Below are 47,426 nucleotides of genomic sequence, written 5' to 3' on the forward strand. Positions count from 1 at the left end.
GACGCCCAGGTGATCAAGACCTGGTTCGTCACCGAGACCTTCCGCCTGGAGGACGCCGCCGACGGCACCGTCCTGCTGCGCTCCGCCGCGACCGGGCAGTACGCCGCCCTCGACGCCGACGGCACCGTGCGGGTGACCGCCGAGCGCCCCGAGGACGCCGAGTCCTGGCAGCGCGAGGTGCTGCGCGACGGCCGCGCCGAGGCGGTGGCCGCCGCCGCCGACGCCGACCTGGCGATCGTCGTGCTCGGCAACCACCCGCTGATCCACGGCCGCGAGACCGAGGACCGCAAGGGCACCGCCCTGCCGCCCGCCCAGGACGACCTGCTGCGCGCCGTCACCGCCGTCCGCCCGCAGACCGCGCTGGTGCTGATGAGCAGTTACCCGTACGCGGTGGACTGGGCCGACGAGCGGCTGCCCGCCGTGCTGTGGACCTCCCACGGCGGCCAGGAGGCCGGCGCCGCCCTCGCCGACGTGCTGCTCGGCCACGCCGAGCCCGGCGGCCGGCTCCCGCAGACCTGGTACCGCGGCGACGACCCGCTGCCCCACCCGCTCGACTACGACATCATCAAGGCCGGCTGGACCTACCAGTACCACCGCAGCCCCGCGCTCTACCCGTTCGGCCACGGCCTGTCCTACGCCGCCTTCGAGTACGGCGACCTGACGCTCTCCCAGCCGGCGACCGGTCAGGACGGCACCGTGCAAGCCGCCCTGACGGTCCGCAACACCGGCCGACGCGCCGGCAGCGAGGTCCTCCAGCTGTACGTCCGCGCCCTCGACGCCCGCTACCAGGCGCCGCGGCTGCGCCTCGCCGACTTCCGCAAGGTCCGGCTGGAGCCCGGCGAGAGCCGCGAGCTGGTCTTCGAGCTGCCCGCCTCCGCCCTCGCCCACTGGGACGTGGCCACCGGTGCGTTCACCGTCGACCCCGGCGACTACGAGGTGATCGCGGCCCGCTCCGCCGAACACCCCCTGGCGGTCGCCCCGCTCGCCGTCACCGGTACCCCCGCCGCACCCCGCGCCGTCGTCGAACAGTCCCTCGCCGCAGTCGACTTCGACGACCACACCGGCATCGCCATCGTGGACGCCGACAAGACCCGCGGCGACGCGGTCACCCCCGCCGACCCCGCCGCGGGAGCCGTGCTGAGCTACCGCGCGCTCGACCTCACCGGCGCCGCCCGGATCGAGGCCGGCATCGCCCGCGAGGACACCGACGGCACCGCCCGCCTGGTCGTCGAAGCCGGCGGTCGAGTGCTCGCCGACATCGACGTCCCGGCCACCGGCGACCGCTACACCTGGACCACCGCCGCCGCCCCGCTCACCCACCGGCCGGACGGCATCCACGAGCTGCGCCTGCACCTGCACGGCGCGTTCCGCCTCGGCGACCTGCGCTTCGGCCGGACCGACTGAAGACAGGCTCAGGCCCGCTCCTGACAGACGGGCCGAAGGACGCCGAGAACGGGCGGCCCGCTCCTGACAGACGGGCCGCCCGTCGCTGCCCACATCCGCCCCTACCCCCTCACCCGCCGCCCGGAGGCGGCCCGCATGTCGCTGCTCACGCCCCACCACGCCACCTCGTCCTCGCAGCACCCGGAGGAAGCCCCCATGCCGCTCCCCGACCTCGGGCTCGACGAACTCGCCGATTACCGGCCCGAGTCGACCCTCCCGCAGGACTTCGACGCGTTCTGGGAGCGCACCCTTGCCGAGGCCCGCGCCCACGGCGGCGAGGTGAAGGCCGAGCCCGCCACCGTGCAGTACGGACTGCGCACCGTCGAGGTCGAGGACGTGCGCTTCCCCGGCTGGAACGGCGAACCGGTCTCCGCCTGGCTGCTGCGCCCGCGCGGCGCGCAGGGCCCGCTGCCCGTGGTGGTCGGCTACCAGGGCTACAGCGGCGGTCGCGGCGTGCCCACCGAGCACCTGCTCTGGTCCGCCGCGGGCTACGCTCAACTCGTCGTCGACAGCCGGGGACAGGGGCACGACACCCCCGACCGGACCACGGGCGACGGCACCCAGTGGGCCGAGGGCTTCATGACCCGCGGCATCGACTCCCCGGAGAACTACTACTACCGGCGGCTGATCACCGACTGCGTCCGGGCCGTGGACGCCGTCGCCGAGCTGCCCGGCCTCGACCCCGAGCGGATCGTGCTGACCGGCGGCAGCCAGGGCGGCGGACTCGCCCTCGCCGCAGCCGGTCTGACGGGGGACCGGGTCGCGGCGGTCATGCCGGACGTGCCCTTCCTGTGCCACTACCTCCAGGGCGCGCAGCTGTCCCTGGACGGGCCGTACCAGGAGCTCGTCAAGTACCTGCGCTGGCACAGCCGCCACCGCGTGCAGCCGACCTTCGAAACCCTCGCCTACTTCGACGGCGTCAACTTCGCCCAACGGGCCACCGCGCCCGCCCTGTTCAGCGTCGGCCTGATGGACCCGATCTGCCCGCCGCGCACCGTCTACGCCGCCTACAACCTGTACGCCGGCCAGGACCGCACCATGACGGTCTGGCCGTTCGCCGACCACGCAGGCGGCTGCGGCTCCAACCCGCCGGCCCAACTGGCCTGGCTGCACGCGCGCGGGCTCGCCCCCGACGCCGACTGACCCCGCACCGAACGCCCCGCCCGAGCACCCGGGAGACCGCAACCCGCCCCGGGGCCGAACCATCGCGCACCGCGCGAACGGAGGATCCACCCGATGAAGTTCACTGACGGCTACTGGCTGATGCGCCCCGGCGTGACCAACCGCTACGCCGCCGAGGTCGCCGATGTCCGTGCCGAGGAGGACCGGTTCACCCTCTGGGCGCCGCTGCGGCACGTCACCAATCGGGCCGACACCCTCAACTCTCCGCTGCTGACCGTCGATTGCCACTCCCCGGCGGAGGGCGTGATCGCCGTCCGGTTCACCCACCACGCCGGGTCGGTGCGGCCCGGCGGCGGGTTCGAGTTCGTCGGGCAGCAGGACGGCGCGGGCAAGGTGGTGCGGGACGGCTCGGTGGTCGAACTCCGCTCCGGCGGACTGACCCTGCGGGTGGACACCGAAGGGCCGTGGCGCGCGGAGTTCCTGGCCGACGGCGAGCCGATCACCGAACTGGGCGGCCGCGGCCTCGGGTTCTCCGTCGACGCCGCGGGCCGCCACCACATGGTGGCCCAACTCGCGCTCGGCGTCGGCGAGTCCGTGTACGGCCTGGGCGAGCGCTTCACCCCGTTCGTCAAGAACGGCCAGGTGGTGGACATCTGGCAGGCCGACGGCGGCACCACCAGCGAACAGGCCTACAAGAACGTGCCGTTCCACCTCAGCAGCCGCGGCTACGGGGTGCTGGTGAACCACCCGGGCCGGGTGTCGTACGAGGTGGGCAGCGAGACCGTCGGGCAGGTGCAGTTCAGCGTCGAGGACCAATCGATGGAGTTCCTGGTCTTCCACGGGCCCACGCCCAAGCAGGTGCTGACCCGCTACACCGGCCTGCTGGGCCGGCCCGCGCTGCCCCCGGCCTGGGCGCTCGGCCTGTGGCTGTCGACCTCCTTCACCACCGACTACGACGAGGCGACCGTCACCCGGTTCACCTCCGGCATGGCCGAGCGCGGCATCCCGCTCTCGGTCTTCCACTTCGACTGCTTCTGGATGCGCGGCTACCACTGGAGCGACTTCGTCTGGGACCCGGACACCTTCCCCGACCCGGAGGGCATGCTCGCCCGCCTGAAGACGCAGGGCCTGAAGATCTGCCTGTGGATCAACCCGTACATCGCGCAGCGCTCCGAACTCTTCGAGGAGGGCAGGCGCGAGGGCTACCTGGTGCGGCGCGCCGACGGCACTGTCTGGCAGTGGGACCTGTGGCAGCCCGGCATGGCGCTGGTCGACTTCACCAACCCGGAAGCGACGGCCTGGTACACCGAGCGGCTGCGCGGGCTGCTGCGGCAGGGCGTCGACTGCTTCAAGACCGACTTCGGCGAGCGGATCCCCACCGACGTGGTGTGGCACGACGGCGGCGACCCGGAGAAGCAGCACAACCTGTACACCCAGCAGTACAACAAGGCCGTGTTCGAGCTGCTCCGGGAGGAGCGCGGCGAGGGCGAGGCGGTGCTGTTCGCCCGGTCGGCGACGGCGGGCGGGCAGCAGTTCCCGGTGCACTGGGGCGGCGACTGCGAGTCGACCTTCAACGCCATGGCGGAGTCGCTGCGCGGCGGGCTGTCGCTGGGCCTGTCGGGCTTCGGCTTCTGGAGCCACGACATCGGCGGCTTCGAGGGCACCCCCACCCCCACCGTGTTCAAGCGCTGGGTCCAGTTCGGGCTGCTCTCCTCGCACAGCCGCCTGCACGGCAGCAAGTCCTACCGTGTGCCGTGGGACTACGGCGAGGAGGCCGTCGAGGTCACCCGGGCCTTCACCCGCCTCAAGCACCGCCTCGCCCCCTACCTGCAGCGCGCCGCCCAGCAGGCGCACCTGCACGGCACGCCGGTGATGCGCGCCATGGTCCTGGAGTTCCCCGACGACCCGGCGGCCGCCCCGCTGGACCGGCAGTACCTGCTCGGCGACGACCTGCTGGTCGCCCCCGTCTTCACCGATTCCGGCGAGGTCGACTACTACGTCCCCGCGGGCACCTGGACCAACCTGCTGACGGGCGATCAACTCACCGGCCCGCGCTGGGTCCGCGAGACGCACGGCTTCGCCACCCTGCCGCTGCTGGCCCGCCCCGACTCGGTCATCCCGCTCGCCGCCGACGACTCCCGCCCGGTCTCCGACTGGGCCGACGGCGTCACCCTGCTGGTGCACGCGTTCGCGGACGGCGCGGAGCGCACCGTCGTCGTCCCGCGCAGCGACGGCGTGGGGGAGAGCGCGCGCTTCCAGCTCCGCCGCACCGGCGACCGCCTCACCGTCCGCACCGACTCCACCGCTGCCTGGTCCGTGCGCCTCGGCGGACCGGACGGGCCGCTGCACACCCGCCCGGCGGGCACCACGGAGGCCGAACTGCCCTGCCCCGCCTGAACCCCCGTACCCGGAGGAGCCCCGGCCGGTCCACCGGCCGGGGCTCCCCGGATCGCGGGTGTCGGGTCAGCGCTGCAGGGTGAGGAGGCCCGGCCGGTAGGCCAGGTTCTCGTAGGGGGTGCCGCTCGGCGTGCCGGGAGCGATGCCCTGGTAGAGGAACTGCAGGTTGCAGGGGTCGATGGTCATGGTCTGGTCGGGGTTGTTGCGGACCAGGTCGCCGTGGCTGATGTCGTTGGTCCAGGTGGCGCCGCTGTTGGCCTTGCCCGCGAACGGGTTGGCCTCGGTGGCGGCCTGCGCGGTCCACGGACCGTTGAGGCTGGAGGCGGTGAACGAGCGGAAGTAGCGCTGCTCGGTCGCCCCCCGGGCCTCGACGATCATCAGGTACTGGTTCTGGCCCTGGACCTTGTAGACCTGCGGCGCCTCGAACAGGTTCTTCACCGTGTCGCTCATCACCGTGGTGAAGGAGCCGAAGGCGCCCGGGAAGCTGCCAATCGGCATGGTCGACTTGTAGATCGAGCCGTTGTCGCCGGCGAAGAACAGGTACATGTTCTGGTCATCGGCGATCAGGGTGGGGTCGATCGGGCCGCCGGTCGGGAGGGTGCCGGTGAACAGGTTCTGCGGCGCGGACCAGCCGTTGGGGTTGGTCGGGTCGGTGGACGTGCGGTAGCTGAAGGACCAGGAGGTGCCCCAGCCCAGCGAGGCCAGCACCCAGATGTTCTTGGGCGCGAAGTAGAACAGCTGGGGCGCCACCGCGGACGAGCTCATCGCGGTCTGGGTGGTCGTGGCCATGTCCGACCAGTTGGTGAAGGGGCTGAAGCCCATCGAGTGCCAGTTGCCGTCGGAGTAGGTCGCGTAGACCAGGTGCTTGCCGTTGTACGTGGTGGTGGTGAAGTCCTTCAGGGAGTACCACCCGCTCTTGGGCTGGGCGAGCGCGCCGGTGGAGGACCAGCGGTAGGTGGACGGGAGGGCGCAGGAGGTGGTGGTCAGGCCGGTCCACCGCTGGTTGGTCGCGCCGGTGCAGTTCCAGAGCTGCACCGCGGTGCTGTTGGCGGTCCCGCCGCCCGAGACGTCCAGGCACAGCCCGGACTCCACGCCGACGATCGAGCCGTCGGCGTTCACCCGCCATTGCTGGTTCGTACCGCCGCTGCAGGCCCAGATCACCACCTTGGTCCCGGCGGTGGTGGCGTGGTTCGGAACGTCCAGGCACTTGCTGCCGTACACGGTCAGCTGGTTGCTGTCCGTCAACGTCCACTGCTGGTTGGTCCCGCCCCAGCAGTCGTAGATCTGCAGGCTGGTGCCGTCGGTCTGGCTGGCACCCGGCACGTCGAGGCACCGGCCGGAGGCCACGCCGCGCACGGCACCGGTGGTGGCGGCCTGGGCCGGGCCGGCGACCAGCAACGACGCCAGCGCGGCCAGGACCGCGAAGGCGGAGGCGAGTGCGGTGAACGGATGCGCACGACGGAAAGTGGATCGGTACATGTCAGCCTTGTCGTCCTTGTGCGAGCGGCTCTCGCGGTGGTGGGGGCGACTGCAAAATGTTAGCGCTAACAAAAATTCCCGGCGGCAGCCGACGGCGGGAATCGGGGGTGATCCCACGTTTATAGACCCGGTGCCTCGCAGGTGTCCAGGGGCGTGCAAGCGCCGTTTTCGGGTGCCGACGCGGAGTCGGCGGGCAGAATCCCGTCCCGGTCGTGAGCGCCTGACGGTAGCTCAGCGCCCGCGGCCGCGCCGGAACCCCGCCGGGGTGGTTCCGCACGCGTCCGTGAAGACGCGGTAGAAGCGGCTGACCGAGCCGAAGCCGGCGGCCGTGGCGATCTGGCTCGCGGGAAGGTCGGTGGACACCAGTAGCCGGCGCGCTTCGGCGAGCCGGTACAGCTTCACGTAGTCGCCGATGGTGGTGCGCACGACCTTGCGGAACTGGGTCATGGCGTAGGTCGGGTGGATGTTCGCGGCGGCCGCGACGTCCGCGACGGTGATCGGCTCGCGGAAGTGGTGCGCGATGTGGCGCGCCATGGACATCGCCTGACGCAGGGCCGGATCGTCACCGGCGTACCGGGGCGCCGGAGCGCCGACCGCGGCGAGTGCCAGGCGTCGGACGCGCGCCTGAATCTCCAGCATCGCGATGTGGTGCAGTTCGTCGTCGCCAGCGGCCAGATCCGCGGCCCACTGGGTGAACTTCGCCGGGTCGCTCGCCTCGGCACAGCCGGGGGGAGCGACCGTCGGCACGCCCGAGAGCACCCGGGTGAGCAGCGCCTGCGGCAGCCCCCAGGCCAGGAACCGGTCGAAGGGCACGTGCAGCCAGTGGGCGCGCACCGCCCCGCTCGCCACCAACTGGTGCGGGACGGCCGCCCAGAACACGGCGAGGCCGCCCGCCGCGACCTCGAGGAGCTCACCGCCGTAGAGGTAGACCATTGATCCGCCGTCGGCCACGAAGTTGATCTCCAGGTCGTCGTGCCGGTGGGCCGTCGACATCAGCGTCGGCCGACCGGACCAGCCGCGCAGGTACGACGGTTCGTCGACCAGGGCACCCTGAGGATCCAAGAACTTCTCGCTTCGAAACGGTGCAGACATCGCGGGAACTCGGATCCTATCGTCGAGGAGTCGGCTCCTGTGCCCGCCCGCCCGCACCGTCGTGCGGGCGGCGAACTCCCCACTCTCGATGCCTTCCTGACGGAGACCTCGCGTGTTCCCGCCCGGCATCGTCGGAGCCGACCGACTTCCGCGCCGACGACTTCGCCGTCGCGGTCACCACCCGGGCACCCCCCGTCCACGGGGACGGGCCCCGAACCGCGTAGCGCCACCGGCCACGCCGGCCGCGGTCACCGCACGGCACACGTCCGGGCGGTCGAGACGAACAGAGGAACCGACCCTTGTCCTTCAGCATTCGCGCAGGCGGCCTGGAACGGCACGCCGAGGCGGAGATCCTCCGCATCGAGCCCTGGGGGCCGGACGCCGTCCGGGTGCGGGCCTCGTCCGGGACCGTCGACCCCGCCGCCCCCGGTGCGCTGGGGGACCCGGCGCCGGCCCCGCACGCCGAACTGTCCGGGGCGGACGACGGCTCCGCCCGACTGGTCAACGGCCGGATCGCGGTCGAGGCCTCGGCGGACGGCCGGCTGACGTTCCTTCACGCCGCCTCGGGCCGCGAACTCCTCACCGAGCGCAGCCCGCACGCGCACCACACCGGCTCCCGCATCCATGGGGCCGGCGGCCGGACGGAACAGTCCTTCGAGGCGTACGACGGTGAGCGGCTGCACGGACTCGGCCAGCACCTGCACGGTCGACTGGACCAGAAAGGCTGTGTGATCGACCTCGTCCAGGCCAACACCGTCGCGGCCGTTCCCTTCCTGCACTCCTCGCGCGGCTACGGGCTGCTGTGGAACAACCCCGCCACCGGGCGGGTCGAGCTGGGCGCCGACGCCACCCGGTGGACCGCCGACGCCGGCGGGCGCATCGACTACTGGGTCACCGCCGGCGACACACCGGCGCAGATCCTGGACGCCTACACCCTGGCCACCGGCCGACCGCCGCTGCTCCCTGACTGGGCGTCGGGTTTCTGGCAGTCAAAGCTGCGCTACCGCACCCGCGACGAACTCCTGGCAGTCGCACGGGAGCACCGGGAGCGCGGACTGCCGCTGGCCGTCATCGTCTGCGACTTCTTCCACTGGCCCCGGATGGGCGACTGGCGCTTCGACGAGCACGAGTGGCCCGAACCGGCGTCCATGGTGGCGGAGTTGGCGGAGCTCGGGGTGAAGCTCGCGGTCTCGGTGTGGCCGACCGTCGAGCCCGGCAGCGACAGCCACGACGAACTGCGCTCGGCCGGGCAGCTCGTCCGGGACGCGGCCGGCGGGCTGCTGACCTTCCCCTGGCCGACCCGGGACAACAAGGAGTCACTGCTCGCTCCGATGGCGTACTACGACGCCACCCACCCCGCGGCGCGCGCCGCGCTGTGGCAGCGGCTGGACGCCAACTACCGGGCGCACGGCGTGACCTGCTTCTGGCTGGACGCCTGCGAGCCCGACCTGCCGCCGGACCTCGCCGCGCGCGCCGTCTACGCAGCCGGACCGGCCGCCGAGGTCGCCAACCTGTACCCCGTACTGCACACCCGCGCGGTCGCCGACGGCCTGCGCGCGACGGGCGAGGACCGTCCGCTGTCGCTGGTCCGCTCCGCCTGGGCGGGCAGCCAGGCCCACGGGGCCCTGCTGTGGTCCGGCGACATCCCGACCACCTTCGACTCCCTCGGCCGACAGATCCGGGCCGGCCTGAACGTCGCGATGAGCGGCATCCCCTGGTGGACCACCGACATCGGCGGCTTCTTCGGCGGAGACCCCGACGACCCCGCCTACCGTGAGCTGCTGGTCCGGTGGTTCCAGTACGGCACCTTCTGTCCGGTCATGCGGCTGCACGGCGACCGGAAGCCCAACTACCCGGCCTTCTCCGCGGACATGACCGGCGGGCCGAACGAGGTCTGGTCGTACGGGGAGGAGGTGTACGGCATCCTTCGCGACCACCTGCTGCTGCGCGAGCGCCTGCGCCCGTACCTGCACGCGCTGTCCGAGGACGCCCACCGCACCGGTGCGCCGCCGATGCGCCCGCTGTTCTTCGACTTCCCCGAGGACGAACGCGCGTGGGCGGTGGACGACCAGTTCCTGCTCGGCCCGGACGTGCTGGTGGCTCCCGTGTACGAGCCGGGTGCCCGGGTCCGCCGGGTGTACCTGCCGTCCGGCGCCCGCTGGCTCGACCCGGCGGCCGGACGGGTGCTGGAGGGCGGAACGACGCACGACATCGACGCCCCGCTGGAGCGCATCCCGGTCCTCCTGCGGGAAGGGTCCGTTGTCGCGGCCCGGCTCGGCTGACCTCCCGGACTCACCCTCCCCGGACCGCGCACCAGGACCATCCCCTTGAACGAGGACGAAATGACTGAGGCGAACCTCGTCGTGCTCTCGGCCGGTGACACGGCCCTCGCGCTCGACACCACCGGACCCGCGCTGCCCCGGGTACTGCACTGGGGCGTCGACCCCGGCATCCGCGCCGGCGACGCCACGCAGGTGCTCGACGCCATGGGCCGAACCCCGCGTCACCAGGCCGGGAGCCTGCTGCCCTCCCAGGGGCAGGGCTGGGGCTGGTTCGGACGGCCGGCGCTGTCCGGACACCGCGACGGCCGGGTCCGCCCGCTGCGCTTCGCGCTCGCCGAACCGGTCGCCGTACAGGCCGAGGACGGCCGGGGCGGCACCGTCCAGGTGCGGGCCCTGGACCCCGGCGCGGGGCTCGCGCTGGACACCGAGCTGGAGATGACGGAGCAGGGCGTGGTGCGGCTGCGCCACACCCTGACCAACACGGCCGCGGACGCCTACACCCTGGACGTGCTGGCGTGCGTGCTGCCGGTCCCCGCCCACGCCGCGGACCTGCTGGACTTCGCCGGCCGGTGGGCCCGGGAGCGTTCCCCGCAGCGCTCCCCGCTGCGCCACGGCGTCCGGTCGAAGGAGAGCCGCCGCGGCCGCACCGGCTTCGACGCCGGGCTGCTGCTCGCCGGCACCGAAGGCTTCGGCTTCCGGCACGGCGAGGTCTGGGGCGTGCATCCCGCCTGGAGCGGCAACCACGTCCAGTACGCGGAGCGGCTGCCCGACGGGACGACGGTCCTCGGCGGCGGCGAACTCCTGGACGCGGGCGAGATCCGGCTGGCGGAGGGCGAGTCCTACCGGACCCCGTGGGTCTACTTCGCGGCCTCAGGCACGGGTCTGGACGGGATCAGCCGGGCCTTCCACGCCATGCTCCGGGCCCGGCCGCAGCACCCGGCCACCGCCCGGCCCGTCACCCTGAACATCTGGGAGGCGGTCTACTTCGACCACGACCCCGAGCGGTTGCGCACCGTCGCGCGGACCGCGGCCCAGGTCGGCGTGGAACGGTTCGTCGTGGACGACGGCTGGTTCCGGCACCGCCGCCACGACCGGGCCGGCCTCGGCGACTGGTACGTCGACGAGAAGGTGTGGCCCGACGGACTCCGCCCGTTCGCCGACCACGTCCACGCGCTCGGCATGCAGTTCGGCCTGTGGTTCGAACCCGAGATGGTCAACCCCGACTCCGACCTGGCCCGCGCCCACCCCGACTGGCTCCTCGCCGACCCCGACCGCCTCCCCTTCGAGCAGCGCAGCCAGCACGTCCTGGACGTCGCGCACCCCGACGCCCACGCCTACCTGCTGGAGCGGATCAGCACCCTGGTCGGGGACGTGGGCATCGACTACGTCAAGTGGGACCACAACCGCGACCTCGCCGACGCCGTCCACGACGGCCGACCCGGCGTGCACGCGCAGACGACGGCGGTCTACCGGCTGCTGGACGAACTGCGCGGCCGCCACCCCGGGCTGGAGATCGAGTCCTGCTCCTCCGGCGGCGCCCGCGCCGACCTCGGCATCCTCGAACGCACCGACCGGATCTGGGGATCGGACAACATCGACCCGATCGAACGCCAGGCCATCCAGCGCTGGACCGGCCTGCTCCTGCCCCACGAGCTGATCGGCTCCCACGTCGGCTCCTCCCCCGCCCACATCAGCCACCGCGACACCGGACTCGCCTTCCGCTGCGCCACCGCGCTGTTCGGACACGCCGGCATCGAATCGGACGTCTCGACCTGGCCGGAGGACGACCTGGACGCACTCACCGCGTGGATCGGCGCCTACAAGCAGTTGCGCCCGCTGCTCCACAGCGGCGACGTCGTCCGCACCGACCATCCCGACCCGGCGGCCTGGGTCCACGGCGTCGTCTCCCGGGACCGCTCCCACGCCGTCTTCGCCTACGTCCAGCTCAACACCTCCGTCGCCGAGAACGGCGCGCCCGTACGCCTCCCCGGGCTGGAGCCCGAGACCCGCTACACCGTGGGCGTGCGCCCCGAGCTCTCCTCCCCCGAGGACACCTGGCCCGCCTGGGCGAAGCGGGCGACCGCCCTCACCCTGACCGGCCGCTACCTGGCCCAGGTCGGCCTGGCCGCCCCGGGCCTGGCCAACCGGCCCGGCCACGCGCTGGTGATCGAAGCGCAGGCACAACCCACCGGCGCTCGAACGTCGTGAACTCCCCCGCCGCCACCACACCTCTCGGGAGCACGCCCGTCATGACCGCAGTCCCGTCCGACCGCAGCCCCGGCCGACGGCCGTTCCCGGCACACTTCGCCTGGGGAGCGGCCACCGCCGCCTACCAGATCGAGGGCGCCACCACCGAGGACGGCCGCACCCCGTCCATCTGGGACACCTTCAGCCACATCCCCGGCAAGACCGAGAACGGCGACACCGGTGACACCGCCGTCGACCACTACCACCGCTTCCGCGAGGACGTCCGGCTGATGGCCGACCTCGGCCTCACCTCCTACCGCTTCTCCATCGCCTGGCCCCGCGTCCAGCCCACCGGCCGCGGCCCCGCCGCCCAACGCGGCCTCGACTTCTACCGCACTCTCACCGACGAACTCCTCGATCACGGCATCACACCCCTCGCCACGCTCTACCACTGGGACCTCCCCCAGGAGTTGGAGGACGCCGGGGGCTGGCCCCACCGCGACACCGCCCACCGGTTCGCCGAGTACGCCGCCCTGACCGCCGAGGCCCTCGGCGACCGGGTGCCCACCTGGATCACCCTCAACGAGCCCTGGTGCAGCGCCTTCATGGGCTACGCCGCCGGTGCCCACGCCCCCGGCCGCACCGACGCCGCCGACGCCCTCAAGGCCGCCCACCACCTCAACCTCGGCCACGGCCTCGCGGTCGGCGCCCTGCGCTCCGTGCTGCCCGCCGCCGCCCGGCTCTCCGTCTCGCTGAACCTGCACGTGGTGCGGTCGCTCAGTGACCGCCCGGAGGACCAGGAGGCGGCCCGCCGGATCGACGCCGTCGGCAACCGGATCTTCACCGGCCCGATGCTCGAAGGCCGGTACGACGAGGACCTCCTGAAGGACACCGCGCACCTGGTCGACTGGGACGCCCTGGTCCAGGACGGCGACCTCGCCGAAACCTCCCGCCCCGTCGACCTGCTCGGCCTCAACTACTACGCCCCGACGGTCGTCTCCGCCCCCGCCGACGGCCGGCGCGGCCCGAGCCGGGTCGGAGCCGACGCCGGTTCCGCCTCGGTCTGGCCGGGCGCCGAGGACGTGCTCTTCCACGCCGCCAACGACGACCTCACCGCCATGGGCTGGCCGATCGACCCCACCGGGCTCTCCGACACCCTGACCGCCCTGCACCACGAGTTCGGCCTGCCCCTGCTGGTCACCGAGAACGGCGCCGCCTTCGAGGACACCGTCGCCCCCGACGGCACCGTCCACGACCCCGAGCGCACCGCCTACGTCAGCGGCCACCTCGCCGCCGTCGCCGATGCCATCGAAGCCGGCGCGGACGTCCGGGGCTACTTCCTCTGGTCGCTCCTCGACAACTTCGAATGGGGGTACGGCTACAGCAAGCGCTTCGGCATCGTCCACGTCGACTACGCCACCCAGAAGCGCACCCCGAAGTCCAGCGCCCACTGGTACTCCCGGACCATCCGCCGCGGCGGCCTGGAGTAACTTCTGCCGCGACGACGGACGCCCCCTCCACCCCGAATACGTCCTCAACCACTTCCACCACCTCGCCCGCCAAGCCGGCGTCCCCGCACCGACGTCCACGACCTGCGACACCTCGCCGCCACCCTCGCCCTCACCAACGGCGTCCGGTTTCCAGACGCTCGCGGCGGTGGTCGACGGCGACGGGCCGAACCAGATCGTGCTGGCCGGCTACCTGCGGATCGACCGAACGGTGATGACCTATCTGCTCGACGACCTGGTGGCGGCGGGCCTGGTGGAGCGTCACCTCGCCCCCGCGGACCGGCGTCGGCGCAGGATCGTCGCGACCCGGCGCGGCATCGAAACCCTCCGCGACCTGCGGCTGCGGGCACCATCCACGTCGGCACGCTCTCCGACGCCCCGCCGAACGTCTACCTCAAGGACGGCAAGTTCACCGGCTTCGACAACGACCTGCTCACCGCTGTCGCCGCCAAGGCCGGGCTCAAGGTGCAGTTCGCCTCGACCGACTTCTCCGCGCTGCTCTCCCAGGTCGCCAACCACAAGTTCGACGTGGGGAGTTCGTCCATCACGATCACCGAGGCCCGGAAGAAGACGGTGGACTTCAGCAACGGCTACGACTTCGGCTACTTCGGCCTCGACGTCCCCGCCGGCTCCCGGGTCACCAACTTCGACCAGCTCACGGGCAAGCGGGTCGTGGTGGTCCAGGGCACGGTCCAGGACGACTACGCGACCAAGAACAACCTCAACCCGGTCCGGGTGCCCGACTACAACAGCGCGCTCAACCAGCTGAAGGCCGGCACCGTGGAGGCCTGGATCTCTCCCGCCGAGATCGGCGAGAAGAGCGCCGCGGACAGCGGCGGCAAGGTGGTGCTCGCGCAGAAGCGGCTCAGCCCGGCACCGACCGCCTTCGCGGTGGCGCACGACCACCCGAAGCTGCTCGAAGCACGCAACAAGGGCCTTGACGAGGTGGTCGCCGACGGCACTTGGACCAAGCTGCAGGAGCAGTACTACCCGGGTCGGCCGGTGCCGGCCGACTTCAAGCCCGGTAGCGGGTCGGTCGCCTTCCCGCCGGTCACCCGGGCGAGCGCCTCGCCGACCTCCTGACCCCGCGTCCGTTCCCGCGACCGACCTACAGGAGACCGATGCGGACCAGCTCGGCGTGCTGGTGGAGACCTTCTTCAACTGGGGATCGATACGTGCCGCGATCTCCGACCTGCTCACGACCGGCGTGCCCAACACGCTGATCCTCTCGGTGTCCGCCGCGGCCGCCGGCACCTTGCTCGGGCTGCCGCTGGCCGTCGCGGGAACGGCCCGGGCGCGCTGGCTGCGCTGGCCGGCCCGGGTGTACACCGATGTGTTCCGCGGCCTCCCGGCCGCGGTCACCATCCTGCTGATCGGCGTAGGCCTGGCCCCCCAGGGGCTGGCCATCTGGGGGAGGGGCTGGCCATCTGGGGGCCGGACCCGTACCCGCTCGGCATCCTGGCGCTCTCGTTGATCGCCGCCGCCTACTTCGAGGAGATCTTCCGCCCGGCATCCAGAGCGTGGAGGCGGGCCAGCTGGAGGCGGCGCGCGCCCTCGGGTTCTCCTACCCGGCGGCGATGCGGCTGGTGATCATCCCACTGGGCATCAGACGGGTGCCGCCGGCCTGGGTCAACCAGCTCATCTCACAGGTCAAGGACTCCAGCCTGATCTACTTCCTCGGACTGACGGCCGGTCAGCGGGACCTGTTCCGGATCGGCCAGGACGCTGCGGCCAACACCGGCAACGAGTCGGCGCTGGTCCTGGCCGGCTTGTTCTACCTGCTGCTCACCGTGCCGCTGACCCATCTGGTCAATGTGGTCGACCGGCGGCTGCGGCAGGGGCGGCGTGTGGTCGAGAAGCCCGCCGACCCGCCGGAAGCCGCCGCTGCGGCTACCGCGACCCACGAGACTGCGACCCACGAGACTGCGACTCACGAGACTGCGACTCACGAGACCGCCGAGGGAGCCTCCCGTGCCTGACCCGCAACAACCCACCGACACCGCGCCCGCGGGCACCGGTGCACTGTTCTCCCCGGTCAGCCTGGCCACCCGGGACCTGCACCTGTCACTCGGCGGCAACCCGGTCCTGTGCGGCGTGGACCTCGACGTGCCGCGGGGCCACACGCTCTGCGTCATCGGCCCCTCCGGCTCCGGCAAGTCCACGCTGCTGCGGACCGTCAACCGGTTGTTGGAGCCCGACCGCGGCGACGTGCTGCTGGACGGCGAGAGCGTGCTGCGGCGCGATCCGAACCTGCTGCGCCAGCAGGTCGGCATGGTGTTCCAGCAGTTCAACCTCTTCCCCCACCTGAGCGTGTTGCGCAACCTCACCCTTCCGCTGCGCAAGTTGCGCGGACTCGCTCAGGAGGAGGCGAACGAGGCCGCGCTGCGCCAACTCGACCTGGTGGGCTTGCGGCACAAGGCCCAGGTCCGTCCCGGACAGCTCTCCGGTGGCCAGCAGCAAAGGGTGGCCATCGCCCGCGCCCTGGTGATGGCTCCCCGGGTGATGCTCTTCGACGAAGCCACCTCCGCGCTCGACCCCGAGCTGGTCAAGGGCGTGCTCGCCCTTATGGCAGAGCTCGGTCGCGAGGGCATGACCATGGTGGTGGTCACCCATGAGATGGGCTTCGCCCGCGAGGTCGCGGACCGGGTGGCCTTCATGGACCACGGGGTGGTGGTGGAATCCGGCTCACCGCAGGCGCTGTTCGACGCCCCGCGCAGCCCGCGTCTGCGGCAGTTCCTTGCCGATGTCCTGTGAGCGCAGGCCGGGTCCCGACCGGGTTCTGGCACTTCGTTGTCGATCTGAGCGTTTGACCTGCCTGGTTGCTGACGGCGTGTCGGGTGCCCGATCGTCGTGGTGCGGCTGGTCCCGTCGTGGTCCGATGGGGGAGGGCTGGCTCCGGGAATCGAGGAGCTGGTCCCAAAATGGTCCAAACAGTCTGCGAACCAGTTTTCATGGTCCATAGACGCCCGGTCATGTAAAAGGCCGTCGGCCTGGGATTTCTCCCGGCCGACGGCCTTCCGACATCACTGTCGGGACGACAGGATTTGAACCTGCGACCCCTTGACCCCCAGTCGCCCGGCGATGGCCGTCGCTGCGCGTCAGACGGTAGACAGCCCGCGCTGTCCGCTCACCGAAAGACACCAGCGCGAGGTGTGGGAGCGACGCGCGGTCCCCGGAGCGTCTCCGGTTGTCCCCGCTCCGTTCGTAGCTGTCGTGGCCCTCACCCGTTCTCGGCCACCATGCTGATGGGAGCTCAAGTGTTCGGGCACAGGCGCGGATGCTCCGTTGTAGGTTTGGTCCAGTCATCAGCGCGGCCCGCCGGGCTTCCCTCCCAGGACATGCCCCCACCCGCACGAGTCACTTCGTGCTGCCTGGGAGCATGTCTTGCTGTTCCGCGACTCCGCGTCCGCGGTCGCCGCCGAGAGGCTGGCCGGATCACTCTTCGTGCGTCTCATCGACCAGTTCGTCCACCAGCACGGCCACAAGCCCAGCCCGTCCGAGGTGCGCTCCTGGGAGCTGAGCATCCCCGAGCTGACCAACGCCCTCCTGGACGCCGGACTGGGCATGGTGGAGGTGCTCCTCGAGTACTCCCTCCCGCTGAACAGCAAGCGCGCGGACGTCGTCCTCGCCGGCGTCCACCCGGTCACGGGCGAACCGTCGTACGTGGTGGTCGAGCTCAAGCAGTGGAGCAGCGCGCTCCCGGAGGACGGAGAGCCGCTGCTGTGCCGGGTCGACGCGTACACCCGGCCGGTGCTGAACCCGATCGAGCAGGTCCGCGGCTACTGCGACTACCTGATCTCCTTCAACGGCGCGCTCGCCGCCCATCCTGAGCGGCTGTCGGGCGTGGCCTTCCTCCACAACGCGACGGAGTTCGGCGTCCAGGGCCTCTACGAGGTGCCGCAGGACGAGCGCGGCCGGCTCTTCACCGCCGAGCGCCGCGGGGAGTTCGTCCAGTACCTGCGCTCGAGGCTGAAGCCGGTCTCCGGCGCGGAGGCGGCGGACCTGCTGCTCGCGGGCAAGGTGGCCCCGTCCAAGCAGTTGATGGCGGTCGCCGCCGAGGAGGTCCGCGAGCGCGAGCAGTTCGTCCTGCTGGACGAGCAGCGAGTCGCCTACGAGCTGGTGCTGCGGGCGGTGCGCCGGGCGCAGCAGTCCGACCACAAGCAGGTGGTCGTCATCACGGGCGGCCCGGGCACCGGGAAGAGCGTGATCGCGCTGTCCCTGCTCGGCGATCTGTACCGGCGCGGCGTCACTGCCCTGCACGCGACCGGGTCCAGTTCGTTCACCACCACGATGCGCCGGGTGGCCGGGGCGCGGAAGCGTCAAGTGCAGGAGCTGTTCAAGTACTTCAACAGCTTCATGTCCGCCGAGCGCAACGGGCTGGACGTGCTGATCTGCGACGAGGCCCACCGGATCCGGGAGACGTCGGCGAACCGGTACACCCGGGCCGCCCAGCGCACCGGCAAGCCCCAGATCGAGGAGCTGATCGACGCTGCCCGGGTGCCGGTGTTCCTGCTGGACGAGCACCAGGTCGTCCGGCCGGGAGAGATGGGCACCGTGGCCCAGATCAGGGCGGCCGCCGCGGTGAAGGGCCTGGAGTGCGAAGTGGTGGAGCTGGACAGTCAGTTCCGCTGCGGCGGCAGCGACGCCTACCTGCGCTGGGTGGTGCGTCTGCTGGGCCTGGAGCCCGGCGGCCCCGTCGGTTGGGAGCCCGACGGCAAGGTCGTCCTGGAGGTCGTGGGCAGCCCCGCGGAGTTGGAGGCGTTCCTCGACGCCCGGCGCGCGGAGGGCTACGGCGCCCGCATGTCGGCCGGGTACTGCTGGAAGTGGACCACGAAGGTCGCCCCAGGTGATCCGCTCCCACTCGACGTGCGCATCGGTGACTGGGCCCGCCCGTGGAACGTCTACGGTGAGCGCTCGATCGCGGGCGCGCCGCCCGCCGCGCTGTGGGCCACCGACCCGGCCGGCTTCGGCCAAGTCGGCTGCGTGTACACCGCCCAGGGCTTCGAGTACGACTGGAGCGGCGTCATCCTCGGGCCGGACCTCGTCTGGCGGACCGACCACTGGGTCACCGACCGGACGGCCTCCAAGGACCCGGTCTTCCGCAAGTCCACCAGCGACGCCGACATCGACCGCCTGATCCGCAACACCTACAAGGTGCTGCTGACCCGCGGAATGATCGGCACGGTCGTGTACTCGACGGACCCGGAGACCCGCGCCAAGCTGCGCGAGCTGGTCACCGGGCAGCGCGCGGAGCGGATCGAGGTGGGGCACGGCCGCCGCGGCTGATGTCCACTCACTGACTCCGCGCGGGGCGCCCGGTGCCGTCCGTTCCGTACGGCCTGGTCCGAGCCGTGCGGAGCGGAGTCGGACAGCACGTGGTCATCAACGCTGACGGATCAGCGATCGGACAGCGCCCCTCAGACGGCGTGCGTCGGGGTCGGGGATTCTCGGGGCGCGCCGCGGAAGACCTGTTCGGCGTGCCACTTCCGGTGTCGGCCCGCGACCGGTGGAATCCCCGCCTGCGGGCCGATGACCGGCCGTCCGGTCAGAGCGAGCACATGCTGCCTACTGGCCTCGCTGCGTCCGACGAAGCGCTGTGAGACGAGTATGCGGCGCTCTTCCCCCAGGCCCAGGACACCCTTGTCGAAGAGCTTGTGGTGCAAGGAGCACAGGCACAGTCCGTTGTCGACCTCGTCCGGCCCGTCGTAGGACCACCACCGCACATGAGCTGCTTCCAGGCCGACCGTGCTCGTGCCCAGCATCCCGTCGTAGCCGCAGAAGGCACACTGGAACTCGTAGGCGGTCAGGACGAGTTCACGCATCCGCCGGTCCCGTTGCCGACGCGCCGCTCGCCCTTTTCCACCCGGGACGTCTCCGGTCACGCCCTCGGTCTCGGCCAGGTCCAGGTCGAGTCCGACGGCCTCACACAGGTCGGTGTGCAGCGACGGCGGGAAGTGGAAGTCCAGCAGCACCCGTGCCAGCCGGCCCAGGAGCGCCGGCTCCTTCCTCAGCGCCGTCCGCAACTCGGGCGCGAGCCTTCCGGCTGCGCCGCTGGAGCGGAGAATGCGGACACCACTTCCGGGGCTCCCGATCCCTTGGTCGGTCCTGACCTCCCAGACGCCGTCACTGACCAGATGGTGGAACGGGTAGGCAGGGGTGGTCGGATGGGACGGCCCGTACTCGTCGAGCAGCCGCTTCAGCTCCTCCTCGACCGCGCTGTACCTCAGTTCGCCGTCGGCATCGCGCTGGTAGCTGCCCAGCGCGTACAGCAACAGGAGCGGTTTGTGCGGCGCCCGAACGTCGTTGTTCGTCCACCGTCTCAGCTTCGCCACCCGCTCCGGCCAGTCCATGGCCGCCCAGCGTATTCCGGGACACCGACGCGACCACAGCCACAAGCCCTCGACGCACACCGAGCCCGCTGCCGCCGGGCTCGGTCCGTCGTCCTAACTGACTCGTGCACTCCTGGGGGCTGGTCCCGTGGTCAGGGTTTCCCCGGTGCCAGGTCGGCGACGAGCCTGTCGAGTGCCGATTCCTCGTGCAGAGCCACGTTCAGTACCGTCATGGCGGCGGCGAGGTCGGCATCCCAGCTCGCCTCCACCCGGGTGCCGACGAGCGGGAGGCTGGGGCTGCCCTGGTCCCGGGCCTGGGCGGCGAGTTGTTCGTAGTCCTCGGCCGCCATCCGCCAGGGCAGGGCCGAGTAGCGTCGGATGATGCGGTTGGCGAGCGCGATGCCGGGCCAGTCGAAGTCACCGTGGTACCGCAGCCGCAGGCCGGCGGCCGCGAGGGTGTCGAGGAGTTCGAGGACGACGGTGGAGGCGCTGCCCGAGGTGCAGACCAGGGCGCCCCCGCAGCGGGCCTCGGCTGCGGCCTCGACCACTCGGGGGTTCTCGCAGATGTGCACCAGCGTGTCCGGGGGCGGTACGACGTCCAGCTCGCGCAGTTCACGCAGTGTCAGGTGGGATTCGGCGTGGTGATCGGCCCGTTCCCGCAGTGCCCGTTCGCGCCAGCCGTGGCCCACGGGACGCAGGCCGTAGGTGAGCACGGTGCTTGACACCTCGTCGGGGACGACGGCTGCGGCTCGCCACAGGGCTCGCCGACCGGGCGCGTGCTCGGGCGGTTCGCTGCCCGTGGCCCGCGCGAGGCCGCGCAGGACCAGTCGGGACAGAACCGTGTCGTCGTCCAGGCCGTGTGCCGTGCCGGTCACCCGGGTCGCCAGCTCTCCGCGGCCGTACGGCACCGCCTCCTCTCCCCGGTCGGACCGGAGGAGGCCGAGGACTCGGATCGCCTGGTGAAGCAGGCCCGCCGCGTCCTGGGGTGCGAGCCTGCCGAGCACGCCGGTGCGGCGCAGGTCGTCGAGCCAGCCGCTCACCCAGTCCTGGCCGGCCAGTGGGGATGCGGCGACCGCCGCTTCGGCTGCCGTCCACAGTGCGGCCCGCTCCTGCCGTCCGGTATCCCGTGCCGCCCGGCGGTCGGTCAGAGGCATCCCCAGCTGTTCGACGGCCGCGACCAGTCCGCAGCCTGCCGCGGTGGCTCGCAGCCTGCTCTCCAGGTCGGCCAGCCGGATCGTGGCGGTGGCGGCGGTGACCCGGCGGCCGAGCAGTAGGGACAGGGACTCGCGCTCGGCTGCGGTGCAGTCGGTCAGCCGGATGCTGCCGTTCGGCTGGAGTCCGTTGCGTTCCAGCCGGTGGTGGACCGCTGTCCACATCCGGGCGAGGTCCGGCCGGGCCAGGAACTCGCGGGTCTGCGGCGGCAGCGTCACACGGTCACCAGACGGCGGTTGCGTCCGTTCCAGGTGTAGTGCAGCGTGGCGACACCGCGCACGTGCGGGTCGCGCAGGCACTCGTAGATCTGGAGTGCGGGCACATCGGGCCACGTGCCCATCAGGCGTTCGCTGGTCAGGACGAAGTCCAGGTCGAGGTCCACCAGGATGCGGCCGAGCCGGCCGTGGGTCGGCTCGTCGACCTTGGCGAAGGCGTCGTCGAGGAGGATCAGCCGGGGTGCCCGTGGGGCGGTCTCGGCGAGCGTGGTGAAGTGGGCGGCGGCGGCCGCGAAGAGTGCGAGGTAGGAGAGGACCCGCTGCTCGCCCTGGCTGAGGCCCGTCCGTCCGGTGAACTTGCGTCGCCGGGCGGTGGATGTGTCGTCCAGCACCCACGGTTGGAAGGTGAACCACGTCCGGTAGTCGAGCGCCGTCCGCAGGTGCGCGGCGTAGCCCACGGCCGGGTCGGCGCGGCGCGCGTCCTCGATGCGGCGCTGCAGCACCTCCCTCAGCTGCTCCGTCTGCTCGCGGGTGCGCAAAGCCGAAGGGCTGCGCAGTAGTTCGACGGCCGCCCGGATGTCCGCGTCGACGGTGTCGGCCAGCCGCCAGTCGAGCTCCACACCGAGGCCGTGCGAGGTGCGGACGGACCGCAGAGTGGTGTTGAGCGCGTCGACCAGGGTTCCTGCGGCGAGCAGTTGGGTGGACAGGTGGTCGCCCAGCTCTCCGGTGAGGAAGCGCTGGAAGACCTCCCGCTCGCGGTCGGTGAGCCGGGCCCGGGCGTCGTCGGCCTGCCTGGCGATGCGTTCGCCGACCAGCGCCACGTCGTGCGGGCCGGTGTCGTCGACGAGCCGGCAGACCTTGATGCCGTCGGGCTCCTCCAGGGTCGCGTCGTAGCCGCCGGCGAGTTGGTCGCGCAGTTCGTTGAACCGGTTCAGCAGCGTGGTGTCGGAGACGTCGCGGCGCTCGGGGTCCAGGCCGCGCTGCACCGCCTCGACCAGGGTCTGCAGGGCTCGCAGCCTGGTTCTGGCGTCCTCCTGGGTCGGGTCCGGGATCTCCAGTTCGCCCGTGAGCGCGCCCAGTGCCGCGCCGCGCACGATGTCGGGTGTCGCAAGGGCGGTCCGCAGGGCGCGTCCGCACCGGATCACCTCGGCCTCCTGCGCCTGGAGCTCCTCGCGCCTGGTCTGCTCGTCCAGTTCGCCGCGTACCACGTCGTCGTGCAGGTGCTCGGCCGTGCGCCTCGCCTTGGGCAGCGCCTGGCCGATCTCGTCGAGGCGTCGGACGATGGCCTGTTCCTCGTTGAGGATGTCCTGTTCGGTCGCTCCGACCGTGCTCTCCAGTGTGCGGATCTCCCGGCGGGCCTTCGCCAGGTCGCCCGCCCTCCGCGCGTACTCCAGTTCGGCCTCCTCCCGGGCGGTGCAGGCCCGTTCGAAGCTGCGGCGTTCGTCGCGGTGGGCGGCGAGGCCATCGGCGGTGGCGTCGACGCGACCGCGCAGTCGTCGGGTGCCGTCGGCCAGGGCCTCCAGCGCGGACCGTACGGTGAGCAGCGCGTCCCGGTCGGCCGGCAGGTCATGCGCGGTGGCGGTGGCTTCGGCGCGGCGGCGGGCGTCGACGCAGGCGGAGCGGGCGTCCTGGGCGATGCGGGCCGCCGTCGCGGCTTGCTGTCGTAGGTCGGCCGCGACCCGCTCGGTCTCCTCCAGGCGTGCCCAGGCCCCGGTGAGCTGCTGATCGCGCGGTGGACGCCGCAGCAGTTCGAAGTCGTTCTGGAGCCTGGTGAGTTCCTTCACCTCGGACTGTGCGGCGCGTGTCTCCTCTTCGAGTCCCGCGAGGCGTTCGGCGAGTTCGGCGATTCGGCGCAGGCGGGTCTGTGCCCGGACCTCCGCGCCGACGTACTCCGCCACCGGCTTGGTGTGGGCGCCCCCGGTGACGCCGAGCCGCCAGCGGCCGTCCACGCTCACCGCCCCGCCCGCTGCCGTGCCGAGCGGGACGCCGGCCGGTACCAGGGCGACGGCAGCGAGGATGCGGGCGACCTGCGCCGCGGTCACGCCGCTGTCGCCGGTGGGCACGGGGTGCAGCACCTCGGCGAGTGACGGGCCGACGGCGGGCATGGTGGCGGTGAGTATGGTGTCCTGGGTGAGCGGGTCGAGCAGTACGCCGTCCGCGCCGACCCAGGCATCGAGGACTCGCGATGCCTCCAACGCCGCCTCGATACCGGCTCGTTCCGCTTCGTTCAGCTGCGGGGCGAAGTCGACGAGCCGGTACAGCGGGGCGCCGGTGTGCGGGGATCGGGGGGCGTCGCGGTGGGGCGGCTTCGGCGGGACCGGGTCGCTGCGCTCCTCCCAGTCGGCCTTCTCCGCGCGGATGGCTCCGAGCGCCCGGGTGAGGTCGCGTGAGCGCAGCGCTGCTCGTTCACGCCGGTCCTCCAGGTCGTGCCGGTACGGTTCGAGCGCCCGGAACGCGGCGGACGCCACCTCCTCGGCGACCGAGACGGGCAGTGTGCGGTCCTCGAAGGACGCTTCCGCCGCGGTGTCGCGTCCTACTGCGGCGCGCACGCCGTCGGCCGGCGACCCCGATCGCTCCTCCAGTCGGTCCGCCCACGCCCCGACCTCGGCCGCGTACGCCGCGCTCGCCGTGACGACCGCCGCCTCGCGCTCCGCCACCCGGGCGGCCTGGGCCTGGGCCTGCTCCTCCAGGCGGTCGTGCTCGGTGTCCGCCTCCCGCGCCATCGTCTCGGCCTCGCGCAGCCCGTCGAGGAGGCCGGCGAGTTCCGAGACGGTACGGAGCCGGGTCTTCACCACCGGTTCGGCGGCGGCGAGCCGGGTGCTCCAGGAGCGCAGGGAGGCCGCTGTCCCGGAGGTGTCGAAAGCCTCCACCCGTGCGGCGTGCATCAGGGCGGTGCCGCCGTCCGGATCGGTGACCTCCTGCTCGGCCGCCGCGGCGAGCACCGAGGCGGTGCCGCCGACCGGATCGCCGAGGTGCGCCGGTGCCAGTCCGGACCGTTCGGCCTGCCCGCACAGTTCGCGGTGGGCCTCGCCGAGCTCGCGCAGTTGTCGCGCCGTCCGCTCCGCTCCCGCGGTGAGCGCGGCCCCGGCGGCCGTTTGCGCGTCGTGGGCCCGTCCGAGCGCCGTGTGGGTGGCCCGGGCCGTCGTCTGGATCGCCTCCACGGTGCGGCGTCGCTCGCCCAGTTCGTGCAGGCTCCGGTAGCCGGAACTCGCCCGCAGGGTGGCGAGGTCGGCCTCGGCCGTCGCGTGCTCCTGGGCCAGCTCGTCACGTCGCTCGGCGGCCTCGGACTCCTCGGTGCGCAGCGCGGTGACCTTCCTGGTGGCCTCTCCCGCGGCGAGCCTGCGTTCGGCGAGCGTGTGGAGCTCGGTGAGGACCTCGCTCGACCGTCGGCGCAGGGCCCCTTGGAGGTAGCCGCGGTAGCTGCCCAGGAACCGGCGCAGCGCCTCGTCCGTCCGCTCCAGACGCCCGAGGTCGCTGCGGACGCTGTCGAGGTCGTCGAGGTTGCGGGCGACGTTGTCGATCACGTCCTCGTCGAGCGCCGGCAGGGTCTCGCCGAGGACGGTCACCAGGCCGCCGGACTCGATCCGGTCTCCGGTGGTCGGGCGGCGCAGCCGGTGCAGCAACTGGGTGAGGTTGCGGTAGCGGGCGGCGTCAGCCAGTCCGAACAGTTCGCGGGCCACTCTGGCCCGGTGGTCGGCGGGCCGGTCCAGCACGTTCTCGGCGCCGACGGCGGCCCGCAGCCGCTCCAGCGGCAGCGGCTGCCCGGACTCGACGAGGTCGAGGCCCACCCCCACCCGCAGTGCGGTCGTGAAGAAGAACGGCTTGGCCGAGTTGGTGGACTTCGACGCGCTGACCGCTGCGCCGACCGTCAGGTGGTGCTCGGTGCCGTCCTCGTCCACCCGGCGGAACTCGACCCAAAGGTAGCCGAGGCGGTTGGTCTGCTGGAAGCCGTCGAGCATCAGCCAGGCCAGCGTGGTGCGGCCGGTCCCGGTCGCGTCGAGGGCGCGCGCGTCCGCGTCGAGCAGGTAGGGCAGCAGCATCTCCAGGGCCTTGGACTTGCCCGCGCCGTTCTTCCCACGCAGCAGCAGGCGGCCGCCGCCGAACAGGAACTCCTGCCGGTCGTACTGCCAGACGTTGAGGATCCCGGCCCGGTTGAGCCGGAAGCGGTGCGGGGCCGTGTGCTGGGGGAGCGGCTGGATCCGGTTCACGAGGGGGTCTCTCCGTTGCGGTCGCTCTGCGGGGGCCGTCGATCGGTGCGCTTGATCGAGACGGCCGTGGCGTACCGGGCGGCGGCGGCGAGCAGCACCCACTCGTCGGTGGCGCCGGGCCGGGCCGCGGACACGTCGGTGACTGCCCGGCCGTCGCCGGCCGAGACCTGGTACTGCGGGGGCACCCCGTGGCCGTCGGAGCGCAATCGGCTCGCCCGGGCCACCAACCGCATGCGGCTGAGGAGTTCGAGGGCGTCAGCGCGCAGGGCGGACGGGTCCTCCAGGTATCCGCGGTGCCAGTTCGCGCGCTGTCCGTATTGGTCGAGCAATTCGTCGACCAGCTCGCTGACCAGGCCCGGAGGGATCGGTACGCCGACGGTCAGGCGGCCGCCGGTCGCCGGGTGCCCCGCTCCCTCGGGGCGCAGCCGCCTCACCAGGCGGTCGACCAGGAGCAGCGCGGCCTGCGCGACCGTCCCGGTACCGGGGAGCTGAAGGTCCGTCAGCTCGTCCTCCGGGTCGATCATGGCGATGCCCTCGGCGCGGATCTCGGCTTCCAGACCGAGTAGTTCGGCGAAGGCCTGGGCCTCTCGCCGCTGGCGGGTGCGCAGCCATTCGCGTTCGGCGTCGGTGAGCTCGTCGAGGTAGACGGCAGGAGTCTCCACCAGCTGCCGGCGCACGTAGGTCCGCGGCCCGCCGAATCCGGGGTCGGCAGCGCGCAGGACGAGGTCCGCGCCGTCGCTGCTGTGGCTCAGCGGACCTGCCACGATCGAGCGGGCGATGTCCCGGTTGACGGTCAACAGGGCCTCGCCGTCCTGCTCTGCGGCGACCGAGCCGACGCTTCCCTCCGTCTCGGTCAACGCGCCCCAGAGGACGAGTTGGCGAAGGGCCGCCGCGAGGGTGCGCTTCTCCACCGCCCGGCCGGAATCGTCGACCACCAGGCCGGCGTCGGCCGCCGCCGCCCGAAGGTCGGCCACCAACCGGGACAGCAGCAGCTGTTCGGGCGCGGTCACCAGCACGGACAGGGCCAGCGCCAGATAGGCGTAGGTGCGCGGAGTGAACGGCGTGCCGGTCGAGCGCTCCATCCGGTGGCCGGAGCCCGGCCCGAGGCCCGCCTTGAACAGGCGCGCGTACGACGCCTCCACCAGCAGGCGGTAGCCCAGGACCTGCTGGAACCGCTGGACCAGCCAGTCCGCGTGCCGGCGCACCAGCGGGAAGGTGTCGGCGTGCGGCCCGTCAGCGGTGACCAGCGGGTGGCGCAGCAGCAGCCGGGCGGCGCTGCGCCGCTCGGCGGTAAGGGCGACATCGTGCGAGGAGGGCAGCGCCATCAGGCGCTCACCTCCTCGACCGTGCCGCCCGAGCCCGGCACTTCGGCGCTGGTGATCCCGATCTCGACGTCGTCGACCGCGAGGTCGCCGTCGACCGAGCGCAGCACGGTCGTGTGTCCCGGTACCCGGCGCAGCGTCAGGCGCAGGTCCAGTTCGGCTTCGACAGCGTGGGCGTCCTGCAGGCCGAACCCGTGCGGCGCGGGCGGGTCGGCCCACCGCAGCGTCGAGTTGCCGAGCGCCGCGGTCAGCAGTTCCAGCAGCAGTGCCATGGCGGGGGCGCTCAGCCGCACCTGACCGAACCGGTCGGCGACGCTGCGGAGTTCGTCGGCCGCCTCTCGCCGGGCGGCGGCCTGCTCGCGGGCCGCCGCGAGCAGCCGGGCCTTCTGCTCCGAGTGGTCCTCGACTGCGGCTGCCCGGCCGCGCGGTGCCCGGCTGCCGCGTTCGCGCAGGGCCACCGGCACCTCGACCGTCGGGCCGCTCCACCAGCTGACGTAGGCCGGCACGGTGCCGTCCGGGTCCGGGGCGAGGCCGAGGTGCCGTGCGCTGTAGAGCCCGAAGGCGGCGACCGCGAGGTCGTGCGCCTCCTCGGGGTCGGCGGCGTCGAACCAGGCCGCCAGGCGCAGCAGGTCCCGACGGCGCGACATCTCTCCCGCCGCCGAACGCAGCATCCGCTTGGCGTTGGCCAGCAGCGACTGCAGCGCGCGCAACGTCGCGTCCCGCAGTTGGTCGACCTGGCTGCCGCGCCCGTCCGTGTCCACGAACCAGTCGCGCAGCGCCTCCCAGTCGGCGAGTTCACGTCCCCGGCTGCGCTGCACGCGGATCTCCGGCAGGCCGTTGCCCAGCGCGCCCAACCCCGAGGCGTGCGCGCCGATCAACTTCAGCAACTCCTCCAGGTCAGGCCAGAGCCGGCCCAGGGTGGCCGCGATCCTCGGCGACCGGAAGGAGACCTCCTCCGTGATCGCCTCCACGTAGTCCAGCAGCAGCTCCTTGAACCCCTGGTACTCGGCGCCGTCGAGGTCGTACCGGGCCAGCACCTGGCCGAGGTAGGCGTAGAAGTCCCGTACCGACTCGGCGAATTCGGCGAACTGCACGAACAACGTGCTGACCTTCTCCAGCGCTTCCTGCGGATCGGCACCACCCGGCCGGCCGACGGCATCGGCGATCTCACGCAGCCCGCGGTCGACCAGGGCCAGCAGCTCACTGCTGACCTCGCGCGCAGCATCGGCGCTCGCCAGCACCTCCTCGGCATCGCGTTGCACCTGCTCGCCGAGCTTCGAGAGCTGGTACCGAGCGCGTGAACGCTGGTACTCGGCAATGCTGGCAGCCTTCACCGTGTGACTGCTGCGCAGCAGGTTCCCCCACTTCACCAACTGCTCCAGCCGCGCCGTCACCACATCGACGCTGAGCTGCCCGTGCCACACCGCATCCCGCGCGAGTCTGGCCACCACCTCCGGCACGGCGAGGTCCGCGAGGAGTGTCGAGCAGAACACCCGCATGACGGCCACGTACTCGAGGCGCTCCGGAGCACTCAGATAGGAGTACGCGGCGAGGCGCTGCCAGACACCGTCACCAGCCGACGACAACGCAGCAGCAGAGTCGGGGAGTTCGTCGGAACGGTGCGGGACTGGGTGGTCCATGGGGTCGAGGTTACGAGACGCCACCGGCACCTCGGCCCCGAACCCGGAAAGTCGATCACCGTCCCGCGCTCCACCGTTCCCGTCGGCAGACGGGCCGGCGGCCTGCTTGCGACTGGAGCCCGCGGTCTCCGTCCCGCTCGTACGCCGACCACCCCCGTGTCGCTGACCTCCACGGGCCGCGGGAGTACCGCGTTCGCGCTACAGGTCGGCTTCCAGTGTCTGCACCGCCCCACCCTGGTCAGGCACGATCCGGATCGCGAGCGCACTGCCGTCGTCACCGAACGAGACCGCCGACCACTGCTCGTCCCCGCCGCTCGGCAGTTCCCCGCGCAGTCGGTACGCCTCCCGTCGGTACTCCTCGACCTCGTGCTTCGCCAGCAGTTGGTACAGGCTGTTCTCCATCCCGGAGAACGCCTCCACCCGGAGCCCGCCGAGCCGGAACACCTGGTCAGTGCCGACGTAGAGGGCGTCGCCGAAGCTGCTCTCCGCGTCGTGGATGCTGTGCGACCCCGCGAAGGTGTCGATGTCATAGTGCTTGCTGCCCTGGTCCTCGGTCAGGTACCAGGCGATGTGCCTGCCCCCACCTGCCAGCGCGAGCCGGCTCGCCGCCCCGACGTGTGCCACGACCCGCCCGAACCAGGCCGAGTACTCGGCCGGGATCGCGAACCCGTCCTGCACCCGGCCCAACCGCCCCTCCGCAGGCTGCACCTGAACGGCGTTGGTGTACGGCGGGTTGCGCTTCCGGGGCGGCTCGTCGGCGCTGCCCTTCCCCTCGGCGGGCCGGAGCGGCAGCAGACCACCACCCGGGGCGCGCAACGCGTGGACGGTGATGCCGTCGGTGGCGAGCAGTTCGGTCGACAGCAGCAGGCAGGGAACGTCGTTCCACTCGGCGAGCTGGAAGTTCTCCGCCCGCTCCGCACCCCGGGCCAGCTGGTTGTAGCTGGTCCGGTCGGTCGCGCCCGTCCGCTTGGTGGCCACCTGGTGGTTGCCGTTCACCGTGACGGCGAACAGCTGGGACGGCGCCCCGGGCCGCCAGGCTTCGATGAAGTAGTCCGGCCGGGGCCTGGCCCCCAGGTTGGGCAGGCCCTTGCCGCTGCGGGCGAACCCGGCCAGCAGCACCGGCTCCGCGTCGACCGTGGACACGATCCGGTCGGGGAAACGCTCCCGGACCGCCCGCTCCGCCACTGCCAGCCCGAAGGCCCGCCCCAACTCCCGCGCCTGCATGCCCCGGTACGACCGCTCCGGCAGCTGTCCGCCCTTCGACAGCCGCATCGTCCCGAGGCGGTCCGTACCGAGTGCGGCACAGTACTTGAGGATCTGCCAGTGCTCGGCGATCCCCCGCCCACGTCCTTGCCGCGCCAGCGCGGTCGCCCGGGCCAGCACCCCAAGCAGCTCCCAGGCCGTGATCGCCAGATCACCGCCACCACGCAACGGCACCAGACCCGGCTTACGGCGCGCGAGCTCCTCACCCGCGGCCCCCTTGCTCTTCGCCCTCCTGGCCCGCGCACGATCGATCGCCGCCGCGGCCGTACCCACCTTGGCCGCCAGCACGGCACTCGACGCCACCCGAACGGACCCGGGACGGTTCAGCTCGGCCAACACCTCTTCGGTCGTCTGCTCCATGCCCGCACCGTAGGAACCACCGGACAGGCGCACGCAAGTACGCATCAGCGCGACACCCGGCAGGAAACAGCCCCGGGCCGAGCTAGCACCAGCGTTGATCAGGGGTTCTTCGTGCATCTCCGACACCGGAGTCCCCATCCATGTCCTCCAGAAGATCGCAGGCCACGGGCACATCACCACGACCCAGCGCTACCTCCACCCGGACAAGAGCTCCATCGAGAACGCAGGCCGCACCCGCAGTAGGCATCTCGCCGCAGAACGGCACCCGTCCGTCGAGCCGAGCACTGCACATCAGGCGAATGCCGGGGCAACGCCGTGTGCCACCTCCGGCTGGTCCAGCAACGCCGGCAGATCACGGGCCGCCGCCTAGTAAGATCGACGCGGCGCAAGAACCAGTCAGCGACATTCGGCAGGCACTTCAGCACGCCTGTCGGCCCGACGAGGGTTCCTCGGACTGGGCGAGGTGTGCCTGGTGAGCCATCGTCGACCCAGTGTCGGATTGGGAGGCGCCACCTCACACTGCGTCATGTATGAAGGTGACTGGTGAGCGCCCCCGTTCCATCGGCGGGTTGTTGGGGGCCGACATCGTCCAGTAGGGCCAGGGGTCGCGTTACGCGCACTGCCTGATTGCCCTCGCCGTTCGGCCTGGCCGGCGGCATGGTCCCTGGCAAGATCGCCGGGAGGTTGGCCAGGGAGGTTCCGACATCAAGAGGCTCGCAACAAGAAGAGCCGCTCACCTGGGACTTCTCCCGGTGAACGGCTCTCCGACATCACTGTCGGGACGACAGGATTTGAACCTGCGACCCCTTGACCCCCAGTCAAGTGCGCTACCAAGCTGCGCCACGTCCCGTGGTCGGCGGCCTCGGTGGCTCCTTGCGGGGCTCCTTGGCTTTCTGACCTTGTCTCCGATCTCTCGGCGACGTGGAAAACAATACAGCACGTCGGGGGGTGCTCGCTGCCAGGTTTCGGGGGTGTGGCGGGTGGGGGTCAGGGGGTGGGACGGCGGGCGTCGTAGTGGAGGAAGGCGGGGCGGCGGGCGGCGAGGAGGAGGACGGCGGCGAGGCAGGCGAGGCCGCCGGTGACGATGGAGAGGGTGGGGGTGGTGAGGGCGGCGACGGTGCCGGACTCGAAGTCGCCGAGGCGGGGGCCGCCGGCGACCACGACGATGAAGATGCCCTGGAGGCGGCCGCGCATCTCGTCGGGTGCGGCGACCTGCATCATCGTGTTGCGGAAGATCATGCTGACGGTGTCGGCGCAGCCGGCTGCGGCGAGCAGGAGCAGGCCGAGGGGCAGGTTGTGGACCAGGCCGAACGCGGCGATGGCCAGGCCCCAGGCGGCGACGGAGGCGAGGACGGCGAGGCCGTGGCGGTGGATGCGGCCGATCCAGCCGGAGAAGAGGCCGCCGGCCAGGGCGCCGACGGCGGGGGCGGCGACCAGCAGGCCGACCGTGCCGGGGCCGCCGCCGTAGTAGGCGACGGCGATCGCGGGGAACAGGGCGCGGGGGAGACCGAAGATCATCGCGGCCAGGTCGGCGAGGAAGCTGGTGCGCAGGTTGGGCTGCTCGCGTAGGAAGCGCAGGCCGTCCAGCACGCTGGCGCGCTTGGCCCCGACGGTCGCGAGAGGTCGCATCGCGGGCAGCCGCCACATCGCGTACAGGGTCGCAGTGAACGCCAAAGTGTCGATCAGGTAGGCGGATTGGAAGCCGTACGCCGCGATGGCGACGCCGCCGAGCATCGGGCCGACGGTCTGGCCGAGGTTCATGCCGATGGTGTTGAGGGCGTTGGCGGCGGGCAACTGCTCGCGCGGGACGAGTCGCGGGATCATCGACGAGCGAGCAGGTGAGCTGAGGGCGAAGAACCCGGCCTGCAGAGCGACTGCTGCGTAGAGCAGGGTCACGGTGCCGAGGTGCAGCAGTGCCTGGACGGCGAGCAGGGCGGAGACCGCGGCGAGGCCGCCGGAGCCGATCAGGCCGAGGCGGCGGCGGTCGACCCGGTCGGCGATCGCTCCGCCGTACAGGCCGAAGGTGACCAGCGGGACGAGGGAGAAGAGTCCGACCAGGCCGGTGGCGAAGGGCGAGCGGGTGAGGTCGTAGACCTGGACGGAGACCGCGACGGCGGTCATCTGCTGGCCGATCGCGGAGACCGACTGCCCGAACCACAGGCGCCGGTAGTCGGGGCTGGAGCGCAGCGGGGTGAGGTCGGCGAAGGCGGCGCGGGTCAGCCGCCGGAGGCGCGAAGTGGTCGGCGGCACAGCGGGGTGGGGCGCCGACGGTGCGGTCGGCTCGGGTACGGGTGCTTCGGGTACGGGAAGTTCGGTGGGCACCCCGACATCGTCGGTCAGCCGTTCGGGGCGCCGGACGGCGGGGTCCCGGAGGGGCGACGAGCCGGCCGGAACAGGGGTGGCGGGCCGACCGGGCGAGTGGCTAGGAGCCGGCTGGGGGAGCAGCGCGCAGCAGGGTGGCGGTGAGCTGTTCGGCCAGGGTCACGTCGAGTGGGTCGCGGGTGGCCAGCAGGCGGTACCAGAGGGTGCCGAAGACCAGGTCGACGGCGAGGTCGGGGGTGAGGTGCGGGGCGAGGGCGCCGTCGGCGTGGGCGCGGTCGACCAGGGTGCCGAGGGCCTCGCGGCGCGGCCGCAGCAACGAGTCGCGGAACCGTTCGCCGAACCTCGCGTCGATCTGGGCCTCGGCCATCAGCGCGCGCAGGGCGTCGGCGACCGGCGGGCGGGTGGCGGCGAGGGTGAAGGTCGCGGACAGGAAGGCGTGCAGGTCGGCGCGGTGGTCGCCGGTGTCGGGCAGCGGGATGTACAGGTCGGCCTTGACGATCAGGGCTTCCAGCAGCACGTCGGCCTTGCTCGGCCACCAGCGGTAGATCGTCTGCTTGCCGGTGCCGGAGCGGGTGGCGATGCCCTCGATGGTCAGGCCCGCGTAGCCGACCTCGCCGAGCAGTTCGAACGCGGCGGCCAGGATGGCCAGCCGGCTCTCCTCACTGCGGCGGCGGCCGGGCCGTCCGGGAGTTGAGGGGGAGTCAGCGGAGGCGGGGGTTGCTTGCTCGGTCACGAGGAGCACGCTACCGTAATTCGAGACGAGACGTCACGGTTCGAAATTGTCGCCGAGGGCGACGAGTCGCAACGGCGCAGGGAGAGGGTGCACATGCACGGGGAGAGGGCAGGCATGCACGGCGAGGCGGCGCACCAGCACGGTGAGGCGGCGCACCAGCAGGGCGAGACGGCGCACCTGCACGGGGAGGCGGAAGACATGCGTGGGGAGAGGGAAGACATGTACGGGGAGCGGGCGCACGTGGACGGGCGTGTCGCACTGGTCGTCGGCGGGACTTCCGGGATCGGGCTGGCCGCCGCGCGGCAGCTGCGGGGTCGGGGGGCGACGGTGCACGTGGTCGGGCGGAGTGAGAAGCGGCTGGCGGCGGTGGCGGTGAGCGATCCGGAGCTGGTGGGGCACCGTGCGGACGGTGGCAGCCGGGAGGAGATCGCGGCGGTGCTGGCGAAGGTCGGTCGGATCGACTGGCTGGTGGTCGCGCTGAGTGGCGCGGAGGGCGCGGGAGCCTTCGCCGAGCTCGACCTGGACGCGTTGCGCGGGGCCTTCGACGCCAAGTTCTGGGGACAGTTGACGACTGTTCAGGCGGCGCTGCCGCACCTGGCCGAGGACGCGTCGATCACCCTGGTCACCGCGATCACCGCCCGCACCGGCATGGCGGGGACGGCCGGACTGGCGGCCGTGAACGGGGCGCTGGAGGCGGTGGTCCGGCCGCTCGCGGTGGAGCTCGCCCCGCGTCGGGTGAACGCGGTCTCGCCCGGCCTGGTCGACACCCCCTGGTGGGACGGCCTGCCGAAGGACGCCCGCGAGGCGTACTTCGCCCAGGCGGCCGCCCAGTTGCCCGTCCGCCGGATCGCCACTGCGGCGGACGTCGCCGAGGTGGTGGCACTGGTCGCCGCCAACCCCAACCTCACCGGCACGGTGCTGGAGGCGGACGGCGGCCTGCGCCTGGTCACCCTCGCCTGAACCCGAAAAGGCTGCCCATGACCGCAAGGGTTGCCCCTGCCCCTGGGGGAGGGGGCACAGTGGCGGCGTGCACGAGGACCGGATCACCGGGGCAGACCTGATCACCGTCGGCGAGCTCGCCGCGCGGACCCGACTGAGCCTCAAGGCCCTGCGGCTGTACGGCGAGCGCGGCCTGCTGGTGCCCGCCCGGGTGGATCCGCGGACGCGGGTCCGGCGGTACGGGGCGGCCGCGGTCGAGCGGGCGCGGCGGATCGTGCTGCTGCGGGCGGCGGGCATGCCGCTGGCCCGGATCGCGGCGGTGCTGGCCGGCGACGGCGAGACGGCGGCGGGACTGCTCGCCGCGTACTGGCGGGAGCAGGAGTCGGTGCACGCGGCCCGCCGGGAGGCGGTGGGCTACGCCACGGCCGTACTGACCGGAGGGAGGGCGAGCATGTACGAGATCGCCGAGCGCGAGGTGCCCGAGCAGAAGGTGTTGTTCGTCCAACGTCGGGTGACCGCAGGTGAGTTGCCCGGAATTTGGAGGCGGCGACCGGGCTGTTGTTCGATCACCTGGGGGCGACGGGGGCGTGCCTGTCCGGGCCGGTGTTCGTGCTGTACCACGGGCTGGTGAGCGAGGACTCGGACGGGCGGGTCGAGGTCTGCGCCCCGACCGCGAACCGGCTGGAGCCGGCCGGGCCGGTCGGGGTGCGGATCGAGCCCGCGCGGCGCGAGGCGTACACCGAGCTGACGAAGCGGCATGACGGCTTTGCCGCGATGGCCGCCGCGCATCACGCGGTGTCCGCCTGGGTGGAGGCGCGCGGCCACCGGCGCGGCCCGGCCGACCGGGAGGTGTACCACCCGAACTGGGCGACCGCCGCGCCGGACGAGCACGTGGTCGACGTGGCGGTGCCGTTCGGCACGGAGGGTCGGGCACCACGGAATCCGTCCGACTGACCGGGCCCCGAGCCGTCCGGCTCGCACTGACTGTCGGTCAGCACGGCGGATCAGGGCGTTAGATCAGGACGATGGATCAGAACAGTCGACCAGGACGGCGGACCAAGACGATCGATCAGGACGGCGGACCAAGACGGTCGATCATGACGCCGGACCAGGACGCCGGACCAGGACGGCAGACCAGGACGGGGCTCACGCCGCCTGGTCGGCGGAGCGGCGGCGGCGTCGGGGCCGCAGGCGTTCGCCGCGGGCGAGGCGGCGCAGGCCGGCGAAGCGGGAGAAGCGTTCGCGGTTGGCGACGGAGGCGCGGTCGAGTTCCTCCATCAGGCGGCGGCCGCGGTGCTCCAGGTCGAGCTCGTCCAGGATGCGGTCGACCTCGGCGAGCAGGGAGCCGTGCAGTTGCCAGGCCTCGGGGTGTTCCTGGACGCGGCGCAGCAGCAGTTGGGCGACGTTCTCGCGGCTGGCCCAGGCCGCGGCGAGTTCGGCGGTGAGGCGGCGTTCGGCCTCCTCGGCGTTGCGGCTGACCTGCGTGGTGACCAGCACCGCGAAGGAGACCAGGGCGCCGCCGAGGTGGCCGAGCAGCTCTTCCAGGGCGAGCGACACCTCGGGCGGGAAGAGCCGCTCGCCGGGGCCGCGGCGTTTGGCCAGGTCGGTGAGCGAGCGGGCGATCACCCGGATCACCACGACGCAGATCTCCAGGGTGTCCAGGCCGGTGCGCAGCACCAGCCGGGAGAGCAGGCCCTCGCTGATCCGCGGGTTGAGGCGCAGGCTGTCCTCGGCCTGCCGCAGCGCGCCGTCCACGCCGGCGATGGCCTGGTCGAGCCGGCGGGCCTCGTGCAGGCGTTCGGCGGCGCGGGCGACGGGGGTGGGGGCGCCGAGCTGCTCGGCGATGTCGAGCAGGAGCTGGCGGGCCCGCCGGGCGAGGTCCTCGATGGACTCGCCGGCGGTGTCCACCCACACGGGCGGGGCGAAGACCAGGTTGAAGAGCAGGCCGACCGCGGCGCCGATCAGGGTCTCCAGGACCCGGTCCCAGGCCTGCTCGGTGACCTGGGAGACGCCGAGGATCAGCATCGCGCTGATCGCCACCTCCTGGACGAACTCGTCGACCCTGACGAACCGTCCGATGATCAGCGAGGCCAGGATGATGAGCCCGAGGCTCCACCAGGACAGGCCGACCACGGCGGAGAAGCCGATGGCGATCAGTACGCCGACCACCACCGAGTTGACCCGGCGGATGCTGGTCTTGAGGGTGGAGTAGACGGTCACCTGCACCACCAGCAGTGCGGTGAGCGGCGCGGTCAGCGGCACCGGTTCGCTGCTCAGCCAGGTCGCCACCACGTACGAGAGCGTGGCGGCCACGGTGGCCCGGACGGTCTGCACGACGAACGGCTCCCGGGCGCTGCGGCGCAGCACCGCGGCGAGGGATTCCGGTAGAAGGGCCATGCCGCCCTTCTTTCCCCGCCGCGGCCCCTCACACCGCCTGTCCGGCCCCGCGTTGACCCGAAGGCGCTACGGCGGGGCGCGGCGATGGCCCGAAGGCGCTACGGCGGGGGCCGGACGGCGCTACTCCTCGGTCGGCCCGAGGTCGGCCCGACCGCGGAGGTCGACGGTCGGGACGTGCGGTGCGGCGTGCAGCTCCAGGACGGTGAGTTCGTTCGGCCCCGGGCGCAGGACGGGGCCGGGGACGTAGAGCGAGCGCTGCGGGCCGCGGGACCAGTAGCGGCCGAGGTGGAAGCCGTTGATCCAGGCGTTGCCCTTGGTCCAGCCGGGCAGGTGGAGGAAGGTGTCGGCGGGGGTGTCGACGTGGAAGGTGCCGCGGCGGAACACGGGTCCGGTGACGGGGCCCGCGGCGGCGGTGAAGGAGAGCTCGTCGAGGTCGGTGAGGGGCAGTGGCAGGCTGGTCCAGCCGGTGAGTTCGACGCCGTTCAGCAGCACCGGCCCGACCAGTCCCTTGCGGTCGTGCAGGCCTTCGCCGTAGTTGACCCGGCCCTGGTTCTCCACCAGCAGGCGCAGCACGCTGCCGGCCCGCGGGACGTGGAAGGCCAGCGCCCGCTGGTGGTTCTCGCGTTCCAGCACGCCGACGGGCTGTCCGTCGACGAAGACCTGGGCGCGGTCGCGGACCTCCGTGACCTCCAGCACCGCGGGCCCGGCGGCGGGCAGGATCGCCTTGTACAGCGTGAACCCGAAGTCCTGGCCGAGCTGCTCCATGCCGAGCGGGCGCAGCGAGGGCACCGGCGTGCCGAGGACCGGGAGTTCGGCCAGCAGCGCGGTGCCCTCGGTGAGTTCGACGCCGGGCAGCTCCAGCTTGGGCGCGGGTTCGGGGGCCGGTTCGGCGGGCGGCGGACCGTACTTGGCGAGCACCTCGCGGAAGGCGTGGTACTTCTCGGTGGGGTCGCCGGCCTCGTCGAGCGGGGCGTCGTAGTCGTAGGAGGTGACGGTGGGCCGGTAGGTGTGCTTGTCGTTGGCTCCGTTGGTGAAGCCGAAGCTGGTGCCGCCGTGGAACATGTAGAGGTTGACGGAGGCTCCGGCGGCGAGCAGCTCCTCCAGTTCGCGGGCCGCGCCGGCGGGGTCGCGCACCACGTGCCGGCCGCCCCAGCGGTCGAACCAGCCGTTCCAGAACTCGGTGCACAACTGCGGTCCGGTGGGCTGCAGTTCGCGCAGGGCGGCGAGGCCCTCGCGGGAGCGGCTGCCGAAGTTGACGGTGGCCAGGGTGCCGGGCAGCGAGCCGCGGACCAGGTCGCCGGGCTGGTCGCAGGTGAACAGCGGGACGTCCACGCCGAGCCGGCGCAGCAGGGCGGCGAGCTGGGCGAGGTGGTCGGTGCGGTCGCTGTACGCGCCGAACTCGTTCTCCACCTGGACGGCGAGCACCGGGCCGCCGCGGGTGGCGAGGCGGTCCAGCAGCGGGGGGATCAGCTCGGTGAAGTACGCCTCCACGGCGCGCAGGTACGCCGGGTGCATGCTGCGCAGCCGCATGCCGGGCTCGGCGAGCAGCCAGGACGGCAGCCCGCCGCCCTCCCATTCGGCGCAGATGTACGGCCCGGGCCGCAGCAGGACGTGCAGCCCCTCGGCGGCGGCCAGGTCGAGGAAGGCCGGCAGGTCGAGTCCGCCGTCCATCCGGAACTCGCCGGGCCGGGGCTCGTGGAGGTTCCAGGGGACGTACGTCTCCACCGTGTTGAGGCCCATCAGCCGAGCCTTGCGGAGCCGGTCGGCCCACTGCCCGGGGTGGACCCGGAAGTAGTGCAGTCCACCGGAGAGGATGCGGAACGGGGCGCCGTCGAGGGTGAACTCGTCGCCGGCGGTGTCGAGGAGGGGCATGGCGTTCGCTGCTCCTGGGAGGTTCGGGGGCGGGGCCGGCGCCCGGGGTGTGCGGGCGCCGGCCCCGGGGTCACGGGGAGGTGACCTTGAAGCCCTGCTGGGTGCCGTAGTCGGTGATGCGCTTCTGCCAGGCCGTCAGGCCGGGGTTCAGGCCGGTGGTCATCGACTGGCCGACGGTGTCCTTGAAGACCGAGTTGGCGTACACCTGGAAGGGCAGGTACTGCCAGCCCTTGCCGACGGCGGCGGAGGAGGCGGCGAAGACCTGGTTGGCGGGCTGGCCGCCGAGCGAGTCCAGCGGCTTGTCGAGGAACGCCGGGTCCTTGAGCAGCTCGGTGGTGGCCGGGAAGAGGCCGTTCGCGTTGAGCGAGCGGACCGCCTGCGGGTCGGAGTTCAGCCAGATCGCGAACGCCGCGGCGGCGGCCTGGTGCTTGCTGGTGGCGGGCACGCCGACGGCCGAACCGCCGTTCTCCGCCGAGACGTTGTCGCCCGCGGCCCACTGCGGCATCGGTGCGGCCCGCCAGTCCTTGGCGGTGTCGGGGATGGTGGAGGCGATGTTGCCGGGCGCCCAGGCGCCGGTCATCCACATCGCGTACCGGCCCTGGCCCATGCCCTGCCACCACTCGTTGGTCCAGCCGGGCGCCGGGTCGACCAGCTTGCGGGCGACCAGCGAGGACCACAGGTCGGCGACCTTCTTCGCGCCCGGGTTCTGCAGGTCGACGGCGACGCCGGTGGCGTCCTTCTGCTGGAACGGGCGGCCGCCGGCCTGCCAGATCAGGCTGTCCAGGCCGCCGGCGTCGCCGGGGTCGATCGAGGTGATGAACCGGTTCGGGTCGGACTCCTTGATCTTGATCGCGGCGGCCTCGAACTCGGCCCAGGTCTTCGGCGGTTGCAGGCCGAGCTGGTCGAAGAGCTTCTTGTTGTAGAACATCGCCATCGGGCCGGTGTCCTGCGGGATCGCGTAGACGCCGTCGGCGACCGCGACCTGCGACCAGGCGGAGGCGGTGAACTTGGACTCCAGGTCGGCCGCGCCGTACTGCTTGAGGTTCACCAGCCGCTTGGAGAGCGCGAACTCGGGCAGCGCGAAGTACTCGATCTGGGCGACGTCCGGGCCGCCGCTGCCGGCCTTGATGGCGGTCTGCAGCTTGGTGTACTCGGTGGCGGACTGGCCGGCGTTGACGATCTCGACCTTGATCTTCGGGTACTTCTGCTCGAACAGCGCGACGGTCTTGTCGAGGTTCGGCGCCCAGGTCCAGAAGGTCAGCGTGGTGGGGGTGTCCAGCGCCGCGGCGGCGTCGCCGGGCGCGGCGGCGGGGGAGGCGCCGGAGCTGCACGCGGTCAGGCCGAGCAGCAGCGCGGCGGCCGGGACGAGCGCCGCGAGTCTGCGGCGGGCGGGTGCGGGAGTCATGATCGGGTTCCTTGCTGTGGTGGTGGGGTGAGCGAGGTGACGGGGAATCACTCCTTGACGCTTCCGGCGGACAGCCCGGACTGCCAGAAGCGCTGGAGGAAGAGGAAGGCGACGACCAGCGGGACGATCGCCAGCAGGCTCCCGGTGACGACCAGGGGGTAGAAGCCGGTGGTGGTGGCACCGCTGCCGGCCGCGCCGGTGGCCAGCGCGTTCCACTGGTTGAGGCCGACGGTCAGCGGGAACCACTTCGGGTCGCTGAGCACGATCAGCGGCAGGAAGTAGTTGTTCCAGGTGGCCACCAGCGCGAACAGCAGCACGGTGACGAAGCCGGGGGCGAGCTGCCGCAGCGCGATGGTGAAGAAGGTCCGCAGCTCGCCGGCGCCGTCGATGCGGGCGGCCTCGAGCATCGAGTCGGGCACCGCCTCGGCGGCGTACACCCGCATCAGGTAGACGCCGAACGGGCTGACCAGGGACGGCAGCAGCACCGCCCACGGCGTGTCGGTGAGGCCGGCCTTGCTGAACAGCAGGTAGGTGGGCACGGCCAGGGCGGTGCCGGGGATGGCGATCGCGCCGAGCACCACCGCGGAGAGCGCGGTGCGCCCGCGGAAGCGGTACTTGGCGAGTCCGTAGCCGGCCGCGGTGGCGATGAACGCCGCGCCGCCCGCGCCGACCACCGCGTACAGCAGCGTGTTGGCGAACCAGCGCAGGTAGATCCCGCCGTCGTAGCTCAGCACGTCCGCCAGGTTGTCGAACAGGTGGAAGCCGTGGCCGAACCACAGGCCGAAGCCGTCCATCAGCGAGGCGGTGTCCTTGGTGCTGGCCAGGAACAGCCACACCAGCGGGAGCAGGGCGTAGCCCAGCATCAGCGCCATGGCCAGGGTGAGCGTGTTGCTGGCGCGGCGTCGGTTGCGACGGCGGCCGGCGGTGTTCTGACGTGTCGTCACCGGCCCGTCCCCTTCCGCATCGAGCGCAGCTGCACGGCGTAGGCGACCACGGCGGTGACCCCGCCGAGGACCACGGCGACGGCTGCCGAGTAGTTGAACTGCTGGCCGTTGAAGGCCAGGTTGTAGGCGTACATGTTGGGCGTGTAGCTGGTGGAGACCACGCCGGGCGCCAGCGACTGCAGCACGTTCGGCTCGTTGAACAGCTGGAAGGTGCCGATGATCGAGAACACCGTGGCCAGCACCAGCGCCGGTCGCACGGCGGGGAGTTTGATGCTCCACGCCTTGCGGAACTCGCCCGCGCCGTCCAGCTCCGCCGCCTCGTACAGCTCGGCCGGCACGATGCGCAGCGCGGCGTAGAGGATCAGCATGTTGTAGCCGGTGTACTCCCAGGTGACGACGTTGCCGATGGAGGCGAGCATCCAGGACGGGCCCAGCAGGTCGGGCAGCTTGGTGCCGAAGAAGTCGCCCAGCTGGCCGGCCAGTCCGAACCGGTCGCCGTACAGGTAGCCCCACATCAGCGAGGCGACCACGGCGGGCACCGCGTACGGGATGAACAGGCCGATCCGGAACAGGCCCGGGCGGCGCAGCCGGCCGCTGTCGACCGCGAGCGCGGCCACCAGCGCGAGGCCCAGCATCACCGGGACCTGCACCACCAGGAAGAGCAGCACCCGCCACAGGCCGGCCCGGAACAGCTCGTCGCCCAGCGCCCGCCGGTAGTTGTCCAGGCCGACGAAGACCGTGCCGCCGATCAGCCGCTCCTGGAACAGGCTCAGGTAGGCGGCGTAGCCGAGCGGTGCGGCCACCCCGATCACGAACACCACCAGGAACGGCGCGAAGAACGCCAGGCCGTACCCGCCGTGGTTGCTGCGGCGGCGCGCCCGGCGGCGGACCGGTGCGGCGGCGGGGGCGGGGCGGGAGGGTGGCCGAGAGGGGCCGGGCGTGAGGGTGCGCTGCGACGTGCTCAAGGGGAGGGCCTTTCGGCGGATGTTTACGCCAACATGACGTTGGCGTTGAGTGTTGACCCGGTGTTGCCGGGGCGTCAAGCCGTCGTCACCTCGTGATGCGGCTTCGTGATCGGACCGCGGCCGGCGCGAGCGCCCCGGCCGGTTGGTGAATCCGCAGGTCAGGGCGGACGTCGAGGGGGAGTGTCGCCCGGCTGTGGGAGCAGAAAAGCAACCGACGGGTAGGTCACGACCGGGTATCAGGTAGGTGCGTGGCTTGACTGCGACGCGGGGCCGCCCGTCTCATTGTGGCATCACGTTTGATCGTGTTCGGTTGTCTGTTGACTTTCGTGCGCTCTGCCGATCGGTCCAGACTCCTGCGCCAAGGAGCATCCCCATGACTCGAACCTCCCCCACCCGTGCCCTCGCCCCGGCGGCCCTGCTGCTCGCCCTCGGTCTGGCCGCCACCGCCTGCTCCACCGGGAAGCAGAGCGCCGCCGCAGACGGCCAGGTCGCGCCCGTCACCGGGAAGATCTCGATCACCTACCTGCAGAAGCAGGGCGACCAGGAGTACTTCGTCGGCGAGGCGGCCGGCGCCAAGGCCAAGGCCGCCGAGCTCGGCATCGACCTGAAGGTGGTGAACCTCGGCAACGACGCCAACAAGACGGTCAGCGAGGTGCAGTCCGCCGTCGCGCAGAAGTCCGACGGCCTGATCATCGTGGTGCCGGACCCCGCGGTCGGCCCGCAGGTGGTGCAGACCGCCCGGGACGCCAAGGTCGCGCTGCTCACCTCCGACGACCAGATCTGCGCCAACGGCCCCGACCCGTCCGCCTGCGCCAAGGAGCAGCTGGTGCCGCGGATCGGCTTCTCCGGCGCGCAGATGGGCGGCGAGGTCGGCAAGCGCGCCGCCGCGGAGTTCAGGAAGGCGGGCTGGAACCCGGCCGAGACCCGGACGATCTCCGCCTGGAAGCAGGACGTCACGGTCTGCGGTGACCGGGTCAAGGCGGCGAAGGACGCCTTCGCGGCGGGCGCGGGCGCCGAGGTGAAGAACATCGACGTCGCCACCGACAACACCCCGACCGGCGCGCAGGACAAGGTCGCCGCGACCGTCACCGCCAACCCGGGCGTCAAGCACTGGGTGGTGTGGGGCTGCAACGACGAGAACGTGCAGGGCGGCGTCACCGCGCTGGCCAACGCCGGGGTCAAGGCGGACGACGTGATCGGCGTCGGCCTCGGCGCCTACCTGGCCTGCAAGGACTGGAACAGCGGGCAGCCCACCGGCATGAAGGCCGCGCTGTTCATCAACGGCAAGGACGTCGGCGCGCTCGCCGTCCAGACCATGTACGACCGGCTGAAGAACGGCAAGGAGATGCCGGCCGAGGCGTTCGCCCCGACCAAGATGGTCGACGCCACGAGCTGGAAGGACGCCGGCGTCAGCTGCGGCTGACCCAGGCCAGGCCGGCCCCGACCGCCCCGACCGGGGCCGGCCCCGCGACACCCCCGGCCCGCACGCCCCTGCCGGGCCGGGGGCCCCACCGCCCGACCGAACGCCCCGAGGTGACCCGCCATGACCACCCCACCCGTACCCTCCGCGTCCCCGCCCGCCTCGGCCGGCGTGGTCGGGCTGACCAAGCGATTCGGCGCCGTCCAGGCCCTCGGCGGGGTCACCCTGGACTTCCCGGCCGGCCGCGTCACCGCGCTGATGGGCGAGAACGGCGCCGGCAAGTCCACCCTGCTGAAGATCCTCACCGGCGACCACCGCCCCACCGAGGGCCACCTGCTGGTCGACGGCCGCCGCATCGACCTGCGCTCCCCCTCCGAGGCCCGGGCCGCGGGCATCCGGATCATCCCGCAGGAACCCGAGATCATCCCGCACGTCTCGGTCGCCGAGAACGTCTACGCCGGCGCGCTGCCCCGCCGCGCCGGACGCCGCCTGGACCGCGCCGAACTGCGCCGCCGCATCCGCGCCGACCTGGACCGCCTGGGCTTCGCCGGCGTCCTCGACCCCGACCTGCTCGGCTCCGAACTCACCCCCGCCCAGCGCCAGTTGGTGGAGATCCTGCGGGCACTCACCGGCCCCGCCAAGCTGATCGCCTTCGACGAGCCGACCTCCTCGCTCTCCGAGCAGGAGACCGAGGCCCTGTTCGCCCTGATCGGACGGCTGCGCGAACAGGGCGTCGCCGTCGTCTACGTCTCGCACCGGATGCAGGAGATCTTCCGGCTCGCCGACCGGATCGCGGTGCTCCGCGACGGCGAACTCGCCGGCGTCCAGGACGCCCGCGACACCGACGAGGGCGCACTGGTACGGCTGATGGTCGGCCGTGACCTGACCTCGGCCTTCAGCCGGCGCCGGGTCGCCACCGACCGGCTGGTGCTCGACGTGCGCGGCCTGACCACCGACCAGGTCCGCGACATCGACCTGCGGGTGCACGCCGGCGAGGTGGTGGGCCTGGCCGGACTGATCGGCGCGGGCCGCTCCGAACTCGCCCTCGCGCTGGCCGGCGACCTGCCGGTCCGGTCCGGCACCGCCACCCTCGACGGCCGGTCGCTGACCGGCGGCGGCCCGCGCGCCGCGATCCGGGCCGGCCTGGCCCTGGCCCCCGAGGAGCGCAAGGCGCAGGCGCTGTTCCTGCACCGCTCGATCCGCGACAACACCTCGCTCGCGGTGCTCGGACGGCTGCGCCGCCTGCGCTTCGTACGCCGCGCCGCCGAACGCGAGCTGGCCCGCGGCTACGCCGAGCGGCTGCGGGTGCGCACCCCCTCGATCGAGCAGGAGGTCCGCACCCTGTCCGGCGGCAACCAGCAGAAGGTGGTGCTGGCCCGCTGGCTGGCCCGCGAGCCCGCGCTGCTGATCCTCGACGAGCCGACCCGGGGCATCGACGTCGGCGCCAAGGCGGAGATCTACCAGATCATCGCCGACCTGGCCGAACAGGGCGTGGCCCTGCTGGTGATCTCCTCCGAACTGCCCGAACTGCTCGGCCTGGCCGACCGGATCGTGGTCATGCAGGACGGCCGGATCACCGGCGAGCTCGACCGCTCCGCGGCCACCGAGGAGGCGGTCCTGCAACTCGCCATGGCCGACGACCTCCGCCCCCACGCCACTGCCGTCCCCGCGCAAGGAGAGCCCGCATGACCACCCTGTCCAGCCCGCCGACCCGGTCCGAGGCCGCCCGGTCCGCCCGCGCCGCCCGCCGCGGCCGCCCGCTCGCCGCCCTCGGCGGGCAGAACCTCAGCCTGATCGGCGCCCTGATCGCCGTCCTCGCCGTCTTCGGCACCCTGAACGACAACTACCTCAGCCTGACCAACCTCCAGGTCATCGCGGAAGCCGCGACCATCACCGGCCTGCTCGCCGTGGTGCAGACGGTGGTCATCATCTGCGGCGGCCTGGACATCTCGGTCGGCTCGCAGGCCGGAGTGGCCTCCGTGGTCTCCGCGATGGCCTTCACCTCCGCCGGCTCCAACGCCTTCGCGGGCATCGCGGCGGCGCTCGGCGTCGGCCTGCTGGTCGGCCTGCTGAACGGCGCGGTCATCGTCTACGGCCGGGTCAACCCCACCATCGCCACCCTGGCCGGCCTCGCCGCCTACAAGGGCCTCGCCCAACTGCTCTCCGACGGCCGGGCCCAGGGCTACGTGCTCGGCGACGACGTCTTCGTCTTCCTCGGCCGCGGGAAGATCGGCGGACTCCCCGTGATGGTGTGGCTGCTGATCCTGGTCGCGCTCGCCGTGCACGTGCTGCTGAAGTACACCGACCTGGGCCGCAACCTCTACGCCGTCGGCGGCAACGACACCGCCGCCCGCCTCGCCGGCATCAGCATCAACAAGTACCTGATCGCCGTCTACGGCCTGATCGGCGTGGTCGCCGCCGTTGCCGGCGTGCTGCTCACCGCCCGTACCGGCAGCGGCCAGCCCACCTCGGGCAGCGAGGGCCTCGAGCTGAAGGCGATCACCGCGGCCGCCCTCGGCGGCTGCGCGCTCAAGGGCGGCAAGGGCGGCGTCGGCGGCACCCTGCTGGCCGTCGCCCTGCTCGGCGCGCTGGAGAACGGCCTCACCGTGCAGGGCATCAACTCCTTCTGGCAGAACGTCGCCCAGGGCGCCCTGCTGGTGGCCGCGGTGGTCATCCAGCAGCGCCGCAGCGGCGAACGGGCCGTCGGGCTACCCGCCTGACGTCCCCCCGGATCCCCGTCCCCACCACCGCCGGGCCCGCCACGGGCCGCTCCACGGGCGTAGCAGCCCGGGCCGGCGGGCGGGGGCGGACGGCGGGCGGCCGTTGAGGGTCGGCCCACCCGCCGCGAACACCGCCCCGGTTGCTGCCGGCAACCGGGGCGGTGGTTTTGCCGCGCCCGCGTCCCGCTACCATGTTCACGCAGACATGATGGAGGGACCGGTATGGACCAGCAGACGCCCGGCGGGATCGCCCGCGGCAAGTCCCGGCCGCCCTCGCAGGCCGACGTCGCCGCCCTCGCCGGGGTCTCCTCGCAGACCGTGTCCCGGGTCGCGAACAACCGCAGCAACGTCGAGCCGGAGACCCGCGACCGGGTGCTCTCGGCCATGCGGATCCTCGGCTACCAGCGCAACAGCGCGGCCCGGGCACTCACCCTGGGCCGCTTCCACGTGCTCGGCGTGGTCACCTTCGACGTCACCGCGCAGGGCAACGCCCGCACCCTCGCCGCGATCTCCCGCGCCGCGCAGCGGGCCGGCTACTCGCTGAACGTCGTGTGCGTCGAGGACCAGACCGAGCGCGCCGTGCAGCAGGCCGTCCGCCAGCTCACCGACCAGGCCGTCGACGGCCTGGTGGTGATCGAGGCGCAGATCCTCGACCGGCCCGGCTTCAGCGTCACCTCCGGCGTCCCGGTGGTGGTCGCCGACGGCGACCCCGAGCGCCGCTTCCCCTCCGTCGACACCGACCAGGCGGCGGGCGCCGCGGCCGCCACCCGGCACCTGCTCGACCTCGGCCACCGCACCGTCTGGCACATCGGCGGCCCGCACGACTCCTACGCCGCCCGCCGCCGCGCCGCCGCCTGGCACGCCACCCTGAAGGCGGCCGGCGCGCCGACCCCGCCGCTGCGCTACAGCGACTGGACCGCCGCCGCCGGCTACCGGATCGGGCAGGAGCTGGCCGCCCGCTCCGACGTCACCGCGGTCTTCGCCGCCAACGACCACCTGGCGCTCGGCCTGGTCCGCGCCCTGCACGAGGCCGGCCGCCGAGTCCCCGAGGACGTCAGCGTGGTCGGCTTCGACGACCTGCCCGAGGCGTCCTACTACCTGCCGCCGCTCACCACCGTCCGGCAGGACTTCGAGGAGGTCGGGCGGCTCTGCGTGGCCCGGCTGCTCGCCCAGATCGAGTCCCCGGACGACCCGGCCTCGGCGGGTCCACCGGTCGCGGTCACGCCGCAACTGGTCGTCAGGTCCAGCACCGCGGCGCCCTCCTGACACGCCGTCGGCGGGTGTCGCCCCAGGGGCCAGGAATCATTGATATAGCCTCCTTAAACGATTGGGTGATGGACTGTTATTAACTTAGTACCATCTGGAAAAGTTGCTTCAATTTCAAGTTCTGTAATCATGTTAGCTACGCCATCCATGACATCTTCCTCGTTTAAAATTGTTTTTCCATAGCTCATGAGTTCAGCTACCGTTTTACCATCACGCGCGCCTTCTAATAATTCATCACTGATTAAAGCAAGTGCTTCAGGATGATTAAGTTTAAGTCCTCTTGCTTTTCTCCTGCACCAGGCGGTAGACGGTGAGTTGCGCGGTGGCGGGGACGTGGGTGTGACCGCCGTGGACCTCCAGCCGGGTCGGCAGTCCGGCGGCGCT

Annotated in this window: 33 protein-coding genes, 1 tRNA gene and 2 pseudogenes; 19 read left to right on the forward strand and 17 right to left on the reverse strand. The window is 72.2% G+C overall.

Features of this window, described 5'->3' with window-relative positions:
* The 3 genes from AB0K51_RS27760 to yicI all read left to right on the forward strand — a co-directional run.
* Window positions 1–1,404: glycoside hydrolase family 3 C-terminal domain-containing protein (locus tag AB0K51_RS27760; protein WP_363459888.1), on the forward strand; the 1,404-nt coding region annotated here is incomplete at its 5' end.
* A 195-nt stretch (window positions 1,405–1,599) separates the two neighbouring features.
* Window positions 1,600–2,586, forward strand: coding sequence for an acetylxylan esterase (locus AB0K51_RS27765; protein ID WP_363459916.1), 987 nt, complete (start codon window positions 1,600–1,602; stop codon window positions 2,584–2,586).
* 93 nt (window positions 2,587–2,679) lie between these two features.
* Window positions 2,680–4,962 (forward strand): alpha-xylosidase, encoded by a 2,283-nt coding sequence (yicI, locus tag AB0K51_RS27770; protein ID WP_363459889.1) that lies wholly within the window; start codon window positions 2,680–2,682, stop codon window positions 4,960–4,962.
* Between the two features lie 66 nt (window positions 4,963–5,028).
* On the opposite strand, the gene AB0K51_RS27775 is transcribed toward yicI, so the two are convergent.
* Together AB0K51_RS27775 and AB0K51_RS27780 are read right to left on the reverse strand one after the other, a co-directional pair.
* On the reverse strand, window positions 5,029–6,441 hold the full coding sequence (locus AB0K51_RS27775; RefSeq protein ID WP_363459890.1) for a non-reducing end alpha-L-arabinofuranosidase family hydrolase: 1,413 nt from the start codon (window positions 6,439–6,441) through the stop codon (window positions 5,029–5,031).
* Between the two features lie 231 nt (window positions 6,442–6,672).
* The gene (locus tag AB0K51_RS27780; protein WP_363459891.1) at window positions 6,673–7,503 is read right to left on the reverse strand and encodes a helix-turn-helix domain-containing protein; all 831 of its coding nucleotides are present in this window, start codon (window positions 7,501–7,503) and stop codon (window positions 6,673–6,675) included.
* Window positions 7,504–7,832: 329 nt separating this feature from the next.
* Here AB0K51_RS27780 and AB0K51_RS27785 point away from each other — a divergent pair, with 329 nt between their 5' ends.
* From AB0K51_RS27785 to AB0K51_RS27825, 9 genes and pseudogenes are all read left to right on the forward strand, one after another.
* Window positions 7,833–9,815: a glycoside hydrolase family 31 protein gene (locus tag AB0K51_RS27785; protein ID WP_363459892.1), complete on the forward strand. Its 1,983-nt coding sequence runs from the start codon at window positions 7,833–7,835 to the stop codon at window positions 9,813–9,815.
* Window positions 9,816–9,875: 60 nt separating this feature from the next.
* Entirely contained in the window at window positions 9,876–12,023 is a 2,148-nt protein-coding gene (locus tag AB0K51_RS27790; RefSeq protein ID WP_363459893.1) for an alpha-galactosidase, read from the forward strand.
* Window positions 12,024–12,064: 41 nt separating this feature from the next.
* Window positions 12,065–13,492 carry a GH1 family beta-glucosidase gene (locus tag AB0K51_RS27795; protein WP_363459894.1) on the forward strand — a complete coding sequence of 476 codons (1,428 nt, stop codon included), beginning with the start codon at window positions 12,065–12,067 and terminating at the stop codon, window positions 13,490–13,492.
* A gap of 196 nt (window positions 13,493–13,688) precedes the next feature.
* Window positions 13,689–13,739 (forward strand): annotated as a pseudogene (locus AB0K51_RS27800) (hypothetical protein); the annotation flags it as partial.
* Window positions 13,740–13,861: 122 nt separating this feature from the next.
* A complete protein-coding gene (locus tag AB0K51_RS27805; protein WP_363459917.1) occupies window positions 13,862–14,593 on the forward strand; it encodes an ABC transporter substrate-binding protein in 732 nt (243 codons plus the stop codon).
* Between the two features lie 55 nt (window positions 14,594–14,648).
* Window positions 14,649–14,984 carry an ABC transporter permease subunit gene (locus AB0K51_RS27810; RefSeq protein WP_363459895.1) on the forward strand — a complete coding sequence of 112 codons (336 nt, stop codon included), beginning with the start codon at window positions 14,649–14,651 and terminating at the stop codon, window positions 14,982–14,984.
* 46 nt (window positions 14,985–15,030) lie between these two features.
* Entirely contained in the window at window positions 15,031–15,489 is a 459-nt protein-coding gene (locus AB0K51_RS27815; protein WP_363459896.1) for an ABC transporter permease subunit, read from the forward strand.
* A 43-nt stretch (window positions 15,490–15,532) separates the two neighbouring features.
* On the forward strand, window positions 15,533–16,264 hold the full coding sequence (locus tag AB0K51_RS27820) for an amino acid ABC transporter ATP-binding protein (RefSeq protein WP_363459918.1): 732 nt from the start codon (window positions 15,533–15,535) through the stop codon (window positions 16,262–16,264).
* Window positions 16,265–16,894: 630 nt separating this feature from the next.
* Window positions 16,895–18,796, forward strand: a complete 1,902-nt coding sequence (locus AB0K51_RS27825; RefSeq protein ID WP_363459897.1) for a DNA/RNA helicase domain-containing protein — start codon at window positions 16,895–16,897, stop codon at window positions 18,794–18,796.
* A gap of 131 nt (window positions 18,797–18,927) precedes the next feature.
* Here AB0K51_RS27825 and AB0K51_RS27830 read toward each other — a convergent pair whose 3' ends face one another.
* The 9 genes from AB0K51_RS27830 to AB0K51_RS27870 all read right to left on the reverse strand — a co-directional run bounded on the left by AB0K51_RS27830 (window position 18,928) and on the right by AB0K51_RS27870 (window position 33,114).
* Window positions 18,928–19,860: a phosphorothioated DNA-binding restriction endonuclease gene (locus AB0K51_RS27830; protein WP_363459898.1), complete on the reverse strand. Its 933-nt coding sequence runs from the start codon at window positions 19,858–19,860 to the stop codon at window positions 18,928–18,930.
* A gap of 131 nt (window positions 19,861–19,991) precedes the next feature.
* Complete coding sequence (locus tag AB0K51_RS27835) at window positions 19,992–21,269, reverse strand: TIGR02679 family protein (RefSeq protein ID WP_363459899.1); 1,278 nt, start codon at window positions 21,267–21,269, stop codon at window positions 19,992–19,994.
* Window positions 21,266–25,474: a TIGR02680 family protein gene (locus AB0K51_RS27840; RefSeq protein WP_363459900.1), complete on the reverse strand. Its 4,209-nt coding sequence runs from the start codon at window positions 25,472–25,474 to the stop codon at window positions 21,266–21,268. The genes AB0K51_RS27835 and AB0K51_RS27840 overlap by 4 nt, the downstream gene beginning before the upstream one ends.
* Window positions 25,471–26,799, reverse strand: coding sequence for a TIGR02678 family protein (locus AB0K51_RS27845; RefSeq protein ID WP_363459901.1), 1,329 nt, complete (start codon window positions 26,797–26,799; stop codon window positions 25,471–25,473). Before AB0K51_RS27845 ends, AB0K51_RS27840 begins: the two co-directional genes overlap by 4 nt.
* Window positions 26,799–28,436: a TIGR02677 family protein gene (locus AB0K51_RS27850; RefSeq protein WP_363459902.1), complete on the reverse strand. Its 1,638-nt coding sequence runs from the start codon at window positions 28,434–28,436 to the stop codon at window positions 26,799–26,801. The genes AB0K51_RS27845 and AB0K51_RS27850 overlap by 1 nt, the downstream gene beginning before the upstream one ends.
* Before the next feature lie 198 nt (window positions 28,437–28,634).
* A complete protein-coding gene (locus AB0K51_RS27855; protein WP_363459903.1) occupies window positions 28,635–30,059 on the reverse strand; it encodes a hypothetical protein in 1,425 nt (474 codons plus the stop codon).
* A gap of 776 nt (window positions 30,060–30,835) precedes the next feature.
* Window positions 30,836–30,909, reverse strand: a tRNA-Pro gene (locus tag AB0K51_RS27860).
* A gap of 137 nt (window positions 30,910–31,046) precedes the next feature.
* Window positions 31,047–32,309 carry an MFS transporter gene (locus AB0K51_RS27865; RefSeq protein WP_363459919.1) on the reverse strand — a complete coding sequence of 421 codons (1,263 nt, stop codon included), beginning with the start codon at window positions 32,307–32,309 and terminating at the stop codon, window positions 31,047–31,049.
* 172 nt (window positions 32,310–32,481) lie between these two features.
* Entirely contained in the window at window positions 32,482–33,114 is a 633-nt protein-coding gene (locus tag AB0K51_RS27870; protein ID WP_363459904.1) for a TetR/AcrR family transcriptional regulator, read from the reverse strand.
* Between the two features lie 93 nt (window positions 33,115–33,207).
* On the opposite strand from AB0K51_RS27870, the gene AB0K51_RS27875 reads away from it, so the two are divergent.
* The 3 genes from AB0K51_RS27875 (at window position 33,208) to AB0K51_RS27885 (ending at window position 35,007) form a co-directional block, all read left to right on the forward strand.
* A complete protein-coding gene (locus tag AB0K51_RS27875) occupies window positions 33,208–34,074 on the forward strand; it encodes an SDR family oxidoreductase (RefSeq protein ID WP_363459905.1) in 867 nt (288 codons plus the stop codon).
* Between the two features lie 67 nt (window positions 34,075–34,141).
* Entirely contained in the window at window positions 34,142–34,684 is a 543-nt protein-coding gene (locus tag AB0K51_RS27880; RefSeq protein ID WP_363459906.1) for a MerR family transcriptional regulator, read from the forward strand.
* Window positions 34,681–35,007, forward strand: coding sequence for a hypothetical protein (locus AB0K51_RS27885; protein ID WP_363459907.1), 327 nt, complete (start codon window positions 34,681–34,683; stop codon window positions 35,005–35,007). Before AB0K51_RS27880 ends, AB0K51_RS27885 begins: the two co-directional genes overlap by 4 nt.
* A gap of 192 nt (window positions 35,008–35,199) precedes the next feature.
* On the opposite strand, the gene AB0K51_RS27890 is transcribed toward AB0K51_RS27885, so the two are convergent.
* The 5 genes from AB0K51_RS27890 to AB0K51_RS27910 form a co-directional block, all read right to left on the reverse strand.
* The gene (locus AB0K51_RS27890) at window positions 35,200–36,450 is read right to left on the reverse strand and encodes an aromatic acid exporter family protein (RefSeq protein WP_363459908.1); all 1,251 of its coding nucleotides are present in this window, start codon (window positions 36,448–36,450) and stop codon (window positions 35,200–35,202) included.
* Window positions 36,451–36,570: 120 nt separating this feature from the next.
* The gene (locus tag AB0K51_RS27895; RefSeq protein WP_363459909.1) at window positions 36,571–38,322 is read right to left on the reverse strand and encodes a glycoside hydrolase family 35 protein; all 1,752 of its coding nucleotides are present in this window, start codon (window positions 38,320–38,322) and stop codon (window positions 36,571–36,573) included.
* A 70-nt stretch (window positions 38,323–38,392) separates the two neighbouring features.
* Window positions 38,393–39,727, reverse strand: a complete 1,335-nt coding sequence (locus AB0K51_RS27900) for a sugar ABC transporter substrate-binding protein (protein ID WP_363459910.1) — start codon at window positions 39,725–39,727, stop codon at window positions 38,393–38,395.
* A 47-nt stretch (window positions 39,728–39,774) separates the two neighbouring features.
* Window positions 39,775–40,671 (reverse strand): carbohydrate ABC transporter permease, encoded by an 897-nt coding sequence (locus AB0K51_RS27905; RefSeq protein ID WP_363459911.1) that lies wholly within the window; start codon window positions 40,669–40,671, stop codon window positions 39,775–39,777.
* Window positions 40,668–41,516 carry a sugar ABC transporter permease gene (locus tag AB0K51_RS27910; RefSeq protein WP_363459920.1) on the reverse strand — a complete coding sequence of 283 codons (849 nt, stop codon included), beginning with the start codon at window positions 41,514–41,516 and terminating at the stop codon, window positions 40,668–40,670. The genes AB0K51_RS27905 and AB0K51_RS27910 overlap by 4 nt, the downstream gene beginning before the upstream one ends.
* 493 nt (window positions 41,517–42,009) lie before the next feature.
* Between AB0K51_RS27910 and AB0K51_RS27915 the strand changes: the two genes are divergently transcribed.
* From AB0K51_RS27915 to AB0K51_RS27930, 4 genes are all read left to right on the forward strand, one after another.
* The gene (locus AB0K51_RS27915) at window positions 42,010–43,059 is read left to right on the forward strand and encodes a substrate-binding domain-containing protein (RefSeq protein ID WP_363459912.1); all 1,050 of its coding nucleotides are present in this window, start codon (window positions 42,010–42,012) and stop codon (window positions 43,057–43,059) included.
* A 120-nt stretch (window positions 43,060–43,179) separates the two neighbouring features.
* On the forward strand, window positions 43,180–44,745 hold the full coding sequence (locus tag AB0K51_RS27920) for a sugar ABC transporter ATP-binding protein (protein WP_363459913.1): 1,566 nt from the start codon (window positions 43,180–43,182) through the stop codon (window positions 44,743–44,745).
* Window positions 44,742–45,776: an ABC transporter permease gene (locus tag AB0K51_RS27925; RefSeq protein ID WP_363459914.1), complete on the forward strand. Its 1,035-nt coding sequence runs from the start codon at window positions 44,742–44,744 to the stop codon at window positions 45,774–45,776. The genes AB0K51_RS27920 and AB0K51_RS27925 overlap by 4 nt, the downstream gene beginning before the upstream one ends.
* Window positions 45,777–45,998: 222 nt before the next feature.
* Window positions 45,999–47,042, forward strand: coding sequence for a LacI family DNA-binding transcriptional regulator (locus AB0K51_RS27930; RefSeq protein ID WP_363459915.1), 1,044 nt, complete (start codon window positions 45,999–46,001; stop codon window positions 47,040–47,042).
* Between the two features lie 53 nt (window positions 47,043–47,095).
* Here AB0K51_RS27930 and AB0K51_RS27935 read toward each other — a convergent pair.
* Window positions 47,096–47,335: pseudogene (locus AB0K51_RS27935) on the reverse strand (urease subunit gamma); the annotation flags it as partial.
* Window positions 47,336–47,426 lie beyond the last annotated feature (91 nt).

It is taken from the genome of Kitasatospora sp. NPDC049285 (assembly GCF_040678815.1).
Lineage (GTDB): Bacteria > Actinomycetota > Actinomycetes > Streptomycetales > Streptomycetaceae > Kitasatospora.

What these genes read in the sequence shown, in the direction of transcription:
- AB0K51_RS27895 (WP_363459909.1), bottom strand. Translation starts at nt 38,322, where the DNA reads ATGCCCCTCCTCGACACCGCCGGCGACGAGTTCACCCTCGACGGCGCC.
- AB0K51_RS27925 (WP_363459914.1), top strand. Translation starts at nt 44,742, where the DNA reads ATGACCACCCTGTCCAGCCCGCCGACCCGGTCCGAGGCCGCCCGGTCC.
- yicI (WP_363459889.1), top strand. Translation starts at nt 2,680, where the DNA reads ATGAAGTTCACTGACGGCTACTGGCTGATGCGCCCCGGCGTGACCAAC.
- AB0K51_RS27915 (WP_363459912.1), top strand. Translation starts at nt 42,010, where the DNA reads ATGACTCGAACCTCCCCCACCCGTGCCCTCGCCCCGGCGGCCCTGCTG.
- AB0K51_RS27875 (WP_363459905.1), top strand. Translation starts at nt 33,208, where the DNA reads ATGCACGGGGAGAGGGCAGGCATGCACGGCGAGGCGGCGCACCAGCAC.
- AB0K51_RS27775 (WP_363459890.1), bottom strand. Translation starts at nt 6,441, where the DNA reads ATGTACCGATCCACTTTCCGTCGTGCGCATCCGTTCACCGCACTCGCC.
- AB0K51_RS27795 (WP_363459894.1), top strand. Translation starts at nt 12,065, where the DNA reads ATGACCGCAGTCCCGTCCGACCGCAGCCCCGGCCGACGGCCGTTCCCG.
- AB0K51_RS27850 (WP_363459902.1), bottom strand. Translation starts at nt 28,436, where the DNA reads ATGGACCACCCAGTCCCGCACCGTTCCGACGAACTCCCCGACTCTGCT.
- AB0K51_RS27790 (WP_363459893.1), top strand. Translation starts at nt 9,876, where the DNA reads ATGACTGAGGCGAACCTCGTCGTGCTCTCGGCCGGTGACACGGCCCTC.
- AB0K51_RS27920 (WP_363459913.1), top strand. Translation starts at nt 43,180, where the DNA reads ATGACCACCCCACCCGTACCCTCCGCGTCCCCGCCCGCCTCGGCCGGC.
- AB0K51_RS27845 (WP_363459901.1), bottom strand. Translation starts at nt 26,799, where the DNA reads ATGGCGCTGCCCTCCTCGCACGATGTCGCCCTTACCGCCGAGCGGCGC.
- AB0K51_RS27890 (WP_363459908.1), bottom strand. Translation starts at nt 36,450, where the DNA reads ATGGCCCTTCTACCGGAATCCCTCGCCGCGGTGCTGCGCCGCAGCGCC.
- AB0K51_RS27855 (WP_363459903.1), bottom strand. Translation starts at nt 30,059, where the DNA reads ATGGAGCAGACGACCGAAGAGGTGTTGGCCGAGCTGAACCGTCCCGGG.
- AB0K51_RS27830 (WP_363459898.1), bottom strand. Translation starts at nt 19,860, where the DNA reads ATGGACTGGCCGGAGCGGGTGGCGAAGCTGAGACGGTGGACGAACAAC.
- AB0K51_RS27765 (WP_363459916.1), top strand. Translation starts at nt 1,600, where the DNA reads ATGCCGCTCCCCGACCTCGGGCTCGACGAACTCGCCGATTACCGGCCC.
- AB0K51_RS27930 (WP_363459915.1), top strand. Translation starts at nt 45,999, where the DNA reads ATGGACCAGCAGACGCCCGGCGGGATCGCCCGCGGCAAGTCCCGGCCG.
- AB0K51_RS27900 (WP_363459910.1), bottom strand. Translation starts at nt 39,727, where the DNA reads ATGACTCCCGCACCCGCCCGCCGCAGACTCGCGGCGCTCGTCCCGGCC.